The sequence below is a fragment of the Mucilaginibacter sp. 21P genome (genome assembly GCF_019331605.1).
Classification (GTDB): Bacteria; Bacteroidota; Bacteroidia; order Sphingobacteriales; family Sphingobacteriaceae; genus Mucilaginibacter; species Mucilaginibacter achroorhodeus.
Map to the genome: position 1 here is coordinate 576,715 of NZ_CP063061.1, position 57,671 is coordinate 634,385.

Genomic DNA, 57,671 nt, shown 5'->3' on the forward strand with positions numbered 1-57,671 from the left:
GGAAACTTTGTTTACTGAAATGATAAGGAACAGTGTAATAGCGCGTGCTGTAGTTGCTCAATTAGATTCTTTACGGTATCAATCTCAATCGTTGTTTCCTCAAAAATTATCGTGTCGATCTCATTCTGTTGAGAATGAAAATTGCAGTATCTGTCCTTTGATATGGAAGAAACCACTTTTATTCATTTTGATTAAATGGTCGTAATTTAAGAAGCAACTTTGAAGAAGTGTGGCTACGTAACTAAGAACGAAGTACTTCGCCTTAAACTGTGCAAGTATTTCAATAATATCGTTTAGGTGCTTAGAAAATTTAATAAAATTTTACCCATTTTGATGATAGGTCAATTTGCTTAAACGTCACTTTCCAGGGAAGCTTTGCTGACAAAAGGCTGTGGTAAGGATCTGTTTGATTACGAAATTCTGAACTTTGCAAAAGTCGTATTTCAGCATCATTCCGAGTTATTGAGTTTCATCAAAATTTTACCAATCACGCGCCCTATCAACAAAAAAACGCCGATCTCTTGTAAGAAACCGGCGTTTTTAGTAGCCCGTAGGGGAATACCCATACCTTTATAGCGATCTGATTATCAATATCTTACAACTTCAAAATTCCGCACTCACCAGCCGACTCACCGGTATTCCCGCACGACGCAAATCTTAAGTAAAGATAATCATTTTAACACATATACTGTTCGAATGTTATCCACGAAAAAGATTCAAAATTACGAGAACCCGCAAAAACATCGATTTCTGACTCCTTAAATTTGCTTTTAAAAACTTAAAAATCATTTATTATGGCTGCAGCATTTGTAGAACATCGACCGCATGCTTCAAGCGAGCATGTACCCACCTCACATTACGTCGTAATTGTAAACGGGGCCCAAGTAGGGCGAAATTTTTCTACCCAGAACGAAGCAAAAAAACTATGCGTGTAACCAAGGTTACCGCCCTGTACATGTTGCTCGCCAGCGACACTTGCAGGAAAGGACTCAGCCAGCTCACTGGAGATCAGATCCTTGTTAACTGATGTGATTGGAAAAGCCAGTGCTTAACGTCACTGGCTTTCTATATTAAATTAATATCTTGAGAAAGCTTGTTTCAAACTGGACGGGACTCGAACCATGCCTCGTTCTATCTCATTATCAATATTTTATCAGCCTGTTCGAAAGTGACTCACCAAAAACTCACTTTGGTTTTGAGGCTGTTTGAATTCAAATGATATACCAAAAAATAAGAATTTTCAAGTATTAAACAAATTGACAAAGCTTTTTAAAAACGATTAGGTGCCGCTGGAGCTCGACGGCAAACGTATCGCCCAATTGTTCAGCAACCTGCTCAGCAATGCGCTCACGCATGGCCAGGCGGATGAAACAGTAAATGTGAAAGCAAGTATAGTGGACGGGCAATTCCGGTTGCAGGTCAGCAACAGCGGCACACCGATCCCTGAAGCTTCCTTGGCGTCACTTTTCCTGCCTTTTTCGCGAGGGCGCGAAGATGGTAAGGAAGGCTTGGGCCTGGGCCTTTATATTTCTGCTGAAATCGCCAAAGCGCATGGCGGCCGCATCGAGGTGAGTTCGGATGATCAACAAACGGTTTTTACGGTGCTCATTTAAGCGGAAAACGCGAAAAAGTTCGGGTGGCTTCTTACGGTGTTCCCGATATTCGAGCAGCATTGCGGAAGAATCTATGATCATCTTCTCGTCGTTGTATTCTCGCTGAAGTTGTAAGTGTTTCAAAATAATAGAAAAACATTTGGTTACATTTGTAAACTCATGGATATCAAGGGCTATATCGACGAAGGCAACCTGGAACAATATTGTTTCGGATTCAATACCGAACTAGGCAACGAGATCAGTGCTTTGCGGTCAGCCCACGCGGAAATTGATCAGGAAATGAATGAAATAGAATTGGCTATTGAAGACTTAGCACTGATCCAGGCAATCGCGCCAAGCCCGCAATTGAAAAACAAAATCATGTCGGCGCTCTTTGCAGAAGAGAGTATCTATCTGAATAACCTACCACCGACCAGCAAATATTCAAACTATGAAAACTGGTTAAAGGCGGTAGAACACCTGATCCCCGCTGAACACTTTGATGATTTTTTTGCGCATTTGCTTAAACAAAACGAAATGATCGCACAAACATTAGTTGTTACCAAACTCGATGTGCCCGAAGAAGTCCATGAAGTAATTTCCGAAAGCTTTTTTATTCTGAAGGGCACCTGTACCTGCAAAGTAGGATCGAACATCTTTACGTTGAACGCAGGCGACCATCTGGAGATTCCGCTGCATACTACCCATGATATCCGGATCGATTCGCCGTACGTAGTAGCGATATTGCAGCACCGCTTCGCTTAACATAAAAGGGGCTTAAGCCCCTTCCTTATGGAACGTCCTAACGACCTCCCAATCGTTATCACGTTTTACATTTCACCCATTTTCGAGGTATTTTTTTGCATCTTCATTTTTTTCTTATCCATCTTGATCTTATCCTTTTTCATTTTGTCCATCTTCATTTTATCCATTTTTGAAGTGTCCTTTTTCATCTTAGACATTTTGTCCTGAAAAAAAGCGTGGTTGGTAGCTGCATTAACGTTAACAGTTGCGATACAGATAAAGGCTAAGCTTAAGCCAGCGATCAGTGATTTGTACGATTTCATGTTTATTTGATTTAATGTTTGCCTGTTAGTCGGGGCTGGCCATTAAACCTTACACCAATTAATTTTTATTTATTTCGGCCGTTATTTGTGCCTGCAGCGCTTCTTTAAAGCCTTCATCCATTTTGATCTCCAGTGGCTTTTTAGATTTAAGCAACTGCCGGATCATTTCATTTATCATTTTGCTTTGCTCCATATAAATACCGCATACCTTGCACCCGATCAGGTGAATACGTAGTTCAACGGTTTCCCTGAGTGTTATACTGCCCATTAAGCGTTTATCGATCAGGTAGGTGGCCTTGCGACAATTATAAATTACTTTTTTTAACTCGTTCATCTCACATCCAGTTTCTTTGCAGGCAGGCCCGCAGATTTAATTTAGCTCGGTGAATGATCACCCAAAAATTGGCTTGGGTCAATCTAAGTTCTTTGCAGATCATCTCAGTCGCTTCGTCTTCCATATGCTTCATTGTAAAAACCGAAAACCACAGGGCCGGCAATTTTTGCAGGCATAATTGCAGCGCCCTATTAAGCTCCTTATTGGCCAGCGGATCAAAATCATCCACGCCAAAAGCCTTAGGCCGGTGCTCTTTTTTCCAATGCCCGTCCTCATGAAAGAAGTCGGGCTCTTCGCCTATGGAATTATTTATTTCCGCTGTTTTCAGTCCGTTTGCATTTTTCCGGTAAACATCATAGATCTTATTTTTCAGGATCGCGGTTAGCCAAGTAAGCTCCGAACTTTTACCGGCAAAATTACCCTGGCTTTGCAACCCGGCTAAAAAAGTTTCCTGCACCAGGTCACGGACCTGGTCTTCATCATTGACCCGGATAATGGCATAGCGATATAAATAGTCAGCATAAGCGCTCACCCAGTTTTGGGGATCAAGTAAGTGACCGGCGGGAGGAGTAGTCATTTGTCCATCAATAAACATTCATTGGTCGCAGTGCGTAAACAAACCTTACAACAAATCTTGAAATTATTTGTAAGGATACTGATTTAAAGCCGACTAAACCTCAAAATAAACAATCATGAAAAGCACCAAAATATTTTCTTTTCTTTTCTTCGCTGTCTTAGCGGGCCTGGGATCTTTGTCGTTCAGTGACCAGAACATTCAAAAAACACCGGTTGATAAAGGTTTCGCGGTGGTGGAACTGTTTACGTCTGAAGGCTGCTCCAGTTGTCCGCCTGCCGACGCGGTCGTTGCGAAGATCGAAAAAGAAATGAATGGTCAGCCGGTGTATATTCTGGCTTATCATGTAGATTACTGGAATCGCCTGGGCTGGAAAGATGTCTTCAGCAGCGCTGATTACTCCAAGCGGCAAAACACTTACGCCAACTGGCTGAATTTAAGTTCGGTTTACACGCCGCAGATCGTGGTTAACGGCAAAACCGAGTTCGTCGGCTCGCAGGAAGGTACTTTAAGAAAAGCGATCAATACCGGATTAAAACAACCGGCCCAAACTAATCTTTCGCTGGATAACTTCAAAGTAAACAATGGATCGGCCACGCTAAATTATCATACCGAAGCGGCACCAGGCCAGGCGCTCGTATTAGCCTTGGTCAAAAAACAGGCGACGATCGCGGTCAGGGCCGGTGAGAACAGCGGCCGTACTTTATCACATGTGCAGATCGTTGCCAATATTCAAAATATACGAGTTAATGCCTCATCGGGTGAAGCCACACTGAAATTGCCCCCAGATTTTGATGAAAAACAATTTGAACTCATCGCCTTTGTACAGGACGGCAAAACAGGCACGATCAACGGTGCTACCAAACTGGATTTATGAAACAGATCAAAGAAAAACACTCGGTGCTGATGCGCTGGACGCATTGGGTCAATTTCCCGTTACTGACAATCATGATCTGGAGCGGGCTGCTCATCTACTGGGCCAATGACGTCTACAGCATCACCTTGTTCGGACACACCTATGTTAAATTTTTCCCGGACTGGTTTTACGAGGCCTTGGATATTCCGGCGCACCTGGCCAAGGGTATGGCTTATCATTTTTTGTTCATGTGGTTCTTTGCTCTTAATGGGCTGATCTACGTTGTTTATACCGTCGTATCGGGTTCCTGGCGGGAACTGCTGCCGCAGCGCAAGTCGTTCATAGAAGCTTGGGAGGTGTTGCTGCACGATCTGCATATCCGCAAAATGTTGCCGCCGCAAAATAAATACAATGCCGCGCAAAGGATCGCTTATACGGCTGTTATCGTTATGGGATTTGGTTCGCTATTGACAGGTTTGGCGATTTATAAGCCGGTGCAATTCGCCACCATTACCTGGATTTGCGGCGGCTATCACATGGCCCGCATCATTCATTTTATATTGACCATCGGCTATGTGTTCTTTTTCCTGATCCACATCACGCAGGTGATCCTAGCCGGCTGGAAGAATTTCTGGTCGGTCATTTCGGGTTTTGAGGTGATCCGGTCAAACAAATCCATGAAAATAGTTCCAACAACAAACTCTGAAAACGATGAAAAACCAAAAGAAGACTAAACAGCCGCTGACCATCGATCAAAAGATCAAACGGCGCAATTTTTTATCGCTGGGCGTATTTGCATTAGGTTCGGCGGCGGCCTATAAGGGCTGGCGTTGGCTATCTACCTCGCCGGAAGAATTGACCGGCGTGACCGGTGGGGGGCAGGTGCCGCTGCGTCGGGCGCTGAACAAGACTGAGCTTTTCTTTCGTAATTTCTTTAGCCGGAACCACCTGGTCAAAACCTATCCGAAAGCCATGGCCGCTAAAAATGTGCGGCAAAATAGCGATATTGGTTTGGAAAGCGACATTGTACTGGCCGACTGGAAAATGGAAGTAAAACGTGCCAACGGAGAACTGATGTACATTACCATGGATCAGATAAAGACTTTGCCGAAGACTGAGATCGTTTATGATTTTAAATGCGTGGAGGGTTGGGATCAGATCCAGTACTGGGGTGGTTTGAAAATGTTGGACTTTATCGAACATTTCGGATTGGCGGAAGAAACCAAAACTCAATATATGGGGCTCATGACACCGGATAAGGAATACCAGGTCGGGCTGGACATGGATAGCGCGATCCACCCGCAAACGATCCTGGCTTACGAGATGAATGGCCAGCCTATACCACTTAACCACGGCGCGCCGCTGCGGCTCATTATCCCGGTCAAGTATGGTATCAAAAACTTGAAACGGATCGGTTATATGACCTTCAGCAATACGCGCCCGCCCGATTACTGGGCACGCGAGGGTTATGATTATTATTCTGGTTTATAGCCGATAATTGCCCGGAAGGTAGATTTGTTAGCGGTGGTAGATCGAACAAATCATTATTGTAGTTTTTTTAGTTTCTAAAAGAAGATTTGCGATAATGAAGTTGTTCTTTTTAGCCATAACTAAATCAAATATAATTATATACAAGCTTTACATATGAAATATTTACAAACCGAGTTTAGACTGGAAATGACTCCTAATTACGAATGTATCGAATGGAATAAGCTGAATAATTTGGTGTGCCCTAAAATGAACACCCCTTAAGATTATATCATCTAATGGAGTTTTACTGTTCTGATAATTGATTTTAGGAAATGAACAGACACAAACTTTTTTTTCCAATTAAAGTTATTTTAGCCAGAAATATCTATAATTCGAATTTTGTTATTCAAATGTCGCTTAACAAACGAAAATAGCTTGGAAGATGTGGAATCTACAACCTTTTATAATTTTTAAAAAAGTAACCCGAAGAGGAATCGAATCCCTCGAAAACTTTTATGTTTTTATGGAAGAAAATATCAATAAATACCTTAAAGAAATTTAGTATTTAAAACTAAGCTTTAATGCTTATCTTTAAGATAGTTCTTTCAAACTCAATCAAAACAAATACAAATATTCGGTTATCCTTGAATTTTGAGAAACATCAGATTATTGATAATAAAGCTATTGCGGAAAAGCCACCGAACACGTCCAGTTCGAACTTTTTGCGTATTAAAATCTCAACAATTACTAATATTTCATTAAGATTCTTTTGTAGCATAACTCGAGTTGGTGTCATAGCCCCTTTGGGGGATTGATTTGATAGATTTAATAGAATCTAAATGGCTTAAAAAAGATAAATCATAATGGCGTGTAGCTTGTTTTAAAGCAAACGCATCCGATGTCTACTCAAAGCCTCTACTTCAAATTCCGCAACCGTTTTGATTTTTCCCCTCATCGATATGAGATTGGTAACCCGATCATTCAAAACAAGGCGTTGGAAGACAATTTCTTTTTGCTGAAGATCTATGATTTTGATGAGGGTGATTTTGAGCCTTACTATAACTTCCATCTTGCTTACTTTTTAGAGAGGCATTCAACTGACGAAGAGTCATTCTTCGATCATGTTTCGGGTATCATAAAGGTTCGCATTGATTATTTTAAAAGGCAAGACCCAATCTCTTTGACGTATGCCCGCAATACGGCAAATGCCAAAAAGCTGGAGTCTTTCTTATCTTTTATGAAAACGATCGACCGTTGGCATAATCTGGAGCCGATCGAATCGGTTGTTGCAGAGAAAGACCGCGAGATCGACAGATTGAATGCGGAGGTCGTTGAGCTGAATAGGTTATTAAAAGAAGCTACCAAATACGATGTCAGCGAAAAGGTCAATATTACCAAAGGCCATATCGCGGCCTTCATCAATCTCATTAAACAAATTCCTGACTTGAGTATTCCTGAAAGCGGCCGGCTCGTCAGGTCACAAACCCAAGCCCCTTGGTATAAGATGATCGCCAAGTACTTCAAACATGGCGACAAGGACATCTCTATCGACACCGCGCGCAATTACTTTCCTGCGCAGAAGGATGATAAGCCTGCTAAGTTCATCGAGATCGCTGAAAAGGACAAGCTCTTCAAGATCGTCCGCAAAGACGATAAGTAATCGGTTTCCCTCTCTCCAAATGTGACCAAACGCAGCCATTGGTCATTCATTTCGCACTTTTCTCTTTCACTTTTGAGCCGTTGTGTTCAGCGGAACGCTTTTGCTATTTCCGCTGAACCGGTTTGATCTATTTACTTAAAAAGGAGGATTTATGAATGTGGAATTGATCACGAAAGAGGATCTGAGGGAGTTGGAGAACAAGCTGCTGACCGAGATCAAAAAGATCGTGCAGGTGGACGGAGAAACGGTGTCAAAGAAATGGCTGAAGAGTAACGAGGTCAGAAAACTGTTAAAAATATCGCCGGGTACTTTGCAGAACCTGCGCATCAATGGTACGCTGAGGTTTACCCGTATCGGCAGTATCATCTATTACAAGCAGGAAGACATCAACAGGTTGCTGGAAGGAGGCCTGCGATGAATAAGCCTGATACTAAGTCCAAGTCCGTTTCTATCTCAAATGCAGAGCTGAGCGGCTACGGTAAACTGCTGCGCCGCATGAGCAGGGACGAGCGGCTGAATGCAACGCATATCAGTCTTTTTAGCGGATTGTTCGTCCAATGGCAGCGGAATAGCTTCGTCAGCCCTTTCGCTATCACCCGTAAGCTGTTAATGGCTTACAGCAGGATCGCTTCGATTGCGACCTATCACAAGTGTATCAAAGAGCTGGATGCTTTTGGTTATATCCGTTACCAGCCTTCTTATCATCCAAAGAAAGGCAGCCTGGTCTGGTGGCCTGCAGGATGGGAGATAGAAACGGTTTGATGGTATTTATTTGGTAGCTGTTATGATGAGTTTACTTATGTATCTGTATAGCGGTATAGATGTATATCTGCATAGCTATGCAGCAGTATATCTCATGTCCTCTCGCTGAAAGCGGGGGGAGCGAGCGGAAGTCGGGCAAGCCCGACTTTTCCGCTCGCCCTGCGGGGCTATGGCGGTTTTGAGTATATCCTCAGTATACTTTGCCCCCCGCCTGATAGAATAAAAAAAGAAAACAGTATACCGTCCGGTATACGCAATGATGGAGTTTAAATGATTTTATGGGTAATACAGAAAACAATAAGACGGTACGGTTTACTGAAAAAACGGATGAAAGACTGATAGCCATCGCCCGTAAGAACGGGCTGTCCAAGCTGGATGCATTTGTATTCATGGTTGATTATTTTTATAAGACCAAGAAAGATCCGAGGGATCTGAATGATGAGTTACTAAAGAATGCCATTAACAGGAAGACAGATAATATCGTTGCTTTTATCAAAAGACAAGAGCAAGACCTGTTGATACCTATCAAGAAGGATGGGGAAAGGACAATGGCTTTTGAGCGAAGCATTATGCAAAGTTTCAAGCAGGATATTGCAGATCATAACCAATGGGAGAAAGAGGTATTGGCTGTTCATGCGAAAGAGCTGAGGCAGGTCAGGGAGTTTCTTTCAAAAATGGATGATGCGCATTTGGATAAAAGCCGGTTAAAGAAACAGGTCAGTGAGATACTGGAATACTATATCAGGCAGCGGGAAAAGCTGGGTATGCTGAGCAGCCAGGCAGATAAGGATGTGCTGATGAATGAGGTGAGACAAAGGGTGCAAAATTTATAGTTGAACCTGAACCAATGGGTCATTGATCATGCATATCAACATTACAAAAAGCGAAGCAGGTAACAATAAAGGTAGTTGCGAGCAATTGGTGGCATATCTGGAGAAAGAGAACAGGCTTGCAGAAGCTTTGGATAAGTTCGCTGTACCGGAATCTTGGTTCAGCCATCAGCGGGATGATGTGCAGGTTTACGAGGTAAGGCAGAGCATCGATAACAACATCGCCAAGCTGTCCCGAGATGATGCTAAGTTCTTTCTGGTGAACATCAGCCCGAGTGAGAAAGAGTTATTGTATTTAAAAGGAAAGTATGGAGATAAAGCTGTTGATTATCTGAAAGCTTATGCGAAGCGAGTGATGGATGCTTATGCCGGTAACTTTAAACGAAGCGGTGTGGAGAGCGGTAAAGACCTGGTTTACTTTGGAAAGCTGGAGCACAACCGCTACTATACTTATAAAGACCTTGAAGTTAGGAAAGGTAAAGCCAAGCGAGGCGAGGTCAAGCCGGGGCAGCAGATGCATATTCAGGTCATTGTTAGCCGTAAGGATGTAGGTAATAGTATCAAGCTAAGTCCGCTCAATAACTCCAAGGGAAAAAATGCTGAACATAGTTTGAAGGTAGGGCAGTTCGACAGGGTGGCTTTTAAGCAGTATGCCGAATCTTTATTCGATCAGCTGTTTGATTACCCGAGGACGTTGGATGAATCGTTCAAGTATGCCAATACGTTAAAGAATGGCAGTTACGAGGAACGTAAACAGATGAAGGATATACAACTTGCCTGGCAGGTTGCTTCGGGGCAAAAGATAGGTCAATCTTTTCCATTATTAAAAGCTTTGCTGGAGCCGGAGTTTATCGGTTCGCCTGCGGGATCTGGTATGGATGAGGAGTTGAAGCGACGTAAGAAAAAGAGGGGTTTGGGTCAGGGTTCAGATCAGTACAGAGGACCGTCTGTATAAGCTTACTGTTTGGCCTTGCAGCTGCGGCATGATAGCTACATTGCACCACGCGCTTCGCCGCCGGGTTCCATTGCGCATCAAGCCTCGCTGCCGCACGCAGGCAGGTCTTCGTGCCTTCACCAGCCCTGCTTTTCCAATCCTATCGAATTTCGGCATTGCACCGCCTTCACAAAGATAGCGGCGCAGGAAAACTGTCAAGGGTATATAAACGACGGCTGTCACCGTCGCCCTTGACAGTTTTACTGCTGCAGGCTTCGGTTGTTCAAGCGCTGAAATGGCTGCTTGTGGGTGCGTAATAAATAAGAAATCCCCGAACGCTCGCCGCCGGGGATTTCAACCTAAACCTTATCACATTTAACCGGTAGAATTACCGGTATTGAGTATGCAAGGTAATAACAATTTAAAGAGACCTTTTATTCTGTGATTGATTGTTGATTAATTAATGATTAGACCTTAATTCTTCAGCGTACTTATCAAGTTCCGCTTTAGGCACAACCAGGCATATTTCACAATCGTACAAGTAAGTATCAGGACGATGAAACCGAGATAAAACCAGCGTATAAAAAAGTTCGTAGTTTATTAAGTCGGATCTCAATATTTAAGTAGACCCAATTATAATTCTAACTACCATGAAGAGCCAGCTGCACCGAAAACAAATCGATGCGATCATCGTCGCAGTCCGGAGAAAAAGGGAACAACTGAATTTTTCCCAGGAATATATGGCGGCCAAGATGTCTATTAAGCAGAATGCTTACAGCAAAATTGAACTTGGAAATAATAAGCTAACCGTTGAAAGGCTCATTAGCATCTGTGCACTTTTGGAAATGGACCTGTCTGAGCTTTTTGAAAAAACCCGTCCGGGCGTATCCCGGTTCAGTAATTTGCGGTTACATTTTTGATAGGTCAAGTGTAAAGTTGAAATTCACTTCTACTCTGTTTAAGGCTAAGTATTCCAGAACAATCCTTATTTCATTAGGTTGTTTTTATAAACAATCTATCTATGAAATTTATAAAAAGTAAAAACACAGACGGTCAGGAGGTGAATCTATATTACGAGGATCTTGGACAAGGCAAACCCGTGATCCTGATTCATGGATGGCCTCTTGATCATCAAATGTGGGAGAACCAGTTTCAGGCCCTTGTTGAGGGTGGATACCGGGTGATCGCTTATGACAGAAGGGGATTTGGTAAATCAGATAAACCATGGACCGCATATGATTACAGTACCCTGGCCGATGATCTTAAAGCTGTTATCGATCAACTTCAATTGGAAGATGTTGCATTGATCGGATTCTCTATGGCTGGCGGTGAAGTGGTACGCTATTTTAGCCGACATGGAGGTGCAAAAGTGCGTAAGGCTGTATTGGTAAGTTCTATTGCGCCGTATATGCTGCAAACCGAAGATAACCCCGACGGTGTGCCGCAGGAAACTATTCAGGCTATCGGAGAGGGCTTGGAAAAGGACAGAGCCGCTTTCCTGGATGATTTTGGTAAACAGTTTTTTGGCGTTAACCTGCTCAATCATCCCGTAAGTAACCAGATGTTGGAATGGAACCTGCATGTAGCTATGCAAGCATCACTGCGAGCCACAACAGAGTGCGCCACCTCATTTGCGACTACGGATCTCCGCAGCGAGATGAGCAGCATCAGCGTGCCTTTGTTGGTGATCCACGGAGATGCCGATCAAACCGTTCCGATCAAAGCCACCGGAGAGCAGGCCGCTCAGCTCGTTCCGCATGCACAGTACATTATTTATGAAGGACAACCTCACGGCCTCTTCTACACGGCAAAAGAGCAGTTGAATGTTGACCTCCTTGAATTTCTTTCAAAATAACGATAAATATTATAAAGCGAACCTGTATCAGGTTCGCTTCGGTTTTACTCATTATCAGATAAAGCTTTCGGAGCGAGATGTTATTTGTACACCATTTGGCTATACATAATTACCTGTGAATTTGAAACAGTTACAGAGGTGCCGGACGTTAATTCTTAACCACTATGCCAACAAAATTATCTATCAAACCGGTAATTAGGGCCGTAGCCTTATTTTTGACAGCCATTCTCCCGGGAAGCGCTTTAGCGCAGCAAAAAATTAGTTTAGAGCAAGCCATCGATAGCGCCTGCCTTAACAATATACAGGTGCGCCAGGCACAGTTTGAAGCAGCCATCAGCGATGAAAATGTTAAGCTGGCTAAAGGTGATCAGTTGCCCACGGTAAATGGTAGTATAGCTGCGTACCGCCTTTTTGGCCGTGCGGTTGATCCCACAACCTATCAGTATTCAAATGCAGCAACTACCGTTTCTCAGGGCAGTTTATACGCTAATGTTACATTATTTCAAGGCTTCGCCAAGATCAATACCATCAAACAGAATAAGTATTTGCTAAGCGCGGATAAGAGCAATGTAGATAAGATAAAGAACGATCTTACTTTATCTGTGCTCACCACCTATCTATCCGTTTTAACGAACCGCGACCTTCAGGCCGCCGCTAAGAAACAATTGGAAATTGCAAAGGAAGAGTTGGCCCGTCAAAAGAAGTTTTTTAAAGTAGGGCAGAAAACTTTGGCTGATCTTTCGCAGGCTACCTCGCAGGTGGCTAATGCGGAAGCTAATCTGACCAATGCCCAAAACGAAATGGAAAGGGCTTACCTGACTTTATCGCATTTGATGGAGCGTGACGATCAGCCGTTTTTAGTGATCGATCCGCCAAAAAAAGCCATTGATGATATTAATACAGGTTTTACGCTTAACGAAGTTTATCAAAAAGCCCTCATCACCAATCCGGATATAACTATTGCGGGTAACCGAAGGCTGGCGGCAGAGAAAGGCATTGCTGTGGCTAAAGGTTTGCGTGCACCACAACTATCATTCGGCGGAGGCATCAATACCAGCTATTCCAGCGCTCAAAATACCGTAGTAGCTACCCAGATAGCAGGTTCGGTACCTATTGGTGTGGTAGAAAATTCAAATGCAACGGTTATTGCCCCTGTTTTTCAAAACCGCAACGTTCCGTTCGGCGAGCAATTGAAGAATAATTTTAACCAGGCGGTAGGCTTCACTTTATTTATCCCTATTGCCAATGGTAACCAAACCAATATCAACATCCGTAAGGCAAAACTGAATTATCAGAATGCTATGGCAACCGAAGATCTTACTAAAAATAATCTTCGCAAAGCGGTTGCCGAGGCCGTTTGGGATGTGAAGGCAACAAATAAGAGATATAAGGCAGCTCAGGTTACGCTAAAAGCTGCCGAAGATGCTTTTAGGGTAGTGAGGCAGCGTTACAATGTTGGCCTGGCCAATAGCCTGGATATAAATGTTGCGGAGAATGAGTTTAATATTGCAGAGTTTGCACTCATCCAGCTACGCTACGAGGTGTTGTTGAAAAGCAAAGTCATAGATTATTACCTTGGTAACAAAATACGATTTTAGCTAACTCACGCTTTTGTCTGATCTGTTTTGCGTTTAGTGGTTGCGTGTTTTTTTACCGGGGTGCCTTTTAACAACGTTTCGCTTGGGAATTGCTTTTTCCACATTTGGTGATATGCACCCTGAGCCTGCATAAGCGTTTTATGGTCACCTTCTTCTGCCAGTTTCCCTTTTTGTAGTACGATGATCTTATCTGCGTTCATGATGGTACTCAGGCGATGAGCAATAACGATGATGGTTTTCTGGCGCTCGCGCAGTAAGGCTATTGCATTCTGCACGTGCGATTCAGACTCAGAATCAAGCGAGGATGTTGCTTCGTCCAATATTAAAATTTCAGGGTCACGGTATAGCGCCCTTGCAATGGCAATACGCTGCCTTTGCCCGCCCGAAAGGTTGGTGCCGTTTTCACCCAAGAAAGTATTAAACCCATTTGGTAACTGCTCAATAAAATCAGTGATCTCTAACTGGCTGCAGATCTCTAATACGCGTTTCATGTCTGGCTCCCCACTACCCACTGCAATGTTTTCGGTCACGTTGCCGGCAAACAAATGTACATCCTGCGGAACTACCCCAACCAAGCGCCGCAGGCTCTCGTTAGTAATATACTGGATGTCAAAATCGCCGATGAATATGGAGCCGGAGAGTAGGGGATAGATATTCTGCATCAGCGATAGTAAAGTAGTTTTACCTGACCCGCTTTCGCCCACTACAGCAGTGATTTTACCTTTGGGGATATTCAGGTTCAATCCTTCAAAGATGGTGTTACGGGTGCCATACCTGAAATGCACAGTTTTGAAAGTCACGTCGCCTACCATATCGGCGGTGATTTCGGTGCGGTTAGCTGCCGGCTCCTGTTCCAGGTCCATGATCTCGAATAACCTGTCGGCTGCGATACGGGCGTCCTGCAGGGTCTTATTCATGCCTATGAGGCTGGCAACAGGGCCCATAAAGTATCCAATAATAGCGTAGAATGATAATAGTTCTCCTGCGGTAATGATCTTGTCCAATACAAAAGCAGAGCCCGCCCAAAGCAGGATGACCGTAAAAATGGTTGATACAAAACTGCTGAAATTACCTACCCACAATGAGTTGTTAGCCGAACGGAAAACAGTCTTGAGCATATTAATGAAACGCGTCTCCGTTTTAAAATTTGCGTAATCTTCCAGCCCGAAACGTTTGATAGTGGGAATGGCGTTGACCGATTCTACCAATTGAGTTTGCAGATCGGCTGAGTCTTCCATCAACTTTCTCTGCGTGGTACGGTTCAATCGGTCTGATAATTTATAGATCAACGCAAACAGCGGTACAATGGCCAGCATAATGAGCGCCAGCTTCCAGTAGTACGTGAACATCAGCGCGAACGAAAAGATGAGGATGAACACATTAACAGCAAACATCACCAGCACCTCGTTAATAAAAGAACGGATCTTTACCGCGTCGTTTATTCTGGAGATGATCTCACCCACTCGCATACTATCAAAAAACTGCTGTGGCAATTTCAAAAGGTGCTTGTAATAACCTAAGATGAGGCGGGCATCAATTTGCTGTCCGGTTTTTAGGGTAATAAGTGTGCGGGCGTGATTGATAAACACTTGTAAAAAAACGATCACTACCATTACCACACCCATCAAGTTTAGCAGGTTGCGGTTATCTTCCGGGAGTACGTTGTCAACAATTTTTTGCAGAAAAATAGAAGTTGATAAACCTAATAACGTGTATACCACAGCACCGAGTAATACCTGCAGTAACATGGCTTTATGTGGTTTGAGCAAGTACCAGAAACGCTTTTCTACCGAGATATTTCTGTCGCCTGCTATGAACTTCTCGTTAGGCGCTATCAACACTAATACACCTGTCCATACAGATTTGAAATTATCGTGTGTGAGTTTGTATAACACGCCGTCACCTGGGTCCATTACCTCAATAAAGCTATCGGTAATTCCATAAATAACTACGTAGTGCTGCAATTGATTCGGCAACAATACGTGTGCAATAGTTGGTACAGGTATCTCAAACAGGTTCTCTAAAGAGCCTTTTACACCTTTGGCAGAAAACCCCATTTTGTCGGCTGCCTCAATCAATCCTAAGACATTTGTACCCTTTTTATCAGTTGATGCCAGTTGCCTGATACGGGCTATGGGCATATCCAGCTTATAATATGCAGCAACAGAAGCGAGGCAGGCAGCCCCACAATCCATGATATCGTGCTGTTTTACCTGGATGCGTTTGCGTAATTGCTTATCATTTGATGCAGACTGCCAATTTTTAAAAAGCCATATGTTTGATAAGCGTTTGCCAATCTTCTGATAAACGGCCTCTACTTTTTCTATGAAATGATCGAAATTGGCCATAGTTATAGTTGCGCGGTTTCTTTAGCAGGTAGCCTGCCTGGGTTTAACCAATCACTGGTTTTATCATACAATAGCTGGAAAAGAGTACGGCGGGTCACAAAAAAGTTTGCCTGCAAGGTCATCCCTTTTTTGATATGACCGGCATAACCGTTCTTTAATTTCAGTTCGGTTTTATCCAGTAAACAGCGTACCTTAAAATAAGGTTGTTGTTTGCTGTCGGTAAATATATCATTGCTTACAGTGATTACTTTGCCGGTAAGCAGGCCCCATTGGTTATAATTGAAAGCATCAACCTGAAAATTTACTTTATTATCGGGTCTAATTAAGCCAACGTCTTTAGGTAATACGTAAACTTCGGCGATCATGCCGTTATCCGGTGATATTTCAGCGATCACTTCATTGCCCGCTATTACACTGCCTGTTTGTACCCCTTTTAAGTTTTGTAAAGTGCCGCTTACAGGTGCGCGCAAAGTATACAGGTCTTTCTCCTGCTCAATGTATTTACCTTCTGACGCCAGTGAGCGCAGTTTGCTCTTTAGATTATTTAGATCGGCCTGCCATATACTGGCCTGATCATCATAAATAAGTTGTAGGGCGCTGAGTGCATTCTGATACTGCAGGTGTACTGCATCATACTCTGCTGCAGAAATAGCTTTGTTGCGAAACAGATAATCGTAACGGTTATTGTTTTTGCTTGCCAGCTCAAGTGTGGCTTTAGCGTCGCGGGCTTTTTGCAGTAGTAAAGCAAACTGCTGCCCATATAATGACGAGGCTAACTGAGGTTTCTTACTCCAGTTATTTTTTTGGGCCATATTGGTAAGCACTTCGAGGTCGGCTAACTGTGCGGTATATTCGCCTTGCTGGGTGACAGCAGACTGCTGCTGTTCATTAATGGCAGCCGCAGTAAGCTTTACCAGTATCTGGCCTTTTGTGACCCACATATTTTCTTTCAGGTTCATAGAATCTATCCGGCCGGATACAAGGGCTTTCAGATCTGTACGTTCTGTGGTTGATTTGATAGTGCCAAGGCTTTTTACGTTAATATTTACCTTCACAAAAAATATGGCAGCGAAAGCCACCAGTACAAAGCCCAGTACCATTCTATATAAAATGTTACTTTTAGGATTATACTTCTGAAAATGAAATTCAGCCGTATTCGACATAAATTCAGCCGGAAATATCTTATCGTCAGTATCCATTCGCTATCAGCTTTCGTTATCAATAAAGCAAAAAACAGGTAAACTGTTTGCCTGTGCCATTAAAAGCAAAAAGGGATAGTTTTAACCTATCCCATTTAGTAATGTATATTTTTAAGCCCTTAATTAGTCTGTCAGTTGAACAATAAATTGAGATCGGCTTCGATATTGTTACCTGCAGAAAGTTTGTAACTGCGTGAGTTATTGCCTTGTTGCCAGTTAAACTCTATACTTAGTAAAGAATCTGCGCTACTGCTTAAAGACATGCTCGCGCCGTCTGTAGCGCCGCCATTGATGGTAGCAATTTCGTCACTGTTTAATTCGCGCAGTTGGGTGCTATTTTTTTTCGCTGTCATGGCTATGCATTTAGTTAGTTTAAAGGCATGACATCATCATGCTGTAAAATAACCGGGGCAACTTTCGCTGCCCCGGTATAAATTAAAATTACAAGCTGCTTGATCCTAAACCTAACAGGCCGCCCAGGCTTGAGGTAATGCCATTTCCTAATGAGAAAGAAGTGGCACTCTGCTGGTTGCCGTTTTGCTCATAGTTTTCATACGACAATAAATTGCCGATGCCTAATGAGCCTAAAAGGCCGCCGTTAGCTGAAGAATTACTGTTTCCAAAAATTGATCCGCCGTTTACTTCCTGTAACTCGGCAAGGTTCATTTCTTGCATTTTCATAGTATTTGTATTTTAATTTTTGCCTACTCTGTTAAAAGGTTTTCGGCGTGCCCTTTGATTTTACCTCACTTTAATAAGTGAGCATTTGGTTTGCAACAATTATATGCTGCTGGTACCTTTAGAGAAGATACCACCTAATGAAGTATCAATTCCATTACCTAACGAGAATGACGATGCACTGTGCTGGTCACCATTCTGGCTTTCACTACCGAATGAAACAAGATTACCAATGCCCAGGCTGCCCAAAAGACCACCTTGGCTTGATGATGAATTGTTTCCGAAGATCGATCCGCCGTTTACTTCCTGTAACTCGGCAAGGTTCATTTCTTGCATTTTCATAGTTCTAGATATTTAAATGTTGCCTACTCTGTTAAAGGTTTTCGGCGTGCCCTTGTGATAGTATTAACGGGAGTATTCGCGCCATAGATTTAATTATTGATTAAATAAACACAACTCAGGCGAATATCTTTATAGCAAAACGAGGTGTTAAAAGAGTAAATCTTACGAGATTAATTTTATACGCGCGCCTTTGAGAAAGACGGGAAATCTGCTCAGAATGTAATAGCATTTACACCATATGGTTGTTATTTTTTTCTTAACCAATACGTGTTTATATAAAGGGAAGCGTCTAAATTTCTTCGATTACGTGTTTTTTAAACGACAAATAATGCTTTTGAGACTCGTAATTCTTAAATAAATATCAAATCCGAGCTGATAAGTAATCGTAAAGAAAGAGTTTAAGATTTTCAAAGCCAGTTTTGCGATTCGTACGTGGGTTGGTAAACGGCGGGTAATAGTTGAGGGTGAGGCGCAGCCTTCCTTTCTTCAGAGGCGTGTTTCTGATAGTGACTATCATAGGTGTTGGCTTGTGACCTGAAAATTAGGATTTTTCGAGATTATTACCCAAGTCAGGAAAGTTGACAGATTAAAATAGAAATCCCCGAACGCTCGCCGCCGGGGATTTCAACCTAAACCTTATCACAATCAACCAGTAGGTTTACCGGTTGTGAAGGCGCAAGATAGGCAATTAATATTGCGACACTATCGTAATAGTAAGCATATTTATTATAGCAAATCTCCTTAAAAAATTTGCAGTCAATCATGTTGTACATCCTTTTGCCTATGTACAAAAGATGTTGTATAGTTAATCGGCGGTCAAGATTTATGACCACCGATTTTTGTTATTTATTTCTGGCCTTAGATATAAGATAGTTAATCCGGCTTGTAGCCAATTCTTTTCTTGGTGAGCTACTTTTCCTTTCGATTAACTCATCCAGATATCTAAAAACGACCTCTATATTTTTGTCCTAATTATCTAGCCTCTTCTTCATTATTTCCATGTCTAACATAATTTCCATTGTATCATTGAGCATTTGCCGAAACCGGCTGAAAATCCTAACTATTTGAATATTGACCTGTATAGCTCTTTCACTATTTAAAATGCTTGACAACATCAACACGCCATGTTCTGTAAACACTTTGGGAAGCTTTCTTCTGCCTCCCCAACTTGAAGTCACAAATTGTGACATCAAAAAATTTCAAAAAGCAGTCTTAAATTAGAGTTCATCGTCAGGTTTATATCCCATTCTTTTACGTGGTTTTAAGGTTTCCCTTTGTTCAATCAATTCATCTAAATATCTAAATACAATTTCCATATTTTTATCTTGGTTATTCAGTTTTCCTTTTATTCGCTCGATTTGAAGCCAAAGTTCGCTTTGATCAGCTAAGGTTTCGCGCAGCTTTACAAACACATCAATAATTCTAATACTCACATCAATAGCAATAGCGCTTTTCAGGACATTAGATAACATTAGCACCCCATGTTCAGTAAACACATAAGGTAGATACTTTGAATGCTCGCCTCTCTTTAAGGTCACATTTTGTGACCTTAAAGAATCATATTCCTCTTGTGTTAGTTTAAACATATAATGACTTGGAAATCTATTGAGATTCCGTTTCACCTGCTGTTTTAATTTTTTAGTTTCTGTACCATACAACTCCGCCAGATCACCATCCAACATCACTTTCAATCCCCTGATCAAATAGATTTTACTAATAATCAAATCATCGATCAGCATTGGTTCGTTTTTCTTGTTATCCATTTTTGTTCGTTGTAACAGCTTTAATAATTAAATCGATTGCTTTTGTAACCTGACTTTAGAAAGCTTAAGCTTTTTCCTAAGAGAGCGCATATCCTGACTCACTTTCACATCAAGAATTTTGGCATAATGCTGAGTTGTGTTTAAAACAGTGTGTCCGAGCATTTTGCTCACAGTTTCAATAGGAACGCCGTTGGATAGCGTGACCGTAGTAGCGAAAGTATGTCGGGCCAGGTGGAAGGTCAAATGTTTACGAACATAACAAAGGTCAGCGATCTCCTTTAAATAGGCATTCATTTTCTGATTACTTAACACCGGCAGCACAATGTCTTTATGTTCGCACTGTGGATGATCTTTATACCTTGATAAGACTTTCAATGCTTCGGGCAGTAGGGGAATTCGTGAACTTGTCTCCGTTTTCTGCCTTGTAGTAAATATCCATTGCTCTCCATCTATTCCGCGCCCAATCTCACTTCTCTTCAATTTCTGAACATCGGCATAAGAAAGCCCTGTATAACAACAGAAAACAAAGATATCCCTGACCTGATCAAGGCGTTCAATTTCAAAGTCCTTAACCAAAATCCTGTCGAGTTCCTCCTGGGTAAGAAAGGTTCTTTCCTTTGCTTTCGCTGTAGACTTGAAATTTATGAAAGGGTTGGTGCTGATCCAGTTATTTGCAATGCAGTGGTTGACGATCTTCTTCAGATGCTTGATATACTTTGCGGCAGATACGCCGCTGCATTTGCATGAAGACTTAAGATAATACTCGAAGTCCACAATGAACGCATGATTGAGGGCTTTGATCTCAATATCTGTTTTTCCAAAGTTGGCCTTCAAAAATCCTGAAAGATGTTTGACCGATGTATTATAACCTTTAAGCGTGTTCGCCTCGAATCCGTTACCGATCAAATTTTGCATCCGTTTGTTATGTTCTTTAAAAATCTCCATCAGAAATCTGCTTTTATCAACATTACCGGTGAATTGATTTTTGAGATTTTCAGCATTGATCACCTGGCCACTCTCCAGTAATATCTGGTGAGCATGCCGCATTTTAGTCTGTAAAGTATCCAGGAACGCGTTGAGCATCTTTGATTCTTCCTTATTTCCGATACATCGTCCGGCTTTGGAATTCCACCTTGAAATTTCGCACTCTCTACCGACTGAAATCTCTGATCTTCTGCCACTTACAGTGACACGGAGATAGATGGGAATAGGACCCTTGGTCCATGTTTTTGACTTCTTTAAATAAAAAAGCAATGAGAATTTGTTGTACATAAACAAGCTTTTAAGGGTTAACAAATGTAAGCTTGCGATCGTGGGGCAACAAGATGTTTAATAATTGAATTAGCTGACATTCAATTAGTTAACATAATTTCGGTGAGTCTTTACCTATTTATAATTCACTCTCCAACTCACTCTCTTTTTTGGTGAGTTTTATTGAATAAAATGGCATTTTGACGAAAACAAAAAAGGCTGCAAATGTTTGATTTGCAGCCTTTTAGTGTGTTTTGATATTAATTTCAGTAGCCCGTAGGGGAATCGAACCCCTGTTTGAAGAATGAAAATCTCCTGTCCTAACCCCTAGACGAACGGGCCGTCCTGTTAAAGCTAACGCGTTTGATTTCGTTACCCTTATTTTGGGACTGCAAAGATAAACGATTACGATTAAAATTAAAATATTTTTTTATAAAAAATTTAATCTGTTGATTTTCAATGCTAAATTTTTATCTGCTCAAACAAAACACGGTTGTGCCTATTTATTATGGCTAATTGATAAGCTATATTTATCATAAAACATCTACCCAAATGAAAGCTATCTGGAACAATCAGGTTATTGCCGAAAGCAACGATACCGTCGTTATCGAGAATAATCATTACTTCCCTAAAGAGAGTGTAAATCCCGAGTACCTGCGCGAAAGCAATACGCATACCACATGCCCTTGGAAAGGTTTAGCATCATACTACAACCTTGAAGTTAACGGGCAACAAAATAAAGATGCGGCCTGGTACTATCCTGAACCAAAGGCTGCGGCATCAAAAATTGCAGGCTATGTTGCTTTCTGGAAAGGGGTGAAAATAACCGACTAATATGAAACAATACGATGCTATAGTTATCGGTTCGGGCCAGGCGGGTGCACCATTGGCAAAGAAACTTGCTTTGGCGGGCATGAAAACCCTGATAGTTGAAAAACGCTTTTACGGCGGCACCTGTATAAATGATGGTTGTACGCCTACAAAAACTATGGTGGCCAGCGCTCGCGTTGCTTATCTGGCCGGCAAGTGCAACGATATGGGCGTTACCATCAAAGGCTACAAGGTTGATATGCGACAAATAAAAAAACATAAGGACGAGATACTCCTTAAGTCGCGCAATGGCAGTTTAAACGCTGCTGAAAGCACTAAGAATTTAGATGTTTTATTTGGCGAAGCAAGCTTCACCGGGGAGAAAACCATTACCGTTCGCACAAAAAAAGATGGATTAAAAGAGTTCAAGGCTGATAAGATCTTCATCAATACCGGTGGCAAACCGATTATCCCGCACGATATTGAGGGAATAAACGAGATAGATTTCCTTACTTCAACTACCATACTCGATCTGGAAAAGGTTCCGGAGCACCTGGTAATTTTGGGCGGCAATTACATTGGGTTGGAATTTGGGCAGATGTTTGCCCGTTTCGGCAGCAGGGTTACCATTATAGAAAAGTCCGGGCGGATACTCTCCCGAGAAGATGAGGACATTTCTTTGGAGTTGACCCGCATACTTGAAGAGGAAGACATTACTATTCGCACTAACGCCAAAGTCGCCCGTTTTAAACAAAAAGACAAAGGCAAGATCACAGTTACCATCAAGACAGGAGATGCCGAGGAAAAAATAAAGTGCAGCCATGTTCTGGTTGCTATTGGTAGAGCGCCACAGACAGATACTTTAGGCTTAGATAAAACCGGCGTTAAAACTGATGAAAAAGGTTACATCACTGTTAACACCAAACTGGAGACCAATGTTAAAGGCATTTATGCTTTGGGCGACGTAAAAGGGGGGCCGGCCTTTACCCATATTTCTTACAACGATTATACAATCGTATATCGTAACCTGATAGAAAAACAAAACCTCAGCATTCGAAACAGGCCTTTGCCCTACTGTATGTTTACCGACCCGGAATTAGGCCGTGTTGGCATAACGGAAACCGAAGCAAAAGAAAAGGGGTTGAACTACAAGCTGGCAACGTTGCAAATGTCGCACGTGGCCAGGGCGATAGAGACCGGCGATACCCGCGGGATGATGAAAGCTATTGTAGATGCCAAAACAAAAAAGATATTAGGCGTAGCTATTGTTGGCACCGAAGGGGGCGAGATCATGAGTGTTTTACAAATGGCAATGGAAGGCGGCATTACTTACGACAGGATCCGCTATTGTGTATTTGCACACCCCACCTATTCAGAATCGCTCAACAACCTGTTCATGACCTTAGAAGATTAGGCGGGCCGCATGATAAAAGTTAGCAATCTGGTTAAAACATTCAGAGCAACAAAGGCGGTAAACGATATTTCCTTTGAGGTAGCCAAAGGCGAGACCCTGGCACTATTGGGCACAAGCGGATGCGGGAAAACCACCACGCTTAAAATGCTCAATAGGCTCATTGAACCTGATAGCGGCACAATAGAAATTGACGGACAAAATATTTTAAGCCAATCTCCCGAATTGCTACGACGCTCCATTGGTTACGTGTTGCAAAACAACGGTTTGTTTCCGCATTACACCGTCGCCGAAAATATTGCTATTATACCTAATCTTTTAAAATGGGATAAACAGAAAATTGAAAAGCGCACTAATGAGTTGTTAGAAAAACTTCATCTTCCTAAAGAGTATTTAAAAGCTTATCCCGCTGAATTAAGCGGCGGTCAACAGCAGCGCGTTGGTTTGGCAAGGGCTTTGGCTGCCGATGCACCGGTATTATTGATGGATGAACCTTTTGGGGCGCTGGATAATGTTACACGTTCAAAGATCCACGCTGAGTTTAATGTACTTGATGAACTTAAGCGCAAAACCATTATCATGGTAACTCACGATGTGCAGGAGGCATTCCTACTGGCAGACCGTGTGGCAATGATGGATAAAGGGCAAATTGTGCAGATAGGCGCTGCTAAGGAACTACTCTTTAACCCGGCTAATGATTTTGTAAAGGATTTTCTGAAAGAACAACATTTGCAACTGGAATTAAAAACCATTAAGTTAAGCGATATATGGCAATACTTACCTGCAGATGGTCGACGGATCAATACCTCTCAATTAGCAGCAAATGCAGGTGTATGGGAAGCTTTAGACACTTTTAAGTTTTATCCCCGAGAAAACATAAATATCATTAACCAGCAAACCAAAGAAGTGCGCTCCGTAACATTTGATCAGTTGATGTCTGCTTATTCACGCTTTAAAAATCAGGTTCCGCATGAATGAGCATCAGCAAACCCTGTTAGAGTTTATGCAGCAGCAAAGCGATAAACTACTGGTGCAAACCATGCAACATATCGGGCTTACCTTTATTTCGCTGTTCATCGCAGTTGTTATCGGGTTGCCGTTGGGTATCTACATCTCCCGCGTTCGCAAACTCTCCGGCCCGGTATTAGGCATAGCGGGTATCTTACAAACCATTCCAAGCATCGCATTATTAGGCTTTATGATACCGCTGTTAGGTATTGGTGCCAAACCGGCTATTGTGGCTTTGCTGCTTTACGCACTACTGCCGATCGTAAGGAATACATACACGGGCATAACAGGCGTCGACAGCAACGTTAAAGAAGCTGCCGTGGCAATGGGAATGAACAAATGGCAAGTGCTTTTTAAGGTAGAACTACCTCTGGCAATGCCGGTGATACTGGCTGGTATCCGCACAGCTACGGTTATCAATGTTGGTGTGGCAACGCTGGCATCTTACATTGCCGCCGGCGGCTTGGGCGAATTTATTTTTGGCGGCATCTCACTCAACAATACCAATATGATATTAGCAGGGGCTATCCCGGCAGCTATGCTGGCTATATTATTTGATTTCCTGCTGTCGCTCTTGCAAAAATTAAACTTCAAAAAAGTGAAAGGCGCAGTGAAGATAGCGCCAGTTTTGCTGATCATACTCTCATGTTTTTACTTTATACCATCAGCGTATGGCAGCAAGTTAACAGCCGGTTTTACGCCCGAGTTTATGGGCCGGCAGGATGGCAACCTTGGGCTCGTAAGCAAATATGGTTTAAAGATTCACACCATCGTGATCAGCGACGCGGTAATGTATAAGGCGGCGCAGGAAAAAGAACTGGACGTTATCAGCGGTTACTCTACCGATGGCAGGCTCAAAGCTTATGACCTAATAGTTTTAGATGACGATAAGAAAATATTCCCTCCCTATTATGCCGCACCGTTGGTGCGTGAAGACGCCCTAAAGAAGTTTCCTGAGTTAGAGGCAACTCTTAATAAACTTTCAGGGCTGATAAATGATTCCGTAATGACTGAATTAAACTACCGTACTGATTATCTTCACCAAACGCCGGAGCGTGTGGCTAAAGATTTTTTACAAGCTAACGATTTATATAAAGCCCCGCAGCAAAGCAATGGCGAGGTGGTGCGATTAGGATCAAAAATATTTGGCGAGCAGTACATCCTCACTAATATCTACAGCATGCTCATTAAAGGTTATACCAATTACGGTGTTGAAACTAAAACAGGCCTTGGCGGCACCAAAATAGTGTTTGATGCCATGATCAATAACCAGATAGATGTATACCCGGAATACACCGGCACAGGTTTGCTGGCCATATTACAGGCACCATCAAAAGTTATTGGGCAGCTGCAAACAAGTAAGGACAGCACTTACAACTATGTTAAAACAGAGTTTGAGAAGCGTTATAAAATAAAATGGTTAAAACCAATTGGCTTTAATAATGCGTATGCTTTAATGATGCGCAGGCAACAGGCAAATGAGTTGCACATCAAAACAATTTCTGATCTTAAACGCTATTTGAATACTAAATAATACCTATGGACTTAGCGGACTGTTACAAAAAAGTACGCCAGCGCACTGATGCAATTTGCGAACCGCTGCAAACCGAAGATTACGTTGTACAACCAGTTGTAGATGTGAGTCCGCCCAAGTGGCACATAGGGCACACCACATGGTTTTTCGAAACTTTTATCCTTAAGCCCTATTTTGCCGAATACCAGGAATTTGACCCCAACTATAATTTTGTTTTTAATAGCTATTACGAGAGCGTGGGCACCCGCGTCATACGTACAGATAGAGGTAATTTAAGTCGCCCAACAGTTATTGATATCAAACGCTACCGTAAGTATGTGGATGATGCCATGTATAACTTTTTAGCCTGCGGCGATGTAAGTGAGGATATTAAAGAACTGCTTATATTAGGCTTTAACCACGAGGAGCAGCACCAGGAGCTTCTACTAACGGATATCAAATACATCCTTGGGCATAACCCACTGTTCCCGGCTTATTCTCATGATTGGCATGTACCGAAGGTGCATCAGGAGAAAAATGAATTTATTAAGGTAGAAGAAGGCGTCTATGAAGTTGGTTTTAATGGCGAGGGGTTTTGCTTCGATAATGAGCTTAACCGCCACAAGGTATATTTAAATGCATACCAGATAAGCCCTAACCTGGTTACCAATGCCGAGTATCTGGAGTTTATAAAGGCCGGAGGCTATCATGATTTCCGCCATTGGCATGCTGCCGGCTGGGATTGGGTAAATAGTAATCAGATTGAAGCGCCGATGTACTGGCACCAGATAGATGGCAAATGGCATAATTATACTTTTCATGGCTTGCAGCCGGTAACTTGGCACGAGCCGTTAAACCACATCAGCTATTACGAGGCTTATGCTTATGCATCATGGAAAGGCATGCGCCTGCCTACGGAATTTGAATGGGAAATAGCAGCAACTAAATTCAAATGGGGTTTGCGCTGGGAATGGACAGAAAGTTCATACCTACCCTACCCCGGCTTTGCCAAAGCACCCGGTGCCATTGGCGAATACAACGGTAAATTTATGGTAGGGCAAAAGGTATTGCGTGGGGCATCAGAAGTTACCTCACCAGATCACAGCCGTCTCACTTATCGCAATTTTTTTCAACCTGAACTGCGCTGGCAATTTACTGGCATACGTTTGGCTAAATAACAATACATCATCTACAACTACCTATGGCACCTCAAGTTTTAACAAAAGCCACCGGCGAAACTACATCTATCACTGATCTTCAATTTTATAAAGATACCATTGCCGGCTTAACCGCCTCGCCAAAGTATCTCAATTCCAAATATTTCTATGATGCGCATGGTGATAAGCTTTTCCAGGATCTGATGAACTGCGAAGAGTATTATCCAACCAATTGCGAAATGGAGATCTTTACCAACCAGACAGCAGATATCTGCGAGGCGCTGATAGGTAACGGCGACGCTTTTGATTTGATTGAGTTGGGTGCAGGCGACGCTACCAAATCAACCAAACTGTTAAAATACCTGATGGATAACAAAGCAGATTTCAGCTATCTGCCTATTGATATATCAGAAAATGTGATCTCATACCTCAATATGACCTTGCCTGTTATATTACCGGGCATAGATATTACCGGCCTTAATGGCGACTATTTTGATATGCTGAAAAAAGCTGCAGACATATCTGACAAACGCAAAGTAGTGATGTTTTTAGGCTCAAATATTGGTAACATGCCGGTGGCGGATGCTGAGCAGTTTTGCAACGAACTGCGTAAACATTTATCGCCGGGTGATATGGTGTTGATCGGTGTCGATCTGAAAAAAAACCCTGCAACCGTGCTGGCAGCTTATAACGATAAAGAAGGCATCACCAAACGTTTCAATATCAATCTGCTGGAGCGCATGAACCGCGAGTTGGGTGCAAATTTTGATGTAAACCAATTTGATCATTACGCCATGTATGATCCTGAAACAGGTGCATGCAAAAGTTATCTGGTAAGTCAGGCAGAGCAGCGTGTGATGATAGGTAGTGAATTGATCTCTTTTGCCAAGGATGAATATATTTATATGGAGATATCACAAAAATACACAATAGAGCAAACTGATGAAATGGCTTGCAAATCGGGTTTTAAACCATTAGCGCATTTCAGCGATAGCAAAGGTTGGTTTTTAGATGCCATATGGCAGGCAGTGTAAGCGTTTAGCTACATCAGGGTAGCTCCTGACGGAGCAAAAATTTCTTAATTACTTTCTACAAAGCGGTAGCCCCGATGGGGCAAGTACTTTGCTTTTAAATAGCACCTGCATATTATGTGCCGTAGGTGCAACCCACTTTGTAGCCCTACAGAGCGGTAGCCCCGATGGGGCAGGTACTTTGCATTTAAATAGCATTTGCATATTATGTGGCGTAGGCACAACAGCTTTGTAGGGCAATCCAAACAAAACATTGCGTGCCGTAGGTACGCAACCTATCTACGCAATTTGTATTGATGAGATGATTAAATAAGGCTATCTTTATAAAAAATACAACCTAAATGGAAGCCTCATCAGTGTTATTTTACATCTTTCTATTTTTTATCGTGATTGTTGTTTTCTCATCATTTGTTACCGTTAAACAGGGTACAATTGTGGTGATCACAGTATTTGGGAAATACCGCCGCATATTAACGCCGGGCTTAAATTTCAAGATCCCGCTGATCGAGAATATCTATTCAAAAATATCTATCCAGAACCGTTCGGTAGAGCTGGAGTTCCAGGCAGTAACGTTTGACCAGGCCAATGTGTACTTCAAAGCTATGCTGCTTTATTCGGTTTTAAACCAGGAAGAAGAGACCATCAAAAACGTAGCCTTCAAATTTGTTGACGAGCGCAACCTGATGCAGGCGCTTATCCGCACGGTTGAAGGTTCTATCCGTGCCTTTGTAGCTACTAAACGCCAGAGCGAGGTACTGATACTCCGTCGCGATATTGTGGAGCACGTAAAAGAACAACTGGACAATATATTAGAAGGCTGGGGATATCACCTGCAGGACCTTCAGTTAAATGATATCACCTTTGATGACGTGATCATGAAATCGATGAGCCAGGTGGTGGCATCAAACAATTTAAAGGCCGCAGCCGAAAACGAAGGCCAGGCTTTACTGATCACCAAAACCAAAGCCGCCGAAGCCGATGGTAATGCCATTAAAATTTCGGCAGAGGCCGAGCGCCAGGCTGCGCAACTACGCGGACAAGGTATAGCACTTTTCCGCGAGGAGGTAGCCAAGGGTATGACCTCTGCTGCAAAGGAAATGCAAACGGCCAATATGGACACCTCGGTTATCCTATTCACTATGTGGACAGAATCCATTAAACACTTCTCAGAAAACTCTAAAGGCAATGTTATTTTCCTTGATGGATCAAGCGACGCAATGCAGCGCACCATGAAAGAAATGATGGCTTTAAACCATTTGCATACAGACACCGTCAAAAAGTAAATTTACTTTACACCCCCGACGGCTTAGATGAGATTGATTAAACTTTGCGCTATTTGCGCCGTGGCAGTTTTATGCCTTAAAACAAAGGCGGCTACAGCACAGCCTTACCGCATTTTAACGCAGGCTGATTTTTTAGGTACACCGAGACCTGACGGCAGAGGCGTTGTAGCTTACACCAACTGCACGCTCAACTTTAGCTACCATTCTAACCACGTTAACGGTGAGTACCTTTTACACGCCAGCGTCCGCCTCACCATGAATAACTACAAGTCATGGTTGGACCGTTCCCGTATTATTAATAGCGAGCAACTTTCAGAAATATTGAAACACGAACAGGGGCACTATAATATTGCTTACCTGGAGCAGCAGGAAGTTCTGCGCACCTTAAGCCGCACACGCTTCACAGCAAATTACCGACAGGAAGCTATGGATATTTTTGACCGTATAGATGCCAGGTACAAGCAACTCAACCAGGATTACGAAGAAGATACCCAAAACATGGTTAACCGCCAGCAGCAACACAGCTGGGACGTTTATTTTGCTAAGCGCCTGCAATATATTTCAAGAGAAAACGCAAGCTTGTAATCATGTTTGCCATATGGCAATATTCCTGTACTTTTGAAGCCTATGCCCGTAGGTAAAAATTTATATTTCGCTTCTGATTTCCATTTGGGTGCTGTAAGTTATAGTTCATCGCGCGAACGGGAAGACCGTATTATCCGCTGGCTGGATATGATCAAAGATGACGTTGCCGAACTATTTTTAATGGGCGATGTATTTGATTTCTGGTTTGAATATAAAACCGTTGTTCCCAAAGGTTACATTCGTTTTTTAGGAAAACTGGCCCAACTTACCGATAGCGGCGTTAAGCTTTATCTTTTTAAAGGCAACCACGACATGTGGATGTTCGATTATTTTGTGACGGAGTTTAATGCCACCATTATCACCAACGAACTGGAGATTGAGCGGAGCGGCAAAAAGTTTTACCTGCACCACGGCGACGGTCTCGGGCCCGGAGATAAGTTCTATAAATTCTTGAAAAAGTTTTTCAGGAGCGGTGTTTGCCAATGGTTATTTGCTAGGCTGCACCCTAATTTGGGTGTTGGTATTGCAAACGCATGGTCGAGACAGAGCCGTATTGCCGGCGCTAAAGATGAGCACAAGATGCAGTACCAGCAGGAATGGCTGGAAACCTATTCGCGAGAAATGCTCAAAACGAAACACTTCGATTATTTTGTTTTCGGGCACCGCCATTTGCCTCTTGACATTGCACTGCCAGATAATGCGCGGTACATTAACCTCGGCGAATGGGTAAATTACAACAGCTACGCGGTTTTCGATGGAACTGAGTTATCATTAAGATATTTCACTCAATAGCTATCAAGCGATTAATATTAATACTGTCTGTAAGAGTTTAAGATTCGCGCCTTCTGATTATTAAATTCAGCTTCTGATATTGCGCCGCTATCCAATAACTGCTTAAATTTTTCAAGCTCATCGGCAGATGACCGAGCGGGAAAAGCATAAGGGTCTTTATATCCAATCTTAGGTGTGCAATAGATAATTGCGATTCCAATAATATTCAGGAAGAAACCTAATAATAACCCGGGAATTGCACCAATTGTTCTTTCTGCACCTGCTTTATATCCCCATATAGGAAATATGATACATCCTCCTAATATTCCAAAAGCAACAATTATTAAGATTATCTCAGGTACGCCCAGGTTAAACATGATATTCAGGTTGATGATATTTATCCTAATATAGGATATTGTTGTCAATATGTTTAAAATGAAAATAAATTTTACAACCGTGATTGTTTGTTAAAGTAGTGTAATAAGCTGTAACTATAGATTAACTACAGGCTCCTCGCTAAATTATGTGACAGAAATTGCGTATTTTTGCATGTTTTTTGCGCGGTTTTTCTTACCTACCGCAAAATCTTTTACATAAAATGTTAGATAAATTAGAGTTAATATACCAACGCTGGAAAACTGTTGAAGGCGAGTTAAGCAGCCCGGAAGCAATGGCTGATATGAAGCGTTTTGCCCAGCTGAATAAAGAATATAAAGATCTTGCCAAGGTTGTTGATCAATACCACATTTACAAAAATGTTATCAGCAATATTGATGCAAACAAAGAGATATTGGCGACAGAAAAAGACGAAGAATTTCGTGAAATGGCCAAGGGCGAGCTGGATGAACTTTTGCAAAAGCAAGATGAGCTGGAAGAGGCTATCCGCCTGATGCTAATACCTAAAGATCCGGAGGACTCTAAAAATGCCATTGTGGAGATACGTGGCGGCACTGGTGGTGATGAAGCTGCCCTTTTTGCAGGCGACCTTTACCGTATGTACATGCGTTACTGCGAAAAACGCGGCTGGCGTACAGAGTTGGTAGATTATACCGAAGGTACTGCAGGCGGTTACAAAGAGATTGTTTTTAATGTGAATGCAGAAGATGCTTACGGTAACTTCAAGTATGAGTCAGGCGTGCACCGCGTACAGCGAGTGCCGGATACAGAAACACAGGGCCGTGTGCACACGTCTGCAGCGTCGGTAGTGGTATTGCCTGAAGTTGATGAATTTGACATCGAACTTCATGCTGCAGATATCCGTAAAGACCTTTTCTGTGCATCGGGCCCTGGTGGTCAGTCGGTTAACACCACCTACTCCGCGGTACGTTTAACGCACATCCCAACAGGTATTGTTGCACAATGCCAGGATCAGAAATCGCAATTAAAGAATTACGATAAAGCATTGCAGGTATTACGTTCACGCGTTTATGAAATGGAGTTGCAAAAGCACTTGGAAGAAACGTCTAAAAAACGCAAGACCATGGTAGCTACCGGTGATAGAAGTGCCAAAGTGCGTACTTACAATTACCCACAAGGGCGTTTAACTGAACACCGCATAGGTTTAACCATATATAACCTCTCCGGCGTTATGAACGGCGACCTGCAGGAAATAATGGAAGCTTTGCAGTTTGCAGAAAATGCTGAGAAATTAAAAGAAGGCACTGTAGCATAAGCTATTGCCATTATAAAAATTAAAGCGCCCTATGGGTGCTTTTTTTGTTTATTAACTGCTCATTTCATGTCAATTTCATGATGCCAATATAATTTAGCGTTTGTTAAGTCGCGTTTTGTTGCGGCTTTACGTATGGGCTTTATAACAGTTAAAGTTTAATAAAAACGCTATCATCTATGCTGGCATTAAAAAATTTAGCAGAGAACACAACCATTTTCAGCCGTTCGGTAAGGTTAATGGGTACTGATTTTAATTTTGATCTGGTAACAGACAATGCGGTGTGGGCTTTGCAGCGCATTGAAAGTGCTGTTAATGAGATAAACCGCATAGAGAAGCTTCTAAGCACCTTTAATGAGGAAAGTTCCATTAACCTTATTAACCGCAATGCAGGAATTGCACCGGTAAAGGTTGATGCTGAAACTTTTAAATTAATTGACCGCGCAATACAGATCTCTGCCCTAACTTATGGCTCATTTGATATTGCATACGGCATACCGGCGAGTAAAGAGCACGAAGGCACTGTTGTTACAAAAACCCGCACGCTTAAAAAGAAAATAAGCCTTACCAATTACACCAATATCGAGCTTGACCAGGCTAAGCAAACCGTATTTTTAAAAAATACGAATATGCGCATCAGCCTAAGTGCTCTGGCACGTGGTTACGCGGCTGATAAGGCTAAAGTAACCTTGCAAATGGAAGATGTTAGCAGCGGCGTTATTAATATAAGTGGAGATTTGCTAACCTGGGGTTTACAGCCAGATGGCTCAGCATGGACCATCGCTGCTGCCAATAGCACTAAAGCAAATGAGATTTATAGCCATGTGGAAATAAGCAACATGGCTGTAGTAACTTCTGTTAATCCCGATCTTGTTGCTAACCGTGCGGTTATAAATGCTGAAAGCGGCTTCCCGGTGAGTGCCATCAAAAGCATTTCTATCATAAGCCCTACAGCAGAACTATCAGGTGCCATGACAGGGCCTATGTTTGGTATGGGTATTAACACAGGCCTGTATTTGGTAAATAAACTTAACCAGATAGCTTGTATAGCGGTTGACGATCATGAGCGTGTTTATACCTCAAAGCATATAAAGTTATAACTTGCCGGCGTTGCCGATACTATAACCCTAATTTAATTTTGCGCTAAGCGGTAGGACAGATAGCCTAATGCTTGGCGCTTTTTTTACATAAATACATTTAGCTTAATAAGGGAGCACACCTTTATATTTACGTAATTTTTGCTTTCTGCTATTCACCTATAAATGACGAAGTGGTTTTTGTATATTGTTCTGCTGATGCTATTTGCACCGCTTTCGTCCTACCCGGAGGTGAGCAGAGCACATCCCCCATCTACAGTTATCACAACATCGCCTGTATCAATTGACCAAAATTTTACGTTTCAACAACGTGATACCACTGTAACAAAAGGCAGGCAAAAGCCATCAGAAGAAGAAAAGAAAAAAATTAAGGAGATTGCGAAGGCAAAAAAAATGCCCAAGCCCGAGAAAATAGACGAAGTTAAAACCGATAAGCCAAAACGGCAGCGGCAGCGCAGGCCTGAAGGACTTGAGCGGCCACCGGAAATTCCAAGAAGAAACGAGTAACCCAATTTATGCTAATGAAACATATTGGATCCCTCATATTAATAACATTGTGCATAACATTATCGGCATCGGCCAAGCCCCTGCTGATGACGTATAAGGCATACCATGCCGTAGCCGATACGGATACCGTTAAGCCCGTACGTAAAAGTTCAGCCTCAATTGGTGTAAGTTATGGTACTGATGCTTTGTTCTTCGGCCGCACCGGCCCTATCAGGTATCCTTTTGTATCAACAGATATTATCGTAAATACCAAACCCGGTTTTTTTGTATATGGTTCTGGTTTAAAAGTTTTAGGCTACAAACCGCTGGTTGATGAGATAGATGTGGGTGGCGGCTATTATTACCGTTTGTCTAAAAAATATACGGGCACTATCAGTTATACCCGTTTCATTTTCAATAAAGAAGCCAATATTATCAAGTCGGCCTCTTCTAATGATATTAACTGGAAAAACACTTTCGACTGGAAATTTTTGAGAACCAGCATCACAGCAGATTACCTTTTTGGTAAATCTGATGATATATTTACCACACTAACCGCTTCTAAGTATTACGAAAGCAAATTCAGCATTTTTACCGATCAGGATTATTTATCCATCACTCCTGCTGTAAGCATGATATTGGGCACCCAAAATTTTGTGCAACGGTATACCGATGATCATAACCGTAAGCTCGAATTTGATAACATTACCGATAAGAACATCAGGGCACGCAACTCCAGGTTTAATGCACTTAACTACAGCCTTAAATTTCCGCTTGCCTATAACACCCCTCATTATACACTCGAAGCATCTTACAGGTATTCAATACCTGTAAACGTAGAGGGTATTTTGCAGAACCGGAAAGAATCGTTTTTTAATCTCACGTTTTATTACGTTTTTTATTAGATGAACATACTTATCGTTGAAGATGAAAAGGCGCTTGCCCAGGAAATGGAGTTGTTTTTAACCAAGAACAATTACATCTGCGAGGTATGTTATAACGGCATCTCGGCATCAGAAAAAATTGCGGTAAACCTGTACGATTTTATATTGCTTGATCTTGGCTTGCCTGACTATGAGGGCTTAGACCTATTGATCGAAGCACGCCGCACCAACCCGGAAGCTGCTTGTATAATTCTCACCGCGCGTGCCGAGGTGAACGACCGCGTTAAGGGTTTAGACCTGGGCGCCGATGATTACCTGGCCAAGCCGTTCTCCCTATTAGAGTTGCAAAGCCGTATGCAGGCCATCATCCGCCGTAAATTTGGTGTTCCACAGAATGTGGTTGATCTTGATGGTTTTTTGATAAACCTTACTGATCGTACCATCATGTACCATGTTAACCCGGTAAATGCCATCACTAAAAAGGAGTTTGACCTGCTGGCTTACCTGCTGCTGCATAAGAACCGCACGCTTACCCGTGCCCAATTAGGCGAACACATCTGGGGCAGCGTTATCAATGACGATTACGACTCTAACTTTATAGATGCACACATCAAAAATATCCGCAAAAAGCTGAGTGCATTTGCACCGGCCGATTGGCTCGAAACTGTGCGCGGGTTAGGTTACCGTATCAAAACAAGCGTTTAAGATTTGAAGCTTCAGTTAAAACTTACGTTTTTCAATGCCATATCAAAACTGGTTATTGTAACCCTGTTTGTTTTGCTGCTGCCCGGCGTAATCGAAAATATCAACAAGAACTATGCTGATGACCGTTTGGTTAAACAAAAGGATAAGCTTTTAGAGATCGTTCACCGTGACGGAATAAAGGGCTACATTAGTAACGATGACGAAAGTTATGGCAGTTACCTGCCGCTAAAAGAAGAATATATAAGTTTAGCCGTAGCTGACCCCGGCTTTCATCTTGACACTATTGAGGATGAAAAGCGGATGGTTGAGCGCGACACGATAGATTACCGCATCCTTAGCCACACTTTCTATGTGGGTAAAAAAAACTACCTGCTTGAAATAGGCAAAAGCACAGATAGTATCAGTGAAACCACTAAACCGCTGCAAAACATTGCTTTCCAGATATTGATAGGCATGGTTTTATTGACCATACTGGCCGATCAGGCTTTTTCGAGCTACATCCTGCGCCCCTTAAATACAATTATCCGTACAAAACTGGTTCGGCAAAAGTTCCCAAGTTTCACGTCTTACAACAGGGTACGCACCACTACTTCAGACTTTCAGTACCTGGATATCAGCATCCACCGCATGGTGCAGGCTATTGAACAGGCATTTCAAAAAGAACGTGAATTCATCTCCAATGCTTCGCATGAGTTAATGACGCCGATATCTATCCTGCAATCAAAAATAGAGAACATGTTTGAACAGGATGATGTTGCCGACGAAACCAAGCTGCGTTTGCTGGAAATGCAAAAGATTTTATACCGCCTTAAAAGTATAACCAAAACCCTGTTACTAATATCACAAATAGAGAACGAGCAGTTTTTAAAGGAAGACAAAACCACTACTGCCGAATTGCTGCAGGAACTTTATGATGAAATATCCATACGCCTGCAGGATAAGAACATTACGCTGAACATGCAGGTGATCGATAACGTTGAGCTTATCAATATCAATAAATTCCTGCTTTTTAACCTGCTTTTTAACCTGGTTAATAACGCTATTAAATACAATAGGATCGATGGTTTAATAACCGTAACTGCAAGCTGGAGTAGCGGCCGTTACCAGATCAGCGTTGAGGATACAGGTATCGGCATAGCAGAGGAAGACCTGCCCCATATCTTTAACCGTTTCAAAAAAATGAAAAAGGCTTTGTCAGAAGATAGCTTTGGTTTGGGCCTCCCTATTGTTAAATCAATAGCAGATTTTCACAACATCGATATCAGCATTGTTTCAGAACAGGGCAAAGGCAGCAACTTCACTATCAGCTTACCCGCCGGCAGCATAAATGCTTCGTTATAAAAGCAGCCCTTGTACTAAATTTAATGCAGCATTTCGTTCTAACAAACACCTTTATTATTTACATCAACAATATATTTTCCTTCGTATTAAAAATATTTTGTTGAGATATAGTTTTGCTATCAAAATAATTTACTGTTTTACAATTACGCTAATTAAATGCTTTGGCATTCCCTTTGCAATTATGCCCAAAAAACACACACAATTATTTAAGATGAAAACATTAAAGATAAAAATTGCTACTTATAGTATTGCATTAGCTTCTGTAGGCGTATTGGCAACAGGTTGCGACTCGTTAACTAAAACACAAAAAGGTGCTGCAATTGGTGCAGGTGCAGGTGGTACCATTGGTGCCGTTATTGGTAAGGCTGCAGGTAACACTGCATTAGGCGCTATTATTGGTGGTGCCGTAGGTGGTACTGCAGGTGCCTTTATTGGCCGTAACATGGACCGCCAGGCTGCGGAAATTAAGCAAACCGTACCGGGTGCTACTGTTACCCGCGAGGGCGAAGGTATTTTGGTGAAATTTGACTCGGGTATTTTGTTTGATACTGATAAATCTGATCTTAAATCAGCTGCGCGTACAAACTTAGCCAACCTGGCAACTTCATTACAAAACAACCCGCAAACCAACATATTGATAGTTGGCCATACCGATAACACTGGTAGCGATTCATACAACCAGGGCTTATCTGTTCGCCGTGCCGAATCTGTAAAATCATTCCTGACCGCTAACAGCGTATCATCATCACGTTTAAGCGTATCGGGCAAAGGTGAGAGTGAGCCAATTGCTGACAACAGCACTGCAGAAGGCCGCGCGCAAAACCGCCGTGTAGAGATTGTAATTGTTGCTAACCAGGCCATGAAAGATCAGGCTAAACAACAAACCGGTCAATAACATATTATTTGATTTAATAAGTTTTTTAGAAACCCTGCGACTACGTTGCAGGGTTTTTTGTTACCCTACCCTCTTTACGCGCAACGAAGAAGCAGCCGACGATCCGCCGTATGGCTGAGATGTCGGGGTGAGTAAAATTTTGTAGATTTGCCGCATGGCATCCATCAAACCATCTGTACCAAAGGGCACACGCGATTTCTCTCCGGCCGAAATGGCAAAACGTAACTTTATTTTCGATACCATAAAAAGCGTTTTCAGGAAATACGGCTACCAGCAGATAGAAACGCCATCGATGGAAAACCTAAGCACCCTAACCGGGAAATACGGTGAAGAGGGCGATAAGTTGATATTTAAGATACTCAATAGTGGTGATTTAATTGATCAACAACTTTTGACACAGTTTAAAGAGTTATTTGAAACCCTAAAAAATGGTGGGTGGCAGGCAGGTGTTACACGCGATGACGACGACATCTTTAATACGGAAGGAAAGGTCATCTACCATGACACAACATCTCAAAATGAAGATCAACTTTTTCGAAAAATGTTTACAGAAGAATTTGATAAGACCAGCAGTCTTTATAAAAAGTCAAATCAATCTCTAATTAAGCAAGTTTCCGAAAAAGCTCTTCGCTACGACCTAACCGTACCTTTTGCGCGTTATGTGGTGCAGCACCAGAACGAAATTACCTTTCCTTTCAAGCGCTTCCAGGTGCAGCCGGTATGGCGTGCTGATAGGCCACAGAAAGGCCGTTACCGCGAGTTTTACCAGTGCGATGCCGATGTGGTTGGTTCGCCATCATTACTCAACGAGGCCGAGTTTGTTTTGATCTATGATGAAGCCCTGAGCAAGTTAGGCCTATCTGATTTTACCATCAAGATCAACAACCGCAAGATACTATCGGGTATTGCTCAAGTAGTTAACAAGCACGATAGCATTGTTGATATGACAGTAGCCATTGACAAGCTTGATAAGATCGGTTTAGATGGTGTAATCAAGGAATTATTGGAACGCGGCTTCACTGAAGCAGATATAGAGAAGATAAAACCTATTATTTTGTTGCAAGGCACCAATGAGGAAAAATTAGTTAGTCTGCGCCAGGCTTTGGCAAACTCTGAAATAGGCCTCTTAGGCTGCGCCGAGATTGAAAAAGTATTTGCATACATAGCTGCCTGCAAACCGCTTACTGCTAAACTGGAGCTGGATATCACCCTTGCCCGCGGATTGAACTACTATACCGGTGCCATTTTCGAAGTTAAGGCAAACGGTGTAGCCATAGGCAGCATAGGTGGTGGTGGCCGTTACGACGATCTTACCGGCATGTTCGGCCTTAAAGGGCTTACTGGTGCGGGTATCTCTTTTGGTGCAGATCGTATTTACGATGTGCTGGAGGAATTAAACCTATTCCCTGCATCAACAGACCAAAGTACGCAGGTGCTTATTTGCTGTTTTGATGCAGAAGCAGAGGCTTATGCCTTGCCATTACTGCAGCAACTACGCGCTAATAACGTTAACGCCGAGCTTTACCCGGCAGGTACCAAGATCAAAAAGCAAATGGATTACGCCAACAACAAGCAGATTCCTTTTGTAGTTCTGATAGGTACTGAGGAAATGCAAAGCGGACAGCTAAGCTTTAAAAATATGCAAAGCGGCGAGCAGGAAAAACTTACTGCAGAGCAGATCATGGCGAAATTCTAAATCAGCTGATATCCTTAAGGGCGATGATCTTATCGCCCTCAAAAGTAAAAACAGATTGTCCCGTAAGTTTTAATTCATCACCAACCTTCATACCGTTTGGGAGATCGATAGCTAAAGTAGCCTCATAGTCGATAGCTATTTCAGTTTCATTGCCCCTATGCATTACATCAGTTATTGATTGTCTACGGCTGCTGAAATAGCTTTTGCTTGCTCTGCCTGTTGGCGAAACGCTTGTAGTCCATTTAACGTCATGTTTACTTGTCCGCCGCTGATGTTTTCAAAAACTACGTCATCGGCCATGTCTTTCATCATGCCATCAATATCAAAGCTATTATAAGCGTCAATGTAGTTATTGATGATCGCTTCTCTATTATTCATCTTATTTCAATGCTTTTGCTATTGCTTCATCTGTGACTTTAGCCATTATTTTGTAGCCTGCTTCATTAGGATGAACGCCATCGGTGGTAAGTTCAGCCTTTTGCCCGTTGCGCTCATCAACCAATGGCGAAAAGTAATCAAGCAGCACCAATCGCTCTTGCCCTGCGTAAGCTTTGATAGCTTTATTTAATTCAATGATCTTATCTGCCGCTGCAAAACCTTTGCGCCATGGATATTCATAAACTGGGAGATACTCACATAAGATCACTTTGATATTATTAGCCTTAGCAATCTGCACCATCGAGCGGATGTTGTCCATTATCCGCCCGGTAGTTACGTGCCCTGTTGTGCCGGCAATATCATTGCTCCCGGCTAATATGATCACTGCTTTAGCCTTCACGCCTACCACATCCTGCTGAAAACGAATAAGCAATTGCGGCGATATCTGTCCGCTTATACCGCGGTCAATATAATTTTTATGCTCCGCGAAGTATTGCGGCACCTTTTGTTTCCAGAATTCAAAAATCGAGCTGCCCAGGAAAACTACGCGCTTTTCACCTGCAGCAGGTTGTGGTAAGTGGCTGTTCTCCGCTTCGTAATGACTGAGGTCGGCCCAGTCGTCTTTAAAATCCTCAGCGGATTGTTGTGCAAACGTCGAGGCAGAAACGAACAGAAACAGAATAAAAAGTGCTTTTTTCATAGCGTAAACGGATGTAACTCAAAAGTACAATATGCCTTTATTAAATTTCTATTAAAACCAATTTTAAAGGCAACCTTTACCCTACCTTTAAACGTAATACGCTAAAAACCCCCGAAAAAATAACACATGAAAAAAACTTTATTAAACCTTGGCGTTGCGGCATTGGTTTGCACCGCTTTATTCAGCTCTTGCTCAAAAGAGAAAAATGCCTCAACTGCAGCGGCCCAAACCGAAATGGGATTTCAACTAACGGCAGATAATCAGCAAACAACTGTAGGCACAAACGCAGTTACAGATGGTAGAGAAGTTAATGCTACTGCTATCAGCACTGCGAGTATTAAATGGACATCGGTTATTGCCAATGTAAGCCGTTTTAAGCTGGAAGCTAAACGTAACGGTAAGGTAACCGAGATCACTACAAAAAATGTATCAAACCTTGATCTGTTTAACCTAAACTCATCGCCAATAACTGCCCTGGTTGATACAGGCCATTATCGCGAAATAGAGGTTAAGATACTGCTGGTTAAATCTTCAGGAACCGATATACCGCTTACTGCTAAAGGCACCTTTACCACAGCTGCCGGTGCAGCAGTACCAATTGAGTTTGATTATAACGATAATGCCATTATCAAAGGAGAATTGAAGGACGTTACTGTTGATGCTAATACCGGTGTAACTTCAAAAATCAACCTGCATTTAAATAAGCTTTTAACGGGCATCCCGTCAACAATGCTTGATCAGGCTACACGTACCAATGGCACAATCGTTATCAACAGTACTACAAATGCAGCAATTTATAACCGTGTAATTATTAACATTTTCCTTGCTTTTGAAGCACATGAGTTTGAACACCACAAAAAGTAATTAAGCGATTTTATTATATTTCAGCCACTTGTAAATGTTACGGGTGGCTTTTTTATTTGTAGCCAATCCGTTTTAAACAATTTTGCTTTATTTTATCTCCTGATATGGATGCACAGATCTCTGCAAAAAAATTCTGGGGGTTAACCGGTTACCAATGGACCTGCATCCTATACATTGCCGTGGCTCTTTTTTGCTGGCAGCTCAAATACTTCAGGCATATTGATAATAATTACATCATATTCCGCACTTCTTTTTATCATTTTAAGGATCATGTAAACCTGTATCTGCTTTACCCTAATGAATACTACGATGTTTACATATACGGGCCGTTATTTACGGTTTTTATAGCGCCGCTATCGCTGATGCCTGAAGGCTGGGGCTTCTTTTTTTGGGAAGTTGGCAATGCTGCAGCATTTTTATGGGCTATCAATTTATTACCTTTTAACAATCGGACAAAAACTATCATCTTACTCCTGTGCGCTATAGAGTTTGCAAACGCAAGCCATTACATGCAGTTTAACCCTATAATTGCTGCCATAATAATTGGCAGCTTCATACTGGTAAAAAAGCAAAAAGAGCAGTATGCCACCCTATTAACCGTGGCCGGCACGCTGATGAAGATCTACCCGATAGTAGGTCTGGCATTCTTCTTTTTCTCTAAGAACAAAGCCAAATACATTATATGGTCGGTAATTTGGACGGCTATATTTTTGGTGCTGCCGGCCATTATCTCCGGACCAGGTTTTTTGATCCAAACCTACAAGGATTGGTTTGTTGCGCTAACTTCAAAGAACCTTACCAACCAAAGTTTAACTACAGGGTTCGACTGGTGTATGATGGGTGCCGTAAGGCGGGCCTTTCAGGACAGCTCCATCCCCAACTGGCCATTTCTGCTCATGGGAGCAGCTTCTGTAATTGGCGCACTGGCAAGGGTTAAACAATATGAGTTCTTAAAATTCAGGTTACAGTTGATGTGCTCGTTACTGATAATGGTAGTGATTTTCAGTACAGCATCAGAGCATCCTACATTTATTATTGCAACTGCGGGTGCAGTTATTTATATCATGATGCAGCACAAGCCGTTTACACCATTTAACATCGTAATATTGGTACTGCTCTTGGTAGTCACAGGTTTAGGGCCCTCTGATGCATTCCCTAAACCGGCGCGTGTATGGATGCAGAACTACGCTATTAAGGCGTATATACCTGTTATCATCTGGTTTAAAATTGCCTGGGAACTGTTGTTTACAGATTTTCGCGGGCAGGTAATTCCGGCCATTACAAAAGTAAATCAATAGGCGCTAAAACTTCCTAACCAAAACTTTCAATTCACAACAACTGTTAAATTTAATAACAATTAAATCGGCAATTTTTTGTCGAAACTTTTAAGCATTGTTGATTTAAATAAATAATTATTTAAAAAAATCATAACAAAACCAACAATTCTGCAATTAAAGCATTAACTTGAGTAAGTTTTTATTGATCATTTAAGCATTTTGGAACATCATAACATGCAGGGCTCACAATATTTTGAAAAATATGGCTTAATTAACGGCGTATGGGACGAAATGTACGATCAAAACCACATCGTTCGTGGGCATTATCAAAAAGTAATAGACTACCTGTCTAAAGAATCGGCCGAAGATCTTCATAAAAAAGAAGAATTAGCAAAACGCCTGTTTATGACGCAGGGAATCACTTTTACCGTTTACAATAGCGGTGAAGGTATTGAAAAGATCTTCCCTTTTGATATTATACCGCGCGTTATAACCGCTGCAGAATGGGACTTTGTAGAGAAAGGTATAAAGCAAAGGCTCACCGCCCTTAACTTGTTCCTGAAAGATATTTACCACAATCAGTTCATCATAAAAGATGGCATTGTTCCCATAGATATCGTGTATTCGTGCCCGCACTTTTTGCGGGAGATGTACCAGTTAAATGTACCGTATGATGTTTATGTACATATTGCAGGTATTGATCTGATACGCGACCACGACGGTACTTTTTACGTACTGGAAGATAACCTGCGTACTCCATCGGGCGTTAGTTATATGCTGGAGAACCGGGAGATCACAAAACGCCTGTTCCCCGACTTGATACCGCATTGCGGAGTGAGAAGTGTAACAGAGTACCCATCTATCCTTTACAAAAACCTGCAAGCTTTATCTCCAAGGCAGGTTAGCAATCCAACCATCGTATTGCTTAGTCCGGGCATTTATAACTCGGCATATTTTGAGCATACCACGCTTGCACGCTTAATGGGTGTTGAGCTGGTTGAAGGGCGCGACCTGGTAGTGAACAACCACCGGGTATACATGAAAACCACTACCGGTTTGCAGCAGATAGATGTGATTTACCGCCGCGTAGATGACGACTTCCTGGATCCGCTGGTATTTAACCCGAACAGTGTTTTAGGTGTTGCAGGCTTAATGGGCGCGTACCGTAAGGGCAACGTTGCTATTGTAAACGCACTGGGCAATGGCGTTGCCGACGATAAAGCTACCTATATCTACGTTCCGGATATGATAAGGTACTATCTAAACGAGGAACCATTACTTAAAAACGTGCCAACACACCGCCTGTCTAACCCCGATGAACGCGAATACGTGTTTGAGAATATCAATAAAATGGTTGTCAAAAAAACCAATGAAAGCGGCGGGTATGGTATGCTTATGGGCCACGCAGCCAGCCAGGAAGAAATAGAGAAATACAAGGTAGAGATCATGAAAGATCCGCGCAATTTTATCGCGCAGCCGACCATTAGTCTTTCTGCAGCACCTTGCTACATTAACGGCGTATTACAGCCCCGGCGGATAGACCTTCGGCCTTACGCGCTTTGCGGCCCTGATGGTATTGAGATAGTACCGGGCGGGTTAACCCGTGTAGCGCTAACAGAAGGTTCGCTGGTAGTAAACAGCTCTCAAGGTGGCGGAAGCAAGGACACATGGGTATTGGTATAAAGCCGAACTCCCTAACTCCCTAAAGGGGAAACCGAAGTTTAATTCAAACAGACAATAATGCTATTAGCAAGAAACAAAAATATACAAATCAAAAGCTCCCCCTTCAGGGGGCTGGGGGGCTACTTATGTTAAGTAGAGTTGCAGCAAGTTTTTATTGGTTAAGCCGGTATATTGAACGTAGCGATGGTCTTCTTCGGATGTTAAAAACCAACTATGCCTCATCGCAGGATTCGGTTGCCGGTTTTAGCTGGGAGCCCATTATGCGTATTTTTTCCGGTGCTGATGATGATATGGTAAAGTCGTTGGGTAATGAGAGCCGTGCTGTATTAAAGTTTATGGTGATGGAGCGCGATAACCCAAACTCCATTGTTAATTTAATAACCCTGGCACGTGAAAATGCCCGCAGTGTGCAGGAACATATCCCTACCGACCTGTGGCAGTGCATCAACGAATACTACCATACCGTAAAAGAACCCCGCATTGGTAACGGCTTAAGAAAAGACGACCCAATTGGCATATTGGACGTGCTGATAAAAGAAGTTATGCTTTATTATGGCACAGCGGAGATCACTATGGAACGCGGGCAGGCCCGTAGTTTTATGAACATCGGCAAATACCTGGAGCGGGCTATTCAATCTATTGATATCCTCGACGTAAAGTTTGGGCCTATAAATACCAACCCCGACCTGTTGCTGGATATCACCTATTGGAAACACTTACTGCAGTCAATCGGTGGTTACGAGCTTTACCAAAAAACATATCGCGATGGGTTGGAGGCACACAATGTTATAGAACAGGTGATCCTAAATAACGATTTCCCGCGATCTGTGATCTATTCGGTGAATAACATCCAGCGCTATTTTGATAGATTAAAGAACAACAGCAACGTAAATGATTACCGAGAGATATCGTTTCAGATAGGTAAGCTGCAAAGCAATATCAAATACAGTTCAGTAAAAAGCATTAGCCAGATGGGGCTGCACCAGTACCTTACCGGCCTGCGCGACGACTTGTATAAGATCGGTAACTCAATGAACGAGTACTACTTTGCAAACTCATAAAATTAATTTGAAAACGAGATTCGATTTGAAAATGTGATGATTTGAAGATTTGAAATTGGTGCATCGATTGAAAAGGCCTTTTCAAATTTTCAAATCCTCAAATCAAAAAAATTAATACCATGCCCGAATTTAAGATACAGCATATCACCAAATACACTTATGATAACTTTGTACGCGATAGCGCCAACAAGATCATTCTGTACCCGATAAACGATCTTTTTCAGGAAGTGCTTAAGCATGATCTAACAGTAACCGGGCACCCGCAAGTAGATACTTATATAGATTATTACGGTAACCAAACAGGCAGCTTTACCTATATAGAGCCGCATCGGTCAATGATCATCAATTCTCAGTTATCGGTTATCACCCACCCACGGGCATTGCCAATAGACGATATGTTTGCGGCCGAGCAATGGAACGAATTATACAACATGCGAAACGTGATGCCTTACATTGACTTCCTGAAACAGGAATATTTTGAAGGTTTGAGCGAACTAAGGCCGATTGTACAAGCCGAGCGTAAAATAGAAGATACCCCCTATCACACTGCGCTTAACTTCTCTAAATACGTTTACAAAAATTTCGAATACATAAAAGGCGTAACAACTGTTGAGACCACACTTGATGAGATCTGGAAACTGCGTGCCGGTGTTTGCCAGGATTTTGCCCATCTTTTAATGGTAATGCTGAGGTATGTGGGCATCCCTGCCAGGTACGTAAGCGGATACATTTGCCCTAACAAAGACGGCATGCGTGGCGAAGGCGCAACCCATGCCTGGGCCGAGGCTTATTTGCCCGGGTACGGTTGGTTGGGTATTGACCCTACTAATAATTGTATTGCAAATGAGAACCACGTGCGCCTGGCCGTTGGCCGCAACTTTAGCGATTGCTCACCGGTGAAAGGTGTTTACAAAGGCAGCGCAGGGCACACGCTTGAAGTATCGGTGTCAGTAGGTTATGAAGATGGGCTTGTCCACGAAGAAAAAGATATATTTACAACATCATCACACGCTCCAAAACCTGCGCAAAGCATGCCACGGAACAGCTATGCAAAGTATATGGAGATGATACAGCAGCAGCAACAACAGCAGCAATAGGGGAACGAAGAGAAGCAGGATATCAGGAAGCAAGCGACAAGACTGATCTTGATCCCCGATATTTTAGCTTCTATTCTCTTAAAATTTTGATTCTTGATATCTTGCATCCTGATTCGCTTCAAAAAATATGACTTACTGTTTAGGTATAAAGGTTAAGGAAGGCCTTATAGCACTGGCCGATACCCGCATAACTTCGGGAACCGAAACAACCAATAAAAAGAAACTTACCGTAGTACAAAAAGATGGTGGCTCTATGTTTATCATGACGAGCGGCTTAAGATCGGTACGCGACAAAGCTGTTGTTTACTTTAACGAGCTTACCCAAACGCAAACCTTTGATAAGCTTTTCCAAGCGGTTAACGCATTTGGTGAACAGATCCGCCGCGTAGCCCAGGAAGACCGGACGACACTGGAGAAGGCCGGTTTTAAATTCGACCTGAATACCATTATCGGCGGTCAGCTAAAAGATGATAAAGACCATAAGCTATTTTTGCTATATCCCGAAGGCAATTGGGTAGAGCTGGGTGAAGGTGCCCCATTTGTGGCTATCGGCAACTCGGGCCATGGTAAAGCGATATTGAACCGCACAATAGATGAAGATTCAAGCATGCACCTGGCTTTAAAGGCTGCATTTTTGTCGTTTGATTCTACAAGAGTAAGCAGTAACAATGTAGATTTCCCTATAGATATCGCACTTTATAAAAAGGATTCGTTTGAGCTTGTTGAACAGCGCTATACCCAAAAAGACCTTGCCAGTGTATCCGCGCAGTGGGATGATGAATTAAAGGCGGCGTTACAAAATATATCAGGCGACTGGATGAAAAAAGCCTTTGCCAAATTACCGGGAGACAAGGATGAAATTTAAGGTATCGGCCCAATTGGGCTACGCGGCAAAATCAACAGGTACTATTATACTGAACATACATGCCCTGAGAACCGAAAGGCAAAAGGTACTTGAAGAAACGTTTACCATAACCCCTCAAACGGATGCCGAAGAGTTAATTACCGCAACAACGAACAATCGTTTTATCCGCTTCGATATCAAGGAGCCGGGTGATTACAATATTACTTATGAGGCTCTGGTAGATAATTATTTTGAGGTTCATAACTACAAAAAATACACTGACATCAGTATCAGCAATCTTCACCCTGATGTGCTGCTTTATCTAAGCCCAAGCCGCTATTGCCAGTCTGACAAGTTATACCGCCTTGCCGAGAATGAGTTTGGCAACCTGGCCAACAATTATAATAAGGCTGTTGCTATCACCAAATGGATACACAACCACGTAGAATACCTAAGCGGAAGCAGCACCTCAGAGACATCTGCTTATGATACGGTTGCCCAGCAAGCCGGCGTTTGCCGCGATTTTGCGCATCTGGGTATTGCGCTTTGCCGGGCGCTTTCTATCCCTGCACGGTACTTTACGGGCTACTCATATATGCTTATTCCGCAGGATTTCCATGCCTGTTTTGAGGCCTATATCGGTGGCGAGTGGTTGTTATTTGATGCTACGAGGTTATCCCCATTAAACGGGTTTGTAAAAATAGCCACCGGCCGAGATGCCGCCGATGCATCCATCGCCAGCATGTTTGGCGATATCAACAATACCACCATAAAAGTAGATTGCCAGCTTGCCGATGAAGGTGAATTTAGCCCTGTCTATCATTATCCTTCAGTGTTTGATGCGGTAACATATATGTAGTGCGGAATCAGCTTTCTATCACATTTAACATCAAAGTTTTGGCTTAGGGCAAATACGAGTATCTTTGCCACGCAATGTCAGATAAAAAAGTCAGAGTTCGTTTTGCGCCCAGCCCAACAGGTGGTTTACATCTTGGTGGCGTGCGCACCGTTTTATTTAATTACCTGTTTGCCAAAAAGCACGGCGGCGATTTTGTTTTACGTATTGAAGATACCGACCAAACCCGCTACGTTGATGGTGCCGAGCAATACATTATGGATTGCCTTAAATGGTGCGGCCTTACCCCGGATGAAAGTCCGCTGGTGGGTGGCCCCTTTGCACCTTATCGCCAAAGCGAACGCAAACCGCTTTACCGCGAGTATGCAGAGCGCCTGGTTGAGAACGGCCATGCTTACTATGCTTTTGATACCTCAGAAGAATTAGAGCAGAAACGCAAGGATGTTCCCAACTTCCAATACGGCCATGCTTACCGCCATGAAATGCGCAACTCGTTGAGCCTGCCATTGCACGAGGTAGAGAAATTGCTGCATGATGGTACACCGCACGTTATCCGCATAAAAATGCCGGAAGATGAGACCATTGGTTTTGATGATATGATACGCGGGCATGTTACTTTTGATAGTAATCTGGTTGATGATAAGGTACTGCTTAAAGCGGATGGTATGCCAACCTACCACTTAGCTGTGGTGGTTGACGATCACCTGATGAAAATTACCCACGCCTTTCGCGGCGAGGAGTGGCTGCCAAGCGCCCCTGTACATATACTGCTTTGGAAAGTATTGGGCTGGGAAGCCGAGATGCCTGCATGGGCACACTTGCCACTGATATTAAAACCCGACGGCCACGGCAAACTAAGCAAGCGCGATGGCGCGCGCCTGGGTTTCCCGGTGTATGCCATGAACTGGCAGGACAACAAAACCGGCGAGCTAACCCCGGGCTTCCGCGAGTTGGGCTTTTTGCCGGAGGCGTTCCTGAACCTGCTGGCTATGTTAGGCTGGAACGACGGCACCGACCAGGAGATCTTCTCACTGGATGAACTTATAGAAAAATTTTCTATTGATCGTATCAGCAAAGCGGGTGCTAAATTCGATTTTGAAAAAGCCAAATGGTATAATGCCGAGTGGATCAAAAAGTCGGAAGCTGAAAGCCTGAAGCTAAAAGTTTGGGAGATCTTAAAAAGCAAAGGAATCGTGATAAAAGATGAAGCTTATTTGTTGAAAGTGATCGACCTGGTAAAAGAGCGTTGTGTATTGCTTGAGGATTTTTATCAGCAATCAGCATACTTCTTCCAGCAACCTGCAGAATACGATCTAAACGCGGTTAAGCCGAAATGGACGGATGCTAAAACCGATTTCTTCAACGCATTTATCAGCGTATTAAGTTCTCCCGAGACCTTTGATGCAGCGGAGCTTGAGACCAGGTTTAAGGCCCTGGCCGAAGAAAAAGGATTAAAGGCGGGTGATGTGATGCTGCCGTTCCGTATTATGCTGGTAGGTGGTAAGTTTGGCCCTCATGTGTTCGACATAGCCAAGCTATTGGGCGAAAGTGAAGCCATAATTCGCATAGAAAAAGCCCTGGAAGCGTTTAATGCATAGTGTTCACGTTCACGCCATGAACACTCGTGAACACCGTGAACGCTGACAGGATCTTGTCAGTATATATAAATTATCGGCGGCGCGAGCTTCCAGCTCGTGCCAAAGCACCGTGTCAGCTTTCAGCTGGCGGAAGCTTTAAACAACGATAAACAGAAAAGCCAGAACAAATTGTTCTGGCTTTTCTGTTTATCTACCACAAGGGCTATTACATCTTCGGCATCCTGCGCATCATTTGTGCCATGGCTGCAGGGTTGCTCATTTGTTTCATCACTTTACGCATGTCCTCAAACTGCTTCATCAGGCGGTTCACTTCATTGATATCCGTACCCGAGCCTTTTGCAATACGCTGGCGGCGGCTCTGACTGATCAGATCAGGGTTTTCCTTCTCTTTCGGAGTCATAGATTGGATAATAGCCTCAATGCCTTTGAATGCATCATCGCCTACCTCAACATCCTTCATCATTTTACCAACACCGGGTATCATGCCAACCAGATCTTTCATGTTACCCATTTTTTTGATCTGCTGTATCTGGCCGTAAAAGTCGTTAAAGTCAAACTTGTTCTTACGGATCTTTTTCTGCAGCTCGGCAGCTTCTTTCTCATCAAACTGTTGTTGAGCACGCTCTACCAGGGAAACCACGTCGCCCATGCCCAGGATACGCGATGCCATACGGTCAGGGTGGAAAACGTCAAGCGCTTCCATCTTCTCGCCGGTACCAATAAATTTGATAGGCTTGTTTACAACAGATTTAATGGATAATGCAGCACCACCGCGGGTATCGCCATCCAATTTGGTTAAAACAACACCGGTAAAATCAAGGCGGTCATTAAACACCTTGGCGGTATTTACCGCATCCTGGCCCGTCATAGAATCCACTACAAATAAGATCTCGTGCGGGTTGGTAGCAGCCTTCACGTTCTCTATCTCCACCATCATGGCCTCATCAATAGCTAAACGGCCGGCGGTGTCAATGATGACCACGTTATTACCATTTTGCCTGGCTTGTGCAATACCTTCTTTAGCAATGGCAATAGGGTCGTTACTTTCGCGGTTGGCGTAAACCGGGATGCCTATCTGCTGGCCCAATACCTCTAATTGGTCTATCGCTGCAGGGCGGTAAACGTCGTCAGCAACCAATAAAGGCTTTTTGTTCTTTTGCGTTTTAAGGAAGTTGGCCAGCTTACCGGTAAAAGTAGTTTTACCCGCACCGTTCAAACCCGCTATCAGGATGATGGTTGGCGATGCTTTTAGGTCAAGCTCTGATGTGGTGCCGCCCATTAATTCGGTCAGCTCGTCGTTCATCAGCTTGGTAAGCAACTGCCCCGGCGAAATGGTAGTTAATACATTCTCGCCTAATGCTTTTTGCCTTACATCATCAGTAAATGTTTTGGCAGTTTTATAGTTTACGTCGGCGTCCAGAAGGGCTTTGCGTATCTCCTTCATGGTCTCGGCCACGTTAATTTCAGTTATTGATCCCTGTCCTTTTAGTACCTTAAAGGCCCTGTCCAGCTTATCCGAAAGATTTTCAAACATTATTATTCCTAATTTTTGAGGTTACAAAGGTAAGATTTTAAGGCAATTGATCGCTATTTTTGAAAAGCCTTTAGCGTTACGGTTAACATCGCCTTAAAGATCACAGCAGACATTTTATTTTCCTGGCAGCCGCGGGTTTATGTTTAAGCTTTATTTTATAATTTTAGCATGTGAAAACAACCTTAAAAGCCTTATCATTAGTCGTGGTTGCTATGCTTTTTATTTTAAGCGCCTGCAAAAAAGACCAACCTAATTTGCCTGATCCTATCGCGGCAACAGTAACCATCGAAAGTAAACCCATTAGCACTGCTACCAATGAAATATCGGTTAAGGGCCTCATAAGTTTATCTGATACTAATAGTGTTATAAACAGAGGATTTTGTATTTCTGCAACACCTAACCCTACAACTGCATCAATAATTACAAAAGTACCGGGCGGCAGCGGCACCCTTGCAACAAGCATTACCGGCCTTATGCCGGGCACCACGTATTATATCAGAGCTTTTGCCGTTACAGCAGCCGGCATTGCCTACAGCGATAACCTTAAAGTTACTACAGATGTGGTGGACATAGATGGCAACATTTATAAAACAGTAAACATTGGCAACTCAGTTTGGCTGGTGCAAAACCTTAAAGTTACACATTTTCGCAACGGGGAGCCTATTGATTATCTCACACGAGAAGATGACTGGCGTTATCTGAGTGGCTACTGTGATTATAACTTTGACAGCCTGCTGGGTGATACTTACGGGCATCTGTATAATTTTGCTGCCATAAGCGATACCAGAAATATATGCCCTGCGGGCTGGCGCCTGCCAAAGGGAGACGATTGGAGAGAGATATTCTGGCTACCGGGGCTCACCAATACGGCAACAGGTGCAATGAAAGAGGCCGGTACCGATCATTGGATAAGCCCTAATGTAGGTGCAACTAATCAAACCGGCTTCACGGGCTTGCCTGCTGGTATACGCAATAATCTTGGTTTTTACTCGCTCGGCACATCTACCATATATTGGTCAGATCCATCAGAAATATATACCACCACATTATTAAACAATGTAGAAACTGTTGCCGGCACCATGAACGGGCTTAGAGACGGTACAGGTATGATGGGGTGCTCGGTTCGTTGTGTTAAAATAGATTAACCTGTAACCTGCGGCAAATGAGCAGAGTATGTTTAACATGTAGTCTTCTCTTTATTTGTTTTGCCTTTCGGCTCAAAACAGTACTTTTGCGGGATTCAGAATTTTAAGCTATGCTAAGAACACACACTTGCGGACAATTACATATTGCCAATTTAGGTGAAACCGTTACGCTTTGCGGATGGGTGCAAAAATCACGCGACCTGGGCGGTACCACGTTTATTGACGTTCGCGACCGTTATGGTTTAACTCAGTTGGTTTTCAATACCGAAACCGACGAGAAACTGCGTGAAGCAAGCCGCAATTTAGGCCGCGAGTTTGTGATAAAAGTTACAGGTAAGGTTTTAGAGCGTTCTAACAAGAACCTTAAAATACCTACCGGTGAAATTGAAATAGCTGTTACCGAGCTTGAAGTACTGAATGCGGCTAAAATCCCGCCGTTCCTGATTGAGGATGAAACCGATGGCGGCGAGGAACTGCGTGCCAAATACCGTTACCTTGATCTACGCCGTAACCCTATCCGCAACAACCTGGTGCTGCGCAGCAAAATGGCGCAGGAAGTACGCAAGTACCTTTCAGATCTTGATTTTATCGAGGTGGAAACCCCGGTACTGATCAAATCTACGCCTGAAGGTGCCCGCGACTTTGTGGTGCCAAGCCGCATGAACCCGGGCGAGTTTTACGCTCTGCCACAATCGCCGCAAACCTTTAAGCAATTGCTAATGGTGAGCGGTTTTGACCGTTATTTCCAGATCGTGAAATGTTTTAGGGACGAGGACTTACGTGCCGATCGCCAGCCGGAGTTTACCCAGATAGACTGTGAGTTATCTTTTGTTACGCAGGAAGATATCCTGAATATATTTGAAGGCTTAACCCGCCACCTGTTCAGCACGGTAAAAGGTGTTGAACTGGATGAGTTCCCGCGTATGCAATATGCTGATGCGGCGCGTTTGTATGGATCAGATAAACCTGATACCCGGTTTGGGATGCAATTTGTTGAACTGAATGACATTGCAAAAGGCAAAGGTTTTGGTGTTTTTGATAATGCCGAACTGGTTGTGGGTATTAACGCCAAAGGCTGCGCTGCATATACCCGCAAACAATTGGATGAACTGACCGACTTTGTTAAACGCCCGCAAATCGGCGCTACAGGTTTGATCTATGCCCGTCATAACGATGATGGCACCATCAAATCATCGGTAGATAAATTCTTTAACGAAGAAGAGTTAGCTAAATGGTCTGCCGCTTTCGAGACCGAAAAAGGCGACTTAATATTGATACTTGCCGGCCAAACTGATAAAGTACGTAAACAATTGAACGAGCTTCGCCTGGAGATGGGCGGCCGTTTAGGCTTACGCGATAAAAATAAGTTTTCGCCGCTATGGGTGGTCGATTTCCCGCTTTTAGAGTGGGACGAAGAAAGTGAGCGTTATCACGCTATGCACCACCCATTCACCTCACCAAAACCTGAGGATATCGCCCTGTTGGACACTAAGCCGGGCGAAGTACGCGCCAACGCTTATGACCTGGTGATTAACGGTACCGAGATCGGTGGTGGCTCTATTCGTATCCATGATCGTGAGCTGCAATCGCTAATGTTCAAACACCTTGGTTTCTCTAAGGAAGAAGCCCAAAAGCAATTCGGCTTCCTGATGGATGCCTTCGAGTACGGTGCCCCGCCGCATGGTGGTATCGCTTTCGGGTTTGACAGGCTGGCTTCTATTTTCGCCGGGCTGGATTCTATCCGCGATGTTATTGCGTTCCCTAAGAATAACTCGGGCCGTGACATCATGATCAATTCACCATCAACCATTGCTGATGCGCAGATGACCGAATTAAAAATTAAGTCTACTGTATCACCTGAGTAAATTATTACGTTAATAATAACATGAAAAAACACTTACTGATATTAAGCTTATTTTTAGCTGTATTTGCATCTTGTTCAAAAGATAAAGACAATTTTGACCCTGCCGTTCAGGCTGCCAAAGATGAGGCAGATATCCAAGCGTACATTAAAGCCAACCCAAGCATAAACGTTACCAAAGATGCTAACGGTGTTTATTACCAGGTATTAACTGAAGGTACGGGCGCTACACCTACTGCAAGCAGTACCGTAAGCGTGAATTACGTGGGCAAATTACTTAACGGCAGCCAATTTGATGCTGGTACCGGCACCACATTCCCTTTAAGTAACGTTATTAAAGGCTGGCAATATGGCTTAACCCATGTTAAGGCCGGTGGCCGCGTTTTCCTGATCGTGCCTTCGGCATTGGCTTATGGCAACAGCTCTCCAGGGGCCGGCATTCCGGCAAACTCGGTTTTAACATTCACCATTGATCTGCTGACCGTTAGATAATATAACTTTCCGAGATAAAAAGAAAAGCCGGTAATTGAACAATTACCGGCTTTTCTTTGAGCCTCTCCCCAACCCCTCTCCGAGGGAGAGGAGCTTAAGAATATCTTTTGTTTTAAAGTCTCCCCTTTCGGGGGAGATTTAGAGGGGGCTACACCCCTGCCTGCAGCGCTCTTTTATGCGTTTTGTGATGCACGGCCTTGCGTACCTTGTTGTTTTTTGCACCAGATTTTTTACGTTTACCCAGCCAAATGATAAACCCGGTTACCGGTAAACTTGCACAGATCAAACTCGCTATAAATGCTATTATCTTGGTGGTAACGCCGCCTATCTGGCCAACATGTATATCGTAGTTCATCTCGTTAAGCCTTAGGCCGGGGCTCTTTTTCTCCAGCGCGTAGGTTTTTAAAAGCTTGCCATTATACTTATCAAACTCATAGCCACTGGCATTGGCATAATGAAGCGATTTTGGGTAGGCGCCAACACCGATAGCGCCAGAAACTGTAGGATCATTGTGGATCAAAAACATTTGTGCCTTGGGTGATTGCTGCCTTGCGTAAGCAAAAGCCACATCAACAACGGGCTTTGCTGCCATACCCGATCTTTTAAGCGAATCTGATTTTGGTTCGCTCACTTCATCCTCGTATTTAATGCCGCGGCCTATGTTTGCAGTTTTGTAGATGGCCCTGCTTACCGGTTCAAAAGCAATGGCCAGGCCGCTTATGCTTAGTATCAAGGCAATAGAAGTTGCATAAAAACCCAGAACATTGTGCAGGTCGTAATTTACCCTGCGCCAGCGGCCTCCCCATTTAATGGTAAAGCTGCGCTTGCGGTCGCTTTTGCGCTTGGGCCACCACAAGATAAGCCCGGTTATCATGATTACCATAAAGATGATCACAGCAACCCCTACTACCCATTTGCCAATTGCAGGCGGCAGCAGCAGGTAAAGGTGTATATATTCAACAATGATGAAAAAGTTAGTTTGCGGCGTTTCGTGATGAACGATCTTTCCTGTATAGGGGTTCAGGTATACGTATTCGTAGCCCTCTGCACCTTTGTTTGCCAATACACCTGCAGGCCTTTCTACACCGTAGTAATAAATATAATCAGGACTCGCTTTAGGGTAAGCTTTCTTTACTTCACTTATTAGCTGCGATGGCTCAACGTAGGGCTTACCTGTGTTTTCAACCGTGCGGTAGCTATGCATCGCATCTTGTATCTCATCCTGGAAACAAAAGATACAGCCTGTTATACTTACAATAAACACCACAAGCCCGGATATAACCCCGAGCCAGCGATGGCAAAAAAGTAATGCTTTTTTAAATGGCGACATACCTAAAATTTATATGATGCACTCAACACTAACTGACGCAACCTTTGCGGGTTGATGGTGGTATAACCGGTGTAGTATTCCTTGTTAGCCAAATTGTTTACGCTGAAACCGAAGCGGTATTTTGGCTGCTCGTAAAATAAGTTGGCGTTTAGTATGGTGTATGCCGGTAATTCAAAAGTGCCCTGGCTTACACTGTTGATGATCTTGTTTGCACTGGCGTAATTACCACCGAAACCAGCACCTAAGCCTTTCAACACAGTTGATGGCAAACGGTAGCTTGCATAAAAGTTAGCAAGGTAAGGCGAGCCGGCGGTGTTAGGGCGAAGGCCTTGCACATCAGCATCTGCCAGTGTAAATTTTGAATCGTTGTAGGCAAAACCGGCGATGATATTAACTGAGCTTATCGGGTTGGCTATGATCTCAGCCTCAAAACCTTTGCTGCTTTGGGTACCATCCTGTACCTGGATTGGTAAACCACCACCCGAGCCTTGCACAGTACGCAACACGTTGGTAAGATTGATACGATAGTAGCTTAAGGTACCGTTCAACTTGCCGTTAAATAACGCCATTTTAACACCACCCTCTATTTGATTGGCATTTTGAACTTTCGCAACAACCGGTTGCGATTGCGCATCCCTGTATACACCCGGGTTTTGAAAACCATTTTGGTAATTGGCAAAGAATGATAAAGCCTCCTTTATTGGCTGGTACACCAAGCCGAATTTTGGAGAGAACGCAGTTTGACCAAATGCCGGTGCCGAATCTTGTGGCGTACCGTCAACGTTGTAGCTGCCTTTGTTCTCATAACGGTCAACACGTAAACCAACTGAGGCTATTAATTTATCAGTGATGTTAACTACATCTGAAGCGTAGGCACTATAAGTATTGGTTTTGTAGATGTACGGGAATGCTGCAGCCGGATTATAAAGATTGGCATCAGTCAAGATTTTATTGAATGATCCGTAATCGTATTTGGGATCATTGATCGGTGCTATGCCATATGAGCCGCCGTAATAGATCTGGTTAGAGTTCTGGTGCTGAAAGTCTAATCCAACCACAAAGCGGTGGCGGGTACTGCCGATATTAAAATCGCCGTTGATGTTCTCCTGGATCTCAATAGCGCTGAATTTACTATGGTAGGTAGATTGATCGTTGTTGTAGATATAATTTGCCTCACCCGGGCGATCAGGAAGATCGGCCACGCCTGGTTTGCGCGCGATCTTAATCGCGGTTGAATCACTCACCAGGTAAAAATATGGGCTTGGGCCGTTGGAGTAGCTGTTTGTTGCCGAAAAAACGGTTTGTGATCTTAGCTTGTCCGAGAACTTGTAGTTCATGGTGGCAAAATAGTTGGCGCTGCGGCTAAACGCTTTGATGTCATCGTTAACGTAAGCGTTCTTGTAGTTGATATTAAGGTCGCTAACCTTGCTTACGCCCAACGTTTTTGGGGTATCATAAAAGAAGAAGAATGGCTTTGCAGAATTACGCCCGATAAA

59 protein-coding genes and 1 tRNA gene (1 of these 60 running past the window's edge) are annotated in these 57,671 nt (G+C 43.0%); 41 read left to right on the forward strand and 19 right to left on the reverse strand.

Annotated elements, in window-relative coordinates:
• The first annotated feature begins 1,283 nt into the window (after positions 1–1,283).
• Positions 1,284–1,613 (forward strand): sensor histidine kinase KdpD, encoded by a 330-nt coding sequence (locus tag INP83_RS02405; RefSeq protein ID WP_219126159.1) that lies wholly within the window; start codon positions 1,284–1,286, stop codon positions 1,611–1,613.
• A 159-nt stretch (positions 1,614–1,772) separates the two neighbouring features.
• Positions 1,773–2,357, forward strand: coding sequence for a cupin domain-containing protein (locus INP83_RS02410; RefSeq protein ID WP_219126160.1), 585 nt, complete (start codon positions 1,773–1,775; stop codon positions 2,355–2,357).
• 65 nt (positions 2,358–2,422) lie between these two features.
• Here INP83_RS02410 and INP83_RS02415 read toward each other — a convergent pair whose 3' ends face one another.
• From INP83_RS02415 to INP83_RS02425, 3 genes are read right to left on the reverse strand one after another with little or no spacing between them, the layout of a single operon-like run.
• Positions 2,423–2,659 carry a hypothetical protein gene (locus INP83_RS02415; protein WP_219126161.1) on the reverse strand — a complete coding sequence of 79 codons (237 nt, stop codon included), beginning with the start codon at positions 2,657–2,659 and terminating at the stop codon, positions 2,423–2,425.
• Between the two features lie 58 nt (positions 2,660–2,717).
• Positions 2,718–2,993, reverse strand: a complete 276-nt coding sequence (locus INP83_RS02420) for a hypothetical protein (RefSeq protein ID WP_219126162.1) — start codon at positions 2,991–2,993, stop codon at positions 2,718–2,720.
• A gap of 1 nt (position 2,994) precedes the next feature.
• Positions 2,995–3,570 (reverse strand): sigma-70 family RNA polymerase sigma factor, encoded by a 576-nt coding sequence (locus INP83_RS02425; protein WP_219126163.1) that lies wholly within the window; start codon positions 3,568–3,570, stop codon positions 2,995–2,997.
• A gap of 115 nt (positions 3,571–3,685) precedes the next feature.
• Here INP83_RS02425 and INP83_RS02430 point away from each other — a divergent pair, with 115 nt between their 5' ends.
• The 11 genes from INP83_RS02430 to INP83_RS02480 all read left to right on the forward strand — a co-directional run bounded on the left by INP83_RS02430 (position 3,686) and on the right by INP83_RS02480 (position 13,532).
• The gene (locus INP83_RS02430) at positions 3,686–4,444 is read left to right on the forward strand and encodes a thioredoxin family protein (protein WP_219126164.1); all 759 of its coding nucleotides are present in this window, start codon (positions 3,686–3,688) and stop codon (positions 4,442–4,444) included.
• Positions 4,441–5,157, forward strand: a complete 717-nt coding sequence (locus INP83_RS02435; RefSeq protein WP_255563233.1) for a cytochrome b/b6 domain-containing protein — start codon at positions 4,441–4,443, stop codon at positions 5,155–5,157. The genes INP83_RS02430 and INP83_RS02435 overlap by 4 nt, the downstream gene beginning before the upstream one ends.
• Positions 5,135–5,914 carry a molybdopterin-dependent oxidoreductase gene (locus tag INP83_RS02440; protein ID WP_219126165.1) on the forward strand — a complete coding sequence of 260 codons (780 nt, stop codon included), beginning with the start codon at positions 5,135–5,137 and terminating at the stop codon, positions 5,912–5,914. Before INP83_RS02435 ends, INP83_RS02440 begins: the two co-directional genes overlap by 23 nt.
• A gap of 877 nt (positions 5,915–6,791) precedes the next feature.
• Entirely contained in the window at positions 6,792–7,553 is a 762-nt protein-coding gene (locus INP83_RS02445; RefSeq protein WP_219126166.1) for a hypothetical protein, read from the forward strand.
• 151 nt (positions 7,554–7,704) lie between these two features.
• Complete coding sequence (locus tag INP83_RS02450) at positions 7,705–7,971, forward strand: helix-turn-helix domain-containing protein (protein WP_219126167.1); 267 nt, start codon at positions 7,705–7,707, stop codon at positions 7,969–7,971.
• Positions 7,968–8,315, forward strand: a complete 348-nt coding sequence (locus INP83_RS02455; RefSeq protein ID WP_255563234.1) for a hypothetical protein — start codon at positions 7,968–7,970, stop codon at positions 8,313–8,315. The genes INP83_RS02450 and INP83_RS02455 overlap by 4 nt, the downstream gene beginning before the upstream one ends.
• A 278-nt stretch (positions 8,316–8,593) precedes the next feature.
• On the forward strand, positions 8,594–9,148 hold the full coding sequence (locus tag INP83_RS02460) for a BfmA/BtgA family mobilization protein (RefSeq protein ID WP_219126168.1): 555 nt from the start codon (positions 8,594–8,596) through the stop codon (positions 9,146–9,148).
• 28 nt (positions 9,149–9,176) lie between these two features.
• Complete coding sequence (locus INP83_RS02465) at positions 9,177–10,100, forward strand: DUF5712 family protein (RefSeq protein ID WP_219126169.1); 924 nt, start codon at positions 9,177–9,179, stop codon at positions 10,098–10,100.
• Positions 10,101–10,729: 629 nt separating this feature from the next.
• Positions 10,730–10,999 (forward strand): helix-turn-helix domain-containing protein, encoded by a 270-nt coding sequence (locus tag INP83_RS02470; protein ID WP_146273070.1) that lies wholly within the window; start codon positions 10,730–10,732, stop codon positions 10,997–10,999.
• A 101-nt stretch (positions 11,000–11,100) separates the two neighbouring features.
• Positions 11,101–11,934 carry an alpha/beta fold hydrolase gene (locus INP83_RS02475; protein WP_219126170.1) on the forward strand — a complete coding sequence of 278 codons (834 nt, stop codon included), beginning with the start codon at positions 11,101–11,103 and terminating at the stop codon, positions 11,932–11,934.
• A 164-nt stretch (positions 11,935–12,098) separates the two neighbouring features.
• Entirely contained in the window at positions 12,099–13,532 is a 1,434-nt protein-coding gene (locus tag INP83_RS02480; RefSeq protein ID WP_219126171.1) for a TolC family protein, read from the forward strand.
• 5 nt (positions 13,533–13,537) lie between these two features.
• On the opposite strand, the gene INP83_RS02485 is transcribed toward INP83_RS02480, so the two are convergent.
• The 9 genes from INP83_RS02485 to INP83_RS02520 form a co-directional block, all read right to left on the reverse strand.
• Complete coding sequence (locus INP83_RS02485; RefSeq protein ID WP_219126172.1) at positions 13,538–15,880, reverse strand: peptidase domain-containing ABC transporter; 2,343 nt, start codon at positions 15,878–15,880, stop codon at positions 13,538–13,540.
• 2 nt (positions 15,881–15,882) lie between these two features.
• Positions 15,883–17,079 carry an HlyD family secretion protein gene (locus tag INP83_RS02490; protein ID WP_219126173.1) on the reverse strand — a complete coding sequence of 399 codons (1,197 nt, stop codon included), beginning with the start codon at positions 17,077–17,079 and terminating at the stop codon, positions 15,883–15,885.
• A 131-nt stretch (positions 17,080–17,210) separates the two neighbouring features.
• Positions 17,211–17,432: a hypothetical protein gene (locus tag INP83_RS02495; RefSeq protein ID WP_219126174.1), complete on the reverse strand. Its 222-nt coding sequence runs from the start codon at positions 17,430–17,432 to the stop codon at positions 17,211–17,213.
• An 88-nt stretch (positions 17,433–17,520) separates the two neighbouring features.
• Entirely contained in the window at positions 17,521–17,760 is a 240-nt protein-coding gene (locus tag INP83_RS02500) for a hypothetical protein (RefSeq protein ID WP_146273076.1), read from the reverse strand.
• 99 nt (positions 17,761–17,859) lie between these two features.
• Positions 17,860–18,099: a hypothetical protein gene (locus INP83_RS02505; RefSeq protein WP_146273077.1), complete on the reverse strand. Its 240-nt coding sequence runs from the start codon at positions 18,097–18,099 to the stop codon at positions 17,860–17,862.
• 968 nt (positions 18,100–19,067) lie between these two features.
• Positions 19,068–19,289 (reverse strand): ORF6N domain-containing protein, encoded by a 222-nt coding sequence (locus tag INP83_RS21315; protein ID WP_370630581.1) that lies wholly within the window; start codon positions 19,287–19,289, stop codon positions 19,068–19,070.
• 27 nt (positions 19,290–19,316) lie between these two features.
• Entirely contained in the window at positions 19,317–19,862 is a 546-nt protein-coding gene (locus INP83_RS02510) for an ORF6N domain-containing protein (protein ID WP_219126175.1), read from the reverse strand.
• 27 nt (positions 19,863–19,889) lie between these two features.
• A complete protein-coding gene (locus INP83_RS02515; RefSeq protein ID WP_219126176.1) occupies positions 19,890–21,134 on the reverse strand; it encodes a site-specific integrase in 1,245 nt (414 codons plus the stop codon).
• Positions 21,135–21,383: 249 nt separating this feature from the next.
• Positions 21,384–21,455 (reverse strand) — tRNA-Glu (locus tag INP83_RS02520).
• A gap of 210 nt (positions 21,456–21,665) precedes the next feature.
• Between INP83_RS02520 and INP83_RS02525 the strand changes: the two genes are divergently transcribed.
• The 9 genes from INP83_RS02525 to INP83_RS02565 all read left to right on the forward strand — a co-directional run bounded on the left by INP83_RS02525 (position 21,666) and on the right by INP83_RS02565 (position 30,703).
• Positions 21,666–21,947 (forward strand): DUF427 domain-containing protein, encoded by a 282-nt coding sequence (locus INP83_RS02525; protein ID WP_219126177.1) that lies wholly within the window; start codon positions 21,666–21,668, stop codon positions 21,945–21,947.
• Between the two features lies 1 nt (position 21,948).
• Positions 21,949–23,337, forward strand: a complete 1,389-nt coding sequence (gene lpdA / locus INP83_RS02530) for a dihydrolipoyl dehydrogenase (RefSeq protein WP_219126178.1) — start codon at positions 21,949–21,951, stop codon at positions 23,335–23,337.
• A 9-nt stretch (positions 23,338–23,346) separates the two neighbouring features.
• A complete protein-coding gene (locus tag INP83_RS02535; RefSeq protein ID WP_219126179.1) occupies positions 23,347–24,312 on the forward strand; it encodes an ABC transporter ATP-binding protein in 966 nt (321 codons plus the stop codon).
• The gene (locus INP83_RS02540; RefSeq protein WP_219126180.1) at positions 24,305–25,876 is read left to right on the forward strand and encodes an ABC transporter permease/substrate-binding protein; all 1,572 of its coding nucleotides are present in this window, start codon (positions 24,305–24,307) and stop codon (positions 25,874–25,876) included. Before INP83_RS02535 ends, INP83_RS02540 begins: the two co-directional genes overlap by 8 nt.
• Before the next feature lie 5 nt (positions 25,877–25,881).
• Positions 25,882–27,033, forward strand: a complete 1,152-nt coding sequence (gene egtB, locus INP83_RS02545) for an ergothioneine biosynthesis protein EgtB (RefSeq protein WP_219126181.1) — start codon at positions 25,882–25,884, stop codon at positions 27,031–27,033.
• Positions 27,034–27,056: 23 nt separating this feature from the next.
• A complete protein-coding gene (gene egtD / locus INP83_RS02550) occupies positions 27,057–28,046 on the forward strand; it encodes an L-histidine N(alpha)-methyltransferase (protein WP_219126182.1) in 990 nt (329 codons plus the stop codon).
• A 338-nt stretch (positions 28,047–28,384) separates the two neighbouring features.
• Positions 28,385–29,326: an SPFH domain-containing protein gene (locus INP83_RS02555; RefSeq protein ID WP_219126183.1), complete on the forward strand. Its 942-nt coding sequence runs from the start codon at positions 28,385–28,387 to the stop codon at positions 29,324–29,326.
• Between the two features lie 60 nt (positions 29,327–29,386).
• Positions 29,387–29,911, forward strand: a complete 525-nt coding sequence (locus INP83_RS02560; protein ID WP_219126184.1) for a hypothetical protein — start codon at positions 29,387–29,389, stop codon at positions 29,909–29,911.
• A 42-nt stretch (positions 29,912–29,953) separates the two neighbouring features.
• On the forward strand, positions 29,954–30,703 hold the full coding sequence (locus tag INP83_RS02565; RefSeq protein ID WP_219126185.1) for a UDP-2,3-diacylglucosamine diphosphatase: 750 nt from the start codon (positions 29,954–29,956) through the stop codon (positions 30,701–30,703).
• Between the two features lie 17 nt (positions 30,704–30,720).
• On the opposite strand, the gene INP83_RS02570 is transcribed toward INP83_RS02565, so the two are convergent.
• Complete coding sequence (locus tag INP83_RS02570; RefSeq protein WP_219126186.1) at positions 30,721–31,059, reverse strand: SHOCT domain-containing protein; 339 nt, start codon at positions 31,057–31,059, stop codon at positions 30,721–30,723.
• Between the two features lie 221 nt (positions 31,060–31,280).
• Here INP83_RS02570 and prfA point away from each other — a divergent pair, with 221 nt between their 5' ends.
• The 8 genes from prfA (at position 31,281) to hisS (ending at position 39,455) form a co-directional block, all read left to right on the forward strand.
• Complete coding sequence (gene prfA, locus INP83_RS02575) at positions 31,281–32,354, forward strand: peptide chain release factor 1 (protein WP_219126187.1); 1,074 nt, start codon at positions 31,281–31,283, stop codon at positions 32,352–32,354.
• A gap of 176 nt (positions 32,355–32,530) precedes the next feature.
• On the forward strand, positions 32,531–33,451 hold the full coding sequence (locus INP83_RS02580; RefSeq protein ID WP_219126188.1) for an FAD:protein FMN transferase: 921 nt from the start codon (positions 32,531–32,533) through the stop codon (positions 33,449–33,451).
• A gap of 162 nt (positions 33,452–33,613) precedes the next feature.
• A complete protein-coding gene (locus tag INP83_RS02585) occupies positions 33,614–33,955 on the forward strand; it encodes a hypothetical protein (protein ID WP_219126189.1) in 342 nt (113 codons plus the stop codon).
• An 86-nt stretch (positions 33,956–34,041) separates the two neighbouring features.
• Positions 34,042–34,839, forward strand: a complete 798-nt coding sequence (locus tag INP83_RS02590) for a hypothetical protein (protein WP_219126190.1) — start codon at positions 34,042–34,044, stop codon at positions 34,837–34,839.
• A complete protein-coding gene (locus INP83_RS02595) occupies positions 34,840–35,523 on the forward strand; it encodes a response regulator transcription factor (RefSeq protein WP_146273093.1) in 684 nt (227 codons plus the stop codon).
• Between the two features lie 3 nt (positions 35,524–35,526).
• Positions 35,527–36,864, forward strand: a complete 1,338-nt coding sequence (locus tag INP83_RS02600; protein WP_219126191.1) for a cell wall metabolism sensor histidine kinase WalK — start codon at positions 35,527–35,529, stop codon at positions 36,862–36,864.
• Positions 36,865–37,075: 211 nt separating this feature from the next.
• Positions 37,076–37,759, forward strand: a complete 684-nt coding sequence (locus INP83_RS02605) for an OmpA family protein (protein WP_219126192.1) — start codon at positions 37,076–37,078, stop codon at positions 37,757–37,759.
• Positions 37,760–37,913: 154 nt separating this feature from the next.
• Positions 37,914–39,455: a histidine--tRNA ligase gene (gene hisS / locus INP83_RS02610; RefSeq protein ID WP_219126193.1), complete on the forward strand. Its 1,542-nt coding sequence runs from the start codon at positions 37,914–37,916 to the stop codon at positions 39,453–39,455.
• A gap of 1 nt (position 39,456) precedes the next feature.
• Here hisS and INP83_RS21125 read toward each other — a convergent pair whose 3' ends face one another.
• Genes INP83_RS21125 through INP83_RS02620 form a run of 3 tightly spaced genes read right to left on the reverse strand, consistent with a single transcriptional unit; the run spans position 39,457 to position 40,533 of the window.
• Complete coding sequence (locus INP83_RS21125) at positions 39,457–39,618, reverse strand: hypothetical protein (RefSeq protein ID WP_255563235.1); 162 nt, start codon at positions 39,616–39,618, stop codon at positions 39,457–39,459.
• A gap of 8 nt (positions 39,619–39,626) precedes the next feature.
• Positions 39,627–39,833, reverse strand: a complete 207-nt coding sequence (locus INP83_RS21130) for a nuclear transport factor 2 family protein (RefSeq protein WP_255563236.1) — start codon at positions 39,831–39,833, stop codon at positions 39,627–39,629.
• A gap of 1 nt (position 39,834) precedes the next feature.
• Positions 39,835–40,533, reverse strand: coding sequence for a GDSL-type esterase/lipase family protein (locus INP83_RS02620; RefSeq protein ID WP_219126194.1), 699 nt, complete (start codon positions 40,531–40,533; stop codon positions 39,835–39,837).
• A 126-nt stretch (positions 40,534–40,659) separates the two neighbouring features.
• Here INP83_RS02620 and INP83_RS02625 point away from each other — a divergent pair, with 126 nt between their 5' ends.
• The 8 genes from INP83_RS02625 (at position 40,660) to gltX (ending at position 49,813) form a co-directional block, all read left to right on the forward strand.
• Positions 40,660–41,397 (forward strand): hypothetical protein, encoded by a 738-nt coding sequence (locus INP83_RS02625; protein ID WP_219126195.1) that lies wholly within the window; start codon positions 40,660–40,662, stop codon positions 41,395–41,397.
• A 104-nt stretch (positions 41,398–41,501) separates the two neighbouring features.
• Positions 41,502–42,695, forward strand: a complete 1,194-nt coding sequence (locus tag INP83_RS02630; RefSeq protein WP_219126196.1) for a glycosyltransferase family 87 protein — start codon at positions 41,502–41,504, stop codon at positions 42,693–42,695.
• 213 nt (positions 42,696–42,908) lie between these two features.
• Positions 42,909–44,357, forward strand: coding sequence for a circularly permuted type 2 ATP-grasp protein (locus tag INP83_RS02635; RefSeq protein WP_146273228.1), 1,449 nt, complete (start codon positions 42,909–42,911; stop codon positions 44,355–44,357).
• 125 nt (positions 44,358–44,482) lie between these two features.
• Positions 44,483–45,418 (forward strand): alpha-E domain-containing protein, encoded by a 936-nt coding sequence (locus tag INP83_RS02640; RefSeq protein WP_146273101.1) that lies wholly within the window; start codon positions 44,483–44,485, stop codon positions 45,416–45,418.
• A gap of 119 nt (positions 45,419–45,537) precedes the next feature.
• Positions 45,538–46,515 (forward strand): transglutaminase family protein, encoded by a 978-nt coding sequence (locus tag INP83_RS02645; protein ID WP_219126197.1) that lies wholly within the window; start codon positions 45,538–45,540, stop codon positions 46,513–46,515.
• A 127-nt stretch (positions 46,516–46,642) separates the two neighbouring features.
• A complete protein-coding gene (locus INP83_RS02650; RefSeq protein WP_219126198.1) occupies positions 46,643–47,380 on the forward strand; it encodes a peptidase in 738 nt (245 codons plus the stop codon).
• Positions 47,370–48,218: a transglutaminase family protein gene (locus tag INP83_RS02655; RefSeq protein WP_219126199.1), complete on the forward strand. Its 849-nt coding sequence runs from the start codon at positions 47,370–47,372 to the stop codon at positions 48,216–48,218. Before INP83_RS02650 ends, INP83_RS02655 begins: the two co-directional genes overlap by 11 nt.
• 74 nt (positions 48,219–48,292) lie before the next feature.
• On the forward strand, positions 48,293–49,813 hold the full coding sequence (gltX, locus tag INP83_RS02660) for a glutamate--tRNA ligase (RefSeq protein WP_219126200.1): 1,521 nt from the start codon (positions 48,293–48,295) through the stop codon (positions 49,811–49,813).
• A gap of 205 nt (positions 49,814–50,018) precedes the next feature.
• On the opposite strand, the gene ffh is transcribed toward gltX, so the two are convergent.
• Positions 50,019–51,347 (reverse strand): signal recognition particle protein, encoded by a 1,329-nt coding sequence (gene ffh / locus INP83_RS02665; RefSeq protein WP_146273106.1) that lies wholly within the window; start codon positions 51,345–51,347, stop codon positions 50,019–50,021.
• Positions 51,348–51,517: 170 nt separating this feature from the next.
• Between ffh and INP83_RS02670 the strand changes: the two genes are divergently transcribed.
• The 3 genes from INP83_RS02670 to INP83_RS02680 all read left to right on the forward strand — a co-directional run bounded on the left by INP83_RS02670 (position 51,518) and on the right by INP83_RS02680 (position 54,845).
• The gene (locus INP83_RS02670; RefSeq protein WP_146273107.1) at positions 51,518–52,492 is read left to right on the forward strand and encodes a fibrobacter succinogenes major paralogous domain-containing protein; all 975 of its coding nucleotides are present in this window, start codon (positions 51,518–51,520) and stop codon (positions 52,490–52,492) included.
• Between the two features lie 110 nt (positions 52,493–52,602).
• Positions 52,603–54,357 (forward strand): aspartate--tRNA ligase, encoded by a 1,755-nt coding sequence (aspS, locus tag INP83_RS02675; protein ID WP_219126201.1) that lies wholly within the window; start codon positions 52,603–52,605, stop codon positions 54,355–54,357.
• Positions 54,358–54,377: 20 nt separating this feature from the next.
• Positions 54,378–54,845: an FKBP-type peptidyl-prolyl cis-trans isomerase gene (locus INP83_RS02680; RefSeq protein ID WP_146273109.1), complete on the forward strand. Its 468-nt coding sequence runs from the start codon at positions 54,378–54,380 to the stop codon at positions 54,843–54,845.
• Between the two features lie 148 nt (positions 54,846–54,993).
• Here the strand turns inward: INP83_RS02680 and INP83_RS02685 are convergent, their stop codons facing one another.
• Both INP83_RS02685 and INP83_RS02690 read right to left on the reverse strand, forming a co-directional pair.
• On the reverse strand, positions 54,994–56,175 hold the full coding sequence (locus tag INP83_RS02685) for a PepSY domain-containing protein (protein ID WP_219126202.1): 1,182 nt from the start codon (positions 56,173–56,175) through the stop codon (positions 54,994–54,996).
• A 2-nt stretch (positions 56,176–56,177) separates the two neighbouring features.
• Positions 56,178–57,671 carry the 3' portion of a TonB-dependent receptor gene (locus INP83_RS02690; protein ID WP_219126203.1) on the reverse strand. The gene runs 987 nt beyond the window's last position, so only the last 1,494 of its 2,481 coding nucleotides appear in the window; its start codon lies beyond the right edge, outside the window — the gene reads right to left on this strand; it ends in the stop codon at positions 56,178–56,180.

Bases quoted from the DNA above. Each gene is read 5' to 3' on its own strand.
- egtB (WP_219126181.1), top strand. From the start codon at position 25,882: ATGGACTTAGCGGACTGTTACAAAAAAGTACGCCAGCGCACTGATGCA.
- INP83_RS02630 (WP_219126196.1), top strand. From the start codon at position 41,502: ATGGATGCACAGATCTCTGCAAAAAAATTCTGGGGGTTAACCGGTTAC.
- INP83_RS02460 (WP_219126168.1), top strand. From the start codon at position 8,594: ATGGGTAATACAGAAAACAATAAGACGGTACGGTTTACTGAAAAAACG.
- INP83_RS02425 (WP_219126163.1), bottom strand. From the start codon at position 3,570: ATGACTACTCCTCCCGCCGGTCACTTACTTGATCCCCAAAACTGGGTG.
- INP83_RS21125 (WP_255563235.1), bottom strand. From the start codon at position 39,618: ATGCATAGGGGCAATGAAACTGAAATAGCTATCGACTATGAGGCTACT.
- INP83_RS02590 (WP_219126190.1), top strand. From the start codon at position 34,042: ATGACGTATAAGGCATACCATGCCGTAGCCGATACGGATACCGTTAAG.
- INP83_RS02415 (WP_219126161.1), bottom strand. From the start codon at position 2,659: ATGAAATCGTACAAATCACTGATCGCTGGCTTAAGCTTAGCCTTTATC.
- INP83_RS21315 (WP_370630581.1), bottom strand. From the start codon at position 19,289: ATGTCACAATTTGTGACTTCAAGTTGGGGAGGCAGAAGAAAGCTTCCC.
- INP83_RS02620 (WP_219126194.1), bottom strand. From the start codon at position 40,533: ATGAAAAAAGCACTTTTTATTCTGTTTCTGTTCGTTTCTGCCTCGACG.
- INP83_RS02650 (WP_219126198.1), top strand. From the start codon at position 46,643: ATGACTTACTGTTTAGGTATAAAGGTTAAGGAAGGCCTTATAGCACTG.
- INP83_RS02475 (WP_219126170.1), top strand. From the start codon at position 11,101: ATGAAATTTATAAAAAGTAAAAACACAGACGGTCAGGAGGTGAATCTA.
- INP83_RS02635 (WP_146273228.1), top strand. From the start codon at position 42,909: ATGCAGGGCTCACAATATTTTGAAAAATATGGCTTAATTAACGGCGTA.
- ffh (WP_146273106.1), bottom strand. From the start codon at position 51,347: ATGTTTGAAAATCTTTCGGATAAGCTGGACAGGGCCTTTAAGGTACTA.
- INP83_RS21130 (WP_255563236.1), bottom strand. From the start codon at position 39,833: ATGAATAATAGAGAAGCGATCATCAATAACTACATTGACGCTTATAAT.
- INP83_RS02505 (WP_146273077.1), bottom strand. From the start codon at position 18,099: ATGAAAATGCAAGAAATGAACCTTGCCGAGTTACAGGAAGTAAACGGC.
- egtD (WP_219126182.1), top strand. From the start codon at position 27,057: ATGGCACCTCAAGTTTTAACAAAAGCCACCGGCGAAACTACATCTATC.
- INP83_RS02455 (WP_255563234.1), top strand. From the start codon at position 7,968: ATGAATAAGCCTGATACTAAGTCCAAGTCCGTTTCTATCTCAAATGCA.
- INP83_RS02525 (WP_219126177.1), top strand. From the start codon at position 21,666: ATGAAAGCTATCTGGAACAATCAGGTTATTGCCGAAAGCAACGATACC.
- INP83_RS02450 (WP_219126167.1), top strand. From the start codon at position 7,705: ATGAATGTGGAATTGATCACGAAAGAGGATCTGAGGGAGTTGGAGAAC.
- INP83_RS02580 (WP_219126188.1), top strand. From the start codon at position 32,531: ATGCTGGCATTAAAAAATTTAGCAGAGAACACAACCATTTTCAGCCGT.
- prfA (WP_219126187.1), top strand. From the start codon at position 31,281: ATGTTAGATAAATTAGAGTTAATATACCAACGCTGGAAAACTGTTGAA.
- INP83_RS02595 (WP_146273093.1), top strand. From the start codon at position 34,840: ATGAACATACTTATCGTTGAAGATGAAAAGGCGCTTGCCCAGGAAATG.
- INP83_RS02495 (WP_219126174.1), bottom strand. From the start codon at position 17,432: ATGACAGCGAAAAAAAATAGCACCCAACTGCGCGAATTAAACAGTGAC.
- INP83_RS02535 (WP_219126179.1), top strand. From the start codon at position 23,347: ATGATAAAAGTTAGCAATCTGGTTAAAACATTCAGAGCAACAAAGGCG.
- INP83_RS02500 (WP_146273076.1), bottom strand. From the start codon at position 17,760: ATGAAAATGCAAGAAATGAACCTTGCCGAGTTACAGGAAGTAAACGGC.
- INP83_RS02430 (WP_219126164.1), top strand. From the start codon at position 3,686: ATGAAAAGCACCAAAATATTTTCTTTTCTTTTCTTCGCTGTCTTAGCG.
- INP83_RS02485 (WP_219126172.1), bottom strand. From the start codon at position 15,880: ATGGCCAATTTCGATCATTTCATAGAAAAAGTAGAGGCCGTTTATCAG.
- INP83_RS02510 (WP_219126175.1), bottom strand. From the start codon at position 19,862: ATGGATAACAAGAAAAACGAACCAATGCTGATCGATGATTTGATTATT.
- INP83_RS02435 (WP_255563233.1), top strand. From the start codon at position 4,441: ATGAAACAGATCAAAGAAAAACACTCGGTGCTGATGCGCTGGACGCAT.
- INP83_RS02680 (WP_146273109.1), top strand. From the start codon at position 54,378: ATGAAAAAACACTTACTGATATTAAGCTTATTTTTAGCTGTATTTGCA.
- INP83_RS02585 (WP_219126189.1), top strand. From the start codon at position 33,614: ATGACGAAGTGGTTTTTGTATATTGTTCTGCTGATGCTATTTGCACCG.
- INP83_RS02605 (WP_219126192.1), top strand. From the start codon at position 37,076: ATGAAAACATTAAAGATAAAAATTGCTACTTATAGTATTGCATTAGCT.
- INP83_RS02410 (WP_219126160.1), top strand. From the start codon at position 1,773: ATGGATATCAAGGGCTATATCGACGAAGGCAACCTGGAACAATATTGT.
- INP83_RS02640 (WP_146273101.1), top strand. From the start codon at position 44,483: ATGTTAAGTAGAGTTGCAGCAAGTTTTTATTGGTTAAGCCGGTATATT.
- INP83_RS02420 (WP_219126162.1), bottom strand. From the start codon at position 2,993: ATGAACGAGTTAAAAAAAGTAATTTATAATTGTCGCAAGGCCACCTAC.
- aspS (WP_219126201.1), top strand. From the start codon at position 52,603: ATGCTAAGAACACACACTTGCGGACAATTACATATTGCCAATTTAGGT.
- gltX (WP_219126200.1), top strand. From the start codon at position 48,293: ATGTCAGATAAAAAAGTCAGAGTTCGTTTTGCGCCCAGCCCAACAGGT.
- INP83_RS02685 (WP_219126202.1), bottom strand. From the start codon at position 56,175: ATGTCGCCATTTAAAAAAGCATTACTTTTTTGCCATCGCTGGCTCGGG.
- INP83_RS02565 (WP_219126185.1), top strand. From the start codon at position 29,954: ATGCCCGTAGGTAAAAATTTATATTTCGCTTCTGATTTCCATTTGGGT.
- INP83_RS02515 (WP_219126176.1), bottom strand. From the start codon at position 21,134: ATGTACAACAAATTCTCATTGCTTTTTTATTTAAAGAAGTCAAAAACA.
- INP83_RS02440 (WP_219126165.1), top strand. From the start codon at position 5,135: ATGAAAAACCAAAAGAAGACTAAACAGCCGCTGACCATCGATCAAAAG.
- INP83_RS02465 (WP_219126169.1), top strand. From the start codon at position 9,177: ATGCATATCAACATTACAAAAAGCGAAGCAGGTAACAATAAAGGTAGT.
- INP83_RS02625 (WP_219126195.1), top strand. From the start codon at position 40,660: ATGAAAAAAACTTTATTAAACCTTGGCGTTGCGGCATTGGTTTGCACC.
- INP83_RS02645 (WP_219126197.1), top strand. From the start codon at position 45,538: ATGCCCGAATTTAAGATACAGCATATCACCAAATACACTTATGATAAC.
- INP83_RS02445 (WP_219126166.1), top strand. From the start codon at position 6,792: ATGTCTACTCAAAGCCTCTACTTCAAATTCCGCAACCGTTTTGATTTT.
- INP83_RS02470 (WP_146273070.1), top strand. From the start codon at position 10,730: ATGAAGAGCCAGCTGCACCGAAAACAAATCGATGCGATCATCGTCGCA.
- lpdA (WP_219126178.1), top strand. From the start codon at position 21,949: ATGAAACAATACGATGCTATAGTTATCGGTTCGGGCCAGGCGGGTGCA.
- hisS (WP_219126193.1), top strand. From the start codon at position 37,914: ATGGCATCCATCAAACCATCTGTACCAAAGGGCACACGCGATTTCTCT.
- INP83_RS02490 (WP_219126173.1), bottom strand. From the start codon at position 17,079: ATGGATACTGACGATAAGATATTTCCGGCTGAATTTATGTCGAATACG.
- INP83_RS02480 (WP_219126171.1), top strand. From the start codon at position 12,099: ATGCCAACAAAATTATCTATCAAACCGGTAATTAGGGCCGTAGCCTTA.
- INP83_RS02540 (WP_219126180.1), top strand. From the start codon at position 24,305: ATGAATGAGCATCAGCAAACCCTGTTAGAGTTTATGCAGCAGCAAAGC.
- INP83_RS02555 (WP_219126183.1), top strand. From the start codon at position 28,385: ATGGAAGCCTCATCAGTGTTATTTTACATCTTTCTATTTTTTATCGTG.
- INP83_RS02570 (WP_219126186.1), bottom strand. From the start codon at position 31,059: ATGTTTAACCTGGGCGTACCTGAGATAATCTTAATAATTGTTGCTTTT.
- INP83_RS02655 (WP_219126199.1), top strand. From the start codon at position 47,370: ATGAAATTTAAGGTATCGGCCCAATTGGGCTACGCGGCAAAATCAACA.